The organism is Kordiimonas aquimaris (assembly GCF_025574485.1).
GTDB lineage: Bacteria > Pseudomonadota > Alphaproteobacteria > Sphingomonadales > Kordiimonadaceae > Kordiimonas > Kordiimonas aquimaris.
Map to the genome: position 1 here is coordinate 57,506 of NZ_JAOBPO010000005.1, position 55,468 is coordinate 112,973.

Annotated in this window: 61 protein-coding genes and 1 pseudogene (2 of these 62 cut by a window edge); 14 read left to right on the forward strand and 48 right to left on the reverse strand. The window is 50.2% G+C overall.

All coding sequences use genetic code 11. The features are described 5' to 3' along the window. From OEU88_RS15015 to OEU88_RS15040, 6 genes are all read right to left on the reverse strand, one after another. Window positions 1–26 carry the 5' end (the start) of a helix-turn-helix domain-containing protein gene (locus OEU88_RS15015; RefSeq protein ID WP_262696025.1) on the reverse strand. 241 nt of this gene lie to the left of the window's left edge, so 26 of the gene's 267 nt are visible here — the first part of the coding sequence; the start codon lies at window positions 24–26; the stop codon falls past the left edge of the window. Further along, window positions 10–294 (reverse strand): BrnT family toxin, encoded by a 285-nt coding sequence (locus OEU88_RS15020; protein ID WP_262696026.1) that lies wholly within the window; start codon window positions 292–294, stop codon window positions 10–12. The genes OEU88_RS15015 and OEU88_RS15020 overlap by 17 nt, the downstream gene beginning before the upstream one ends. Window positions 295–490: 196 nt before the next feature. Then, window positions 491–2,218, reverse strand: a complete 1,728-nt coding sequence (locus tag OEU88_RS15025; protein WP_262696027.1) for a ParB/RepB/Spo0J family partition protein — start codon at window positions 2,216–2,218, stop codon at window positions 491–493. A gap of 111 nt (window positions 2,219–2,329) precedes the next feature. Then, window positions 2,330–2,767: a DUF2958 domain-containing protein gene (locus OEU88_RS15030; protein WP_262696028.1), complete on the reverse strand. Its 438-nt coding sequence runs from the start codon at window positions 2,765–2,767 to the stop codon at window positions 2,330–2,332. Between the two features lie 16 nt (window positions 2,768–2,783). Then, window positions 2,784–2,990: a hypothetical protein gene (locus tag OEU88_RS15035; RefSeq protein ID WP_262696029.1), complete on the reverse strand. Its 207-nt coding sequence runs from the start codon at window positions 2,988–2,990 to the stop codon at window positions 2,784–2,786. Next, window positions 2,987–3,982: an ArdC family protein gene (locus OEU88_RS15040; RefSeq protein WP_262696030.1), complete on the reverse strand. Its 996-nt coding sequence runs from the start codon at window positions 3,980–3,982 to the stop codon at window positions 2,987–2,989. Before OEU88_RS15040 ends, OEU88_RS15035 begins: the two co-directional genes overlap by 4 nt. A 452-nt stretch (window positions 3,983–4,434) precedes the next feature. On the opposite strand from OEU88_RS15040, the gene OEU88_RS15045 reads away from it, so the two are divergent. Then, window positions 4,435–4,683, forward strand: coding sequence for an ArsR/SmtB family transcription factor (locus tag OEU88_RS15045; protein WP_262696031.1), 249 nt, complete (start codon window positions 4,435–4,437; stop codon window positions 4,681–4,683). Here OEU88_RS15045 and OEU88_RS15050 read toward each other — a convergent pair. Genes OEU88_RS15050 through OEU88_RS15065 form a run of 4 tightly spaced genes read right to left on the reverse strand, consistent with a single transcriptional unit; the run spans window position 4,680 to window position 7,445 of the window. After that, the gene (locus OEU88_RS15050) at window positions 4,680–5,222 is read right to left on the reverse strand and encodes a hypothetical protein (protein ID WP_262696032.1); all 543 of its coding nucleotides are present in this window, start codon (window positions 5,220–5,222) and stop codon (window positions 4,680–4,682) included. The genes OEU88_RS15045 and OEU88_RS15050 overlap by 4 nt on opposite strands. Window positions 5,223–5,265: 43 nt before the next feature. Further along, complete coding sequence (merA, locus tag OEU88_RS15055; RefSeq protein ID WP_317279142.1) at window positions 5,266–6,714, reverse strand: mercury(II) reductase; 1,449 nt, start codon at window positions 6,712–6,714, stop codon at window positions 5,266–5,268. After that, entirely contained in the window at window positions 6,714–7,049 is a 336-nt protein-coding gene (locus OEU88_RS15060; protein ID WP_262696033.1) for a heavy-metal-associated domain-containing protein, read from the reverse strand. Before OEU88_RS15060 ends, merA begins: the two co-directional genes overlap by 1 nt. A gap of 21 nt (window positions 7,050–7,070) precedes the next feature. Next, a complete protein-coding gene (locus OEU88_RS15065; RefSeq protein ID WP_262696034.1) occupies window positions 7,071–7,445 on the reverse strand; it encodes a mercuric transporter MerT family protein in 375 nt (124 codons plus the stop codon). A gap of 124 nt (window positions 7,446–7,569) precedes the next feature. Here OEU88_RS15065 and OEU88_RS15070 point away from each other — a divergent pair, with 124 nt between their 5' ends. Beyond that, entirely contained in the window at window positions 7,570–7,980 is a 411-nt protein-coding gene (locus OEU88_RS15070) for a MerR family transcriptional regulator (RefSeq protein WP_262696035.1), read from the forward strand. 33 nt (window positions 7,981–8,013) lie between these two features. Here OEU88_RS15070 and OEU88_RS15075 read toward each other — a convergent pair whose 3' ends face one another. The 10 genes from OEU88_RS15075 to OEU88_RS15120 all read right to left on the reverse strand — a co-directional run bounded on the left by OEU88_RS15075 (window position 8,014) and on the right by OEU88_RS15120 (window position 19,038). Then, window positions 8,014–8,694: a tRNA-dependent cyclodipeptide synthase gene (locus OEU88_RS15075; RefSeq protein WP_262696036.1), complete on the reverse strand. Its 681-nt coding sequence runs from the start codon at window positions 8,692–8,694 to the stop codon at window positions 8,014–8,016. Between the two features lie 61 nt (window positions 8,695–8,755). Continuing rightward, window positions 8,756–9,094, reverse strand: coding sequence for a hypothetical protein (locus OEU88_RS15080; RefSeq protein WP_262696037.1), 339 nt, complete (start codon window positions 9,092–9,094; stop codon window positions 8,756–8,758). Window positions 9,095–9,295: 201 nt separating this feature from the next. Further along, on the reverse strand, window positions 9,296–11,209 hold the full coding sequence (locus OEU88_RS15085; protein WP_262696038.1) for an FTR1 family protein: 1,914 nt from the start codon (window positions 11,207–11,209) through the stop codon (window positions 9,296–9,298). Between the two features lie 360 nt (window positions 11,210–11,569). Beyond that, the gene (locus tag OEU88_RS15090) at window positions 11,570–11,914 is read right to left on the reverse strand and encodes an SHOCT domain-containing protein (protein WP_262696039.1); all 345 of its coding nucleotides are present in this window, start codon (window positions 11,912–11,914) and stop codon (window positions 11,570–11,572) included. Window positions 11,915–12,077: 163 nt separating this feature from the next. Further along, window positions 12,078–12,395, reverse strand: coding sequence for a P-II family nitrogen regulator (locus tag OEU88_RS15095; protein WP_262696040.1), 318 nt, complete (start codon window positions 12,393–12,395; stop codon window positions 12,078–12,080). Continuing rightward, a complete protein-coding gene (locus OEU88_RS15100) occupies window positions 12,392–15,520 on the reverse strand; it encodes an efflux RND transporter permease subunit (RefSeq protein ID WP_262696041.1) in 3,129 nt (1,042 codons plus the stop codon). Before OEU88_RS15100 ends, OEU88_RS15095 begins: the two co-directional genes overlap by 4 nt. Window positions 15,521–15,531: 11 nt before the next feature. Then, the gene (locus tag OEU88_RS15105) at window positions 15,532–16,674 is read right to left on the reverse strand and encodes an efflux RND transporter periplasmic adaptor subunit (protein ID WP_262696042.1); all 1,143 of its coding nucleotides are present in this window, start codon (window positions 16,672–16,674) and stop codon (window positions 15,532–15,534) included. Next, entirely contained in the window at window positions 16,671–17,918 is a 1,248-nt protein-coding gene (locus OEU88_RS15110; protein ID WP_262696043.1) for a TolC family protein, read from the reverse strand. Before OEU88_RS15110 ends, OEU88_RS15105 begins: the two co-directional genes overlap by 4 nt. An 83-nt stretch (window positions 17,919–18,001) precedes the next feature. Continuing rightward, a complete protein-coding gene (locus tag OEU88_RS15115; protein ID WP_262696044.1) occupies window positions 18,002–18,316 on the reverse strand; it encodes a hypothetical protein in 315 nt (104 codons plus the stop codon). 71 nt (window positions 18,317–18,387) lie between these two features. Continuing rightward, the gene (locus OEU88_RS15120; protein ID WP_262696045.1) at window positions 18,388–19,038 is read right to left on the reverse strand and encodes a cation transporter; all 651 of its coding nucleotides are present in this window, start codon (window positions 19,036–19,038) and stop codon (window positions 18,388–18,390) included. 79 nt (window positions 19,039–19,117) lie between these two features. Between OEU88_RS15120 and OEU88_RS15125 the strand changes: the two genes are divergently transcribed. From OEU88_RS15125 to OEU88_RS17710, 4 genes are all read left to right on the forward strand, one after another. After that, on the forward strand, window positions 19,118–19,552 hold the full coding sequence (locus tag OEU88_RS15125) for a MerR family transcriptional regulator (protein ID WP_262696046.1): 435 nt from the start codon (window positions 19,118–19,120) through the stop codon (window positions 19,550–19,552). A gap of 158 nt (window positions 19,553–19,710) precedes the next feature. Then, complete coding sequence (locus tag OEU88_RS15130) at window positions 19,711–19,962, forward strand: hypothetical protein (protein ID WP_262696047.1); 252 nt, start codon at window positions 19,711–19,713, stop codon at window positions 19,960–19,962. Window positions 19,963–20,460: 498 nt separating this feature from the next. Further along, window positions 20,461–21,198: a PepSY domain-containing protein gene (locus OEU88_RS15135; RefSeq protein WP_262696048.1), complete on the forward strand. Its 738-nt coding sequence runs from the start codon at window positions 20,461–20,463 to the stop codon at window positions 21,196–21,198. 145 nt (window positions 21,199–21,343) lie between these two features. Continuing rightward, the gene (locus tag OEU88_RS17710) at window positions 21,344–21,475 is read left to right on the forward strand and encodes a MerR family DNA-binding transcriptional regulator (RefSeq protein WP_394805279.1); all 132 of its coding nucleotides are present in this window, start codon (window positions 21,344–21,346) and stop codon (window positions 21,473–21,475) included. A 218-nt stretch (window positions 21,476–21,693) separates the two neighbouring features. On the opposite strand, the gene OEU88_RS15140 is transcribed toward OEU88_RS17710, so the two are convergent. The 7 genes and pseudogenes from OEU88_RS15140 to OEU88_RS15165 all read right to left on the reverse strand — a co-directional run bounded on the left by OEU88_RS15140 (window position 21,694) and on the right by OEU88_RS15165 (window position 26,555). After that, window positions 21,694–22,179 (reverse strand): YybH family protein, encoded by a 486-nt coding sequence (locus tag OEU88_RS15140; RefSeq protein WP_262696049.1) that lies wholly within the window; start codon window positions 22,177–22,179, stop codon window positions 21,694–21,696. 344 nt (window positions 22,180–22,523) lie between these two features. Further along, window positions 22,524–22,637 (reverse strand): annotated as a pseudogene (locus OEU88_RS17715) (CBS domain-containing protein); the annotation flags it as partial. Window positions 22,638–23,216: 579 nt separating this feature from the next. Then, complete coding sequence (locus OEU88_RS15145) at window positions 23,217–23,780, reverse strand: c-type cytochrome (protein WP_262696050.1); 564 nt, start codon at window positions 23,778–23,780, stop codon at window positions 23,217–23,219. Between the two features lie 253 nt (window positions 23,781–24,033). Further along, complete coding sequence (locus tag OEU88_RS15150; RefSeq protein ID WP_262696051.1) at window positions 24,034–24,390, reverse strand: c-type cytochrome; 357 nt, start codon at window positions 24,388–24,390, stop codon at window positions 24,034–24,036. Window positions 24,391–24,400: 10 nt separating this feature from the next. Beyond that, window positions 24,401–24,694 (reverse strand): hypothetical protein, encoded by a 294-nt coding sequence (locus OEU88_RS15155; RefSeq protein WP_262696052.1) that lies wholly within the window; start codon window positions 24,692–24,694, stop codon window positions 24,401–24,403. Between the two features lie 21 nt (window positions 24,695–24,715). Continuing rightward, window positions 24,716–26,053: a porin gene (locus OEU88_RS15160; RefSeq protein ID WP_262696053.1), complete on the reverse strand. Its 1,338-nt coding sequence runs from the start codon at window positions 26,051–26,053 to the stop codon at window positions 24,716–24,718. Window positions 26,054–26,165: 112 nt separating this feature from the next. Continuing rightward, window positions 26,166–26,555 carry a hypothetical protein gene (locus OEU88_RS15165; RefSeq protein ID WP_262696054.1) on the reverse strand — a complete coding sequence of 130 codons (390 nt, stop codon included), beginning with the start codon at window positions 26,553–26,555 and terminating at the stop codon, window positions 26,166–26,168. A 140-nt stretch (window positions 26,556–26,695) separates the two neighbouring features. Here OEU88_RS15165 and OEU88_RS15170 point away from each other — a divergent pair, with 140 nt between their 5' ends. Next, the gene (locus OEU88_RS15170) at window positions 26,696–27,097 is read left to right on the forward strand and encodes a MerR family DNA-binding protein (RefSeq protein ID WP_262696055.1); all 402 of its coding nucleotides are present in this window, start codon (window positions 26,696–26,698) and stop codon (window positions 27,095–27,097) included. Window positions 27,098–27,156: 59 nt separating this feature from the next. Here OEU88_RS15170 and OEU88_RS15175 read toward each other — a convergent pair whose 3' ends face one another. The 17 genes from OEU88_RS15175 to OEU88_RS15255 form a co-directional block, all read right to left on the reverse strand. Further along, window positions 27,157–27,447, reverse strand: a complete 291-nt coding sequence (locus OEU88_RS15175; RefSeq protein ID WP_262696056.1) for a DUF5676 family membrane protein — start codon at window positions 27,445–27,447, stop codon at window positions 27,157–27,159. A gap of 56 nt (window positions 27,448–27,503) precedes the next feature. Further along, complete coding sequence (locus OEU88_RS15180) at window positions 27,504–27,995, reverse strand: c-type cytochrome (protein WP_262696057.1); 492 nt, start codon at window positions 27,993–27,995, stop codon at window positions 27,504–27,506. A 261-nt stretch (window positions 27,996–28,256) separates the two neighbouring features. Further along, complete coding sequence (locus OEU88_RS15185; protein WP_262696058.1) at window positions 28,257–29,474, reverse strand: hypothetical protein; 1,218 nt, start codon at window positions 29,472–29,474, stop codon at window positions 28,257–28,259. A gap of 13 nt (window positions 29,475–29,487) precedes the next feature. Beyond that, the gene (locus tag OEU88_RS15190) at window positions 29,488–30,816 is read right to left on the reverse strand and encodes an APC family permease (protein WP_262696059.1); all 1,329 of its coding nucleotides are present in this window, start codon (window positions 30,814–30,816) and stop codon (window positions 29,488–29,490) included. Between the two features lie 57 nt (window positions 30,817–30,873). Beyond that, the gene (locus OEU88_RS15195) at window positions 30,874–31,812 is read right to left on the reverse strand and encodes a DMT family transporter (protein WP_262696060.1); all 939 of its coding nucleotides are present in this window, start codon (window positions 31,810–31,812) and stop codon (window positions 30,874–30,876) included. A gap of 116 nt (window positions 31,813–31,928) precedes the next feature. Then, window positions 31,929–34,034 (reverse strand): TonB-dependent receptor, encoded by a 2,106-nt coding sequence (locus OEU88_RS15200; RefSeq protein ID WP_262696061.1) that lies wholly within the window; start codon window positions 34,032–34,034, stop codon window positions 31,929–31,931. A 150-nt stretch (window positions 34,035–34,184) separates the two neighbouring features. Next, complete coding sequence (locus tag OEU88_RS15205) at window positions 34,185–34,619, reverse strand: hypothetical protein (RefSeq protein WP_262696062.1); 435 nt, start codon at window positions 34,617–34,619, stop codon at window positions 34,185–34,187. Between the two features lie 70 nt (window positions 34,620–34,689). After that, window positions 34,690–35,031, reverse strand: coding sequence for a copper-binding protein (locus tag OEU88_RS15210; RefSeq protein WP_262696063.1), 342 nt, complete (start codon window positions 35,029–35,031; stop codon window positions 34,690–34,692). A gap of 35 nt (window positions 35,032–35,066) precedes the next feature. Next, entirely contained in the window at window positions 35,067–36,083 is a 1,017-nt protein-coding gene (locus OEU88_RS15215; protein ID WP_262696064.1) for a DUF2231 domain-containing protein, read from the reverse strand. Window positions 36,084–36,095: 12 nt separating this feature from the next. Beyond that, the gene (locus OEU88_RS15220) at window positions 36,096–39,251 is read right to left on the reverse strand and encodes an efflux RND transporter permease subunit (RefSeq protein ID WP_262696065.1); all 3,156 of its coding nucleotides are present in this window, start codon (window positions 39,249–39,251) and stop codon (window positions 36,096–36,098) included. Window positions 39,252–39,267: 16 nt separating this feature from the next. Beyond that, window positions 39,268–40,755: an efflux RND transporter periplasmic adaptor subunit gene (locus OEU88_RS15225; protein ID WP_262696066.1), complete on the reverse strand. Its 1,488-nt coding sequence runs from the start codon at window positions 40,753–40,755 to the stop codon at window positions 39,268–39,270. After that, window positions 40,748–42,043: a TolC family protein gene (locus tag OEU88_RS15230; RefSeq protein WP_262696067.1), complete on the reverse strand. Its 1,296-nt coding sequence runs from the start codon at window positions 42,041–42,043 to the stop codon at window positions 40,748–40,750. The genes OEU88_RS15225 and OEU88_RS15230 overlap by 8 nt, the downstream gene beginning before the upstream one ends. 83 nt (window positions 42,044–42,126) lie before the next feature. Continuing rightward, window positions 42,127–42,537, reverse strand: a complete 411-nt coding sequence (locus OEU88_RS15235; RefSeq protein ID WP_262696068.1) for a hypothetical protein — start codon at window positions 42,535–42,537, stop codon at window positions 42,127–42,129. Between the two features lie 143 nt (window positions 42,538–42,680). Then, window positions 42,681–42,839, reverse strand: coding sequence for a hypothetical protein (locus OEU88_RS15240; RefSeq protein ID WP_262696069.1), 159 nt, complete (start codon window positions 42,837–42,839; stop codon window positions 42,681–42,683). A 71-nt stretch (window positions 42,840–42,910) separates the two neighbouring features. Beyond that, entirely contained in the window at window positions 42,911–43,657 is a 747-nt protein-coding gene (ppk2, locus tag OEU88_RS15245; RefSeq protein WP_262696070.1) for a polyphosphate kinase 2, read from the reverse strand. Between the two features lie 34 nt (window positions 43,658–43,691). Continuing rightward, window positions 43,692–44,360, reverse strand: coding sequence for a methyltransferase family protein (locus OEU88_RS15250; protein ID WP_262696071.1), 669 nt, complete (start codon window positions 44,358–44,360; stop codon window positions 43,692–43,694). Between the two features lies 1 nt (window position 44,361). Continuing rightward, complete coding sequence (locus OEU88_RS15255) at window positions 44,362–44,577, reverse strand: DUF2933 domain-containing protein (protein ID WP_262696072.1); 216 nt, start codon at window positions 44,575–44,577, stop codon at window positions 44,362–44,364. Window positions 44,578–44,751: 174 nt separating this feature from the next. Between OEU88_RS15255 and OEU88_RS15260 the strand changes: the two genes are divergently transcribed. From OEU88_RS15260 to OEU88_RS15270, 3 genes are read left to right on the forward strand one after another with little or no spacing between them, the layout of a single operon-like run. Continuing rightward, entirely contained in the window at window positions 44,752–47,235 is a 2,484-nt protein-coding gene (locus OEU88_RS15260; protein ID WP_262696073.1) for a heavy metal translocating P-type ATPase, read from the forward strand. 29 nt (window positions 47,236–47,264) lie between these two features. After that, entirely contained in the window at window positions 47,265–47,681 is a 417-nt protein-coding gene (locus OEU88_RS15265; RefSeq protein WP_262696074.1) for a heavy metal-responsive transcriptional regulator, read from the forward strand. Between the two features lie 12 nt (window positions 47,682–47,693). After that, window positions 47,694–48,500, forward strand: a complete 807-nt coding sequence (locus OEU88_RS15270) for a substrate-binding periplasmic protein (RefSeq protein ID WP_262696075.1) — start codon at window positions 47,694–47,696, stop codon at window positions 48,498–48,500. A gap of 35 nt (window positions 48,501–48,535) precedes the next feature. Here OEU88_RS15270 and OEU88_RS15275 read toward each other — a convergent pair whose 3' ends face one another. The 3 genes from OEU88_RS15275 to OEU88_RS15285 form a co-directional block, all read right to left on the reverse strand. Continuing rightward, window positions 48,536–48,955, reverse strand: coding sequence for a heavy metal-responsive transcriptional regulator (locus OEU88_RS15275; protein ID WP_262696076.1), 420 nt, complete (start codon window positions 48,953–48,955; stop codon window positions 48,536–48,538). A gap of 107 nt (window positions 48,956–49,062) precedes the next feature. After that, a complete protein-coding gene (locus OEU88_RS15280) occupies window positions 49,063–50,073 on the reverse strand; it encodes a DUF4440 domain-containing protein (RefSeq protein WP_262696077.1) in 1,011 nt (336 codons plus the stop codon). Further along, a complete protein-coding gene (locus OEU88_RS15285) occupies window positions 50,073–50,801 on the reverse strand; it encodes a class I SAM-dependent methyltransferase (protein WP_262696078.1) in 729 nt (242 codons plus the stop codon). The genes OEU88_RS15280 and OEU88_RS15285 overlap by 1 nt, the downstream gene beginning before the upstream one ends. Before the next feature lie 291 nt (window positions 50,802–51,092). On the opposite strand from OEU88_RS15285, the gene OEU88_RS15290 reads away from it, so the two are divergent. The 4 genes from OEU88_RS15290 to OEU88_RS15305 all read left to right on the forward strand — a co-directional run bounded on the left by OEU88_RS15290 (window position 51,093) and on the right by OEU88_RS15305 (window position 54,848). Beyond that, window positions 51,093–51,866 (forward strand): AraC family transcriptional regulator, encoded by a 774-nt coding sequence (locus tag OEU88_RS15290; RefSeq protein WP_262696079.1) that lies wholly within the window; start codon window positions 51,093–51,095, stop codon window positions 51,864–51,866. 97 nt (window positions 51,867–51,963) lie between these two features. Then, window positions 51,964–52,845, forward strand: coding sequence for a sterol desaturase family protein (locus OEU88_RS15295; protein ID WP_262696080.1), 882 nt, complete (start codon window positions 51,964–51,966; stop codon window positions 52,843–52,845). A gap of 78 nt (window positions 52,846–52,923) precedes the next feature. Continuing rightward, window positions 52,924–53,898, forward strand: coding sequence for an alpha/beta fold hydrolase (locus OEU88_RS15300; protein WP_262696081.1), 975 nt, complete (start codon window positions 52,924–52,926; stop codon window positions 53,896–53,898). Window positions 53,899–54,527: 629 nt separating this feature from the next. Continuing rightward, window positions 54,528–54,848, forward strand: coding sequence for a DnaJ family domain-containing protein (locus OEU88_RS15305; RefSeq protein WP_262696082.1), 321 nt, complete (start codon window positions 54,528–54,530; stop codon window positions 54,846–54,848). A 4-nt stretch (window positions 54,849–54,852) separates the two neighbouring features. Here OEU88_RS15305 and OEU88_RS15310 read toward each other — a convergent pair whose 3' ends face one another. Continuing rightward, window positions 54,853–55,468 carry the end of a M20/M25/M40 family metallo-hydrolase gene (locus OEU88_RS15310; protein ID WP_262696083.1) on the reverse strand. It continues 674 nt past the right edge of the window, so 616 of the gene's 1,290 nt are visible here — the last part of the coding sequence; the start codon falls outside the window, past its right edge — the gene reads right to left on this strand; the stop codon is at window positions 54,853–54,855.

Sequence of the window (55,468 nt, forward strand, 5' to 3'; positions counted from 1 at the left end):
TTATCAAGATCACTTGTTTTGTTCATGGTAAAATCGCCGTTCGTTAGCTTCTGCTCTTCGAGCAGATATTATTCGATTTTTGTCGTTCCGTTCTGTATAGACAACAACGAGTAAAGTGACCGCTGCCATCCCAATAAGGATATAACGATCCTCGTTATAATTCTCCCTATCATCCAAGAGTTCAATTGCAAACGGATCACTAAATACCGAAAGGGCTTGTTCAAAAGTAACGCCATGCTTTTCAGCATTTGACGTGGCTTTCTCATCATCCCATTCAAAGTGTTCATCTATCATGATATACGGGATACCCGTAGTTTGTCAAGAAATCCAGATTAATAGCCATATTAACTGTCAGAGTAATAGAAAGCCTACCCACAAATGCTAATGGTACGCTACTTCAAAACCTCATCATTGTTGAGCATTCGCCCGCCGTCTAAGTCGAAAAGATACTATGAGGCGATTTTTTGGACCGCCTCACGCGGTTTTTTGCTCACCTGTCGTTAAAGTGTTTCTTCACTTGTTCCCAGCCCTCCTGGATGCCGATACCACCGTTTTTGGTGTAGCTTTTAAACGGGAACTGCAGGAAGCGCGGCAACCACGGGCTGACCTGTTTGCGACCCTGTCGGCCTTCTAGGAAATCGCCGATGATCGCTTTTTGCGCTTTGGCAGTTGACGAGACATTACCGTCTGCTGCGGCCTTGCCGCCAACCTCGCGCAAGATTGCATTGACAGTTGCTTTCTCGCGGATCAGGTCAAAGAATGGTTGTTCGGGCTTCCAGTATTTGCTCATATCGACGGATAGATGATTGCCGACGGCTTCGACCACCGGCGAGTTGGCAGCGAGAGTTTCTGCCATGGCGAAGGCCATGATCTTCATCACGGCACTGTCAGAGAGCGTCAGTAGATGCGCGAGGATTTGGGTGGTGGCAATGGCATCCGGCGTGCGGCTGATCAGCGTGTGCTGGTGCTCGGGCAGCTTGATCATTTTCAGGACGGTCTTGCGCCGGTCAGCAAAGGCTTTGCGTGCAGTGGCGTTTTTCAGAGAAGCGGCGATAGCATCATTTTTCGGGCGGGGTGCATCGGCCTCGGCGCGCCATTTGTCGGTGCCGATGATCATATGGGCAACTGTGACCCGGAGCGCCAGTTTGGGCGCGGCTGTCAGTTCGACTTGCACCGCAGCGTGCCGGTGCAGGGCAAGATAATTTTGCATCACTTGGCTGATCTCCGGCCGCAGGGGTTTCGCTGCAACGCTGCCGTCGATGGTCGCTTTGGCTCTGAGCCGGGCTTTGGCCTCCTTCTCGGTAATATAGCCTTCGTAGGCTTTGACCGCACCCGACTGCGCCACAGCAATATAGACATGGCCGCCGTCATGCTTGCTGGTCGCCACATGCTCCCAGTCATAGAAGCTTTTGCCCAGATCCAAAACATGCACTTCTTGCCAACCATTTTTCTTGTATTTGGCACCCAGTGCAGCAATAGCTTGATTTTGCAGCGTCCAGAACTGGTCGCTATCGGAGAAATATTCATCGTCGCCGAACAGGTTGCTGACCCGCGTACCTTGGTATTTGTTGAGGTCAAAGAGCGCCACGCCCACGTCAATTTCCTTGCCGCCAAAGAGCCAGCTTCTGAGCCGCATACCTGTTGGGGTAAAGCTTTCTTTGTCGTTAAAAAGCTTGATCCAGTCGCGCTGTTGTTTGGTCGAGGCCATTGTCAAAGACTTGATGCTTTCATTGTCGATTTTCTCAAGCCTGTAGGCCCTCCGTATGGCGGGGATGAGACTGCCGAGCGCAAGGCGGCGTTTGACGGTGAGCGCGGTGACGCCGAAGGTGTCAGCGATGTCTTCTACTGTCCGGCCTTGCTTTTTGAGGGCGGCGAAGGCTTCATACTGGGTCATCGGGTCAGGGTCGAGCCGGGCGCAGTTTTCCAGAATGGAAATCTCCAGCGCGGCGGCGTCATCGCCGCTTTCCATCACCGCGCAGGGCAGGGGTTCGATCTGCCCGGATTCCTCGGCGATAATTTTGGCAGCGGTCATCCGGCGCTGACCAGCGACCACTTCATAGTTTTCGGGGTCGGTGCCTGCGCGAACAATTAAGGGCACAATCACCCCGCGTGCGCGGATGCTGGGCAGGATGTCGCTGACATCGGGGGTTTTGCCGGTGTGGCGCATGTTAACGGCGCAGGGTGTGAGCTGTTCCAGTTTAATATGCTCTAAGTGCATGGTGTCTCTCCTTTTGGTGTTTGGGGGTCGTCTGGGTCTTGTTTGAGGGTGGCCCCGCCTGTTTTGCACGGCGGGGAAGGTGGGGCCGGTTTCGCCGGGGCGGCGAAACCTTCAGCGGTGTCCGCTCTTTGAGCGTTTTTCGCGCTCGAGCGCGGCATGGGCTTGCGCCAACACTGGCGCATCGAAGATCACGGCCCCATGGAGGCGGGCCGCGTGGGCGTAAACCGAGATCGGATAGCTGGCGGTGAAATGGATATCGCGCTCGATACCGAGCCTGCCGCCTGCGACCCGGATACTCTCAAGCTCGCTCACGCTCACGTAACCAAGTTCGGGCATGCCCAGACCGAGATCACACAGGCCAAAGAGAATGTCGCGGTTGTGGGCCACCATTTCGCTGACCAGCCAAGTGGCAGGACCGGTTGGGTCGAAGAATTTTACCACCGGGATCGGGTCATGCGCGGCTCTGTTGGCTTGGTCTTCGTCCAACCTTTCGCCTTTGCGCCAATTGGCGATCAGTCTGGCCTCCAGTTCTTGGGGTATGAGTTTCATCGGGTGTTCCTTATCCTTAAAAAAGTGCCAACTGGTTTCTGGCGTCCTCATTAAAGAGGCCAATGTTGAGCGGTTTTTGCTGGCGGCGCGCCCTGAGAGGACCGCTAGCCAACACTTGCAGGCGCTGACGCTGCGAGATCGGTTTGAGGATCGGCATGAGCGCCTGTTCTCCCTGTTCGGTTTGCTCGTAAGCCATGGTATTTTTTGGGATTTGTTTGCTCATGCTAACCTTCTCTCCGGGCCGCTTTCTGGGTCGTTTTTCGGGCCAGCCTCCCCGTGAAATGCAAGGATATAATCAGCGGCTTTGGAGGCTTTGCTGGCGGCGCGAAAAATGGCTTTATCGTCTGCGCGCAGGACCTCAAGCCACGCGCCGATATAATCGGTATGGCGCACGGTTGGGACAATGCCGAGGGTCGCGCAGACAAAGGCGCTGGTCATTTCGGCAACCAGTTCCTCGCGGGCATAAAGTTTATTGCCTTTGCTGGTCTCCATTGGCCGGTCAAGCCGGTGCTTGGCCCCGGTCCAGTGGCCCAATTCGTGAAAACAGGTGCGGTAATAGTCGATTTGGGCATGGAAAAGCGGCTGCGGCGGCACTTGGATATAGTCCTTTCCCGGCACGTAAAAGGCACGGTTACCGCCAATGCGAAAATCTGCGCCGGTTGCCTTGATCAGCTTTTCAGCAATAGGCTGTTGCTCGCATTGGGGCAGGTCGGGCGCTTGGGTATGGAGGTCGCGGGGCAGGCCGTCGCATTGATCGATATTGAAAACCCGGTAGCGCTTGAGGAACGGGATGCGCTGTGGGTCGCGGTTTTCTTCTCTTGCAGCTTTTCGTTCACCCTTGGGGGTGAAGCTGTCGGCATAGACAATGGATGTTGATGTCTGGCCCTTGCGCACATTGCCGCCGAGCGTTTGGGCTTGCTTGTACGTGAGCCAGCTTTGTGCCGCGAAATCGCGCTCGATCACTTTTCCCCAAAGCAGCAAAATATTGATGCCGCTATAGGTCTTTCCCGTTTGGGCATTGACCGGCAAGCCCACGCATGCCCCGTGCGGGGTGCTTGACCACGGTTGAACCCACGGCACCCGTCCGGCTTCCAGTTCAGCGATAATCCGGCCCGTCACCTCTTGGTAAACAGTTAGCTTGGGGTTGCCCGCTTGACCAGCATCTGGCCCGTTTTGCTCTTTCTGGTATTGCTGTTTCCTGTTTACCTTTGGCATAGCCTAACCCTCCGTCCAAAAAAACCGCCGTTCTTTCCCCCTGCGGAGGGGGCTTCTTGAAACCTCCTCGGAGGGGCAAGCATGAGGAACTGCTGCAATTGTCTGGGTTACGGGTTAGCGTTTTATCGAACCTTGTCGGCCCTTGACGGTTGCTGGAGGGCCGCTTGCCCCTACAAGGGAGGTGAAGCCCGCTCCGCCGTGGGAAAGACCAAAAAAGAGACATCGCAGGCACTGCGATGACCGCCAGGGGTCGTCTTATTGTCATTTGAGGCTAGTCCGGGGCGTTGCGGGGTGTCCCCGCTGGAAAGGGGTAGCGAAGACAGCGTATTTGCGCTGGCTGAGGTCAGGGGAAAGGCTTTTCCCCTATTGGGAAAATTTTATGAAAGAGTTCTGAATGAGGCGTCTTTTGTCGGCTGAGGTGACGAGAAAATTCAACCCTATTTTGGTTCCAGATGACGATGCCCTTACCGCAGTTTATGGCTGCGGGTGCGATTGCGACGGAATTGGGCGTGCCACAAAATACGCTTTCCACCCATCTTAGTATACTTTCCAACGCCGGGCTTATCGCATCAATACGCGAAGGTCGCAGCCTAATATATTCTGTACGCCTTGAGGAAACCAAAGGCTTCATTGGCTATCTGGTGAATGATTGTTGTGACGGCCACCCTGAAATTTGTTCGATCTCAATGACAAAGAATTAACTAAATCGTGCCGCCTCCCAGCGGTCAATAGGTTGGAGTGGTCCAACCGGACAGTGATGTTCTTTGGTGGAAGTACCCGTTACGAGCGAATATAGGTGATGAAACGCCCGCATCTCACAGCCGGGAGTCGCGATTATTGCCGACAGAACGAACGCTAGACCAAGGTGCGTGTATAGATATAGCTCCCACCAGTGAATTGTCTTTGCCAATAACTCTGTCCCGACTGAGCCGGACTGCACATATCCAATCGCCGCGATGCCCGTAAGGAATAAAAAGCTTATTATCGCAGGCCATTTTTTCCATGCGCGGGAAAAGCCGATGTTGATAACATAGCTGATCAAAAACAAGCTTGGTAGAATACCGTTCCACACGAGCGGCCTAATGGAACCAGCTTCGGTTATGAAATCATCCTGCAGCTGCCAAAGCCCGTAAACATACGAGAGGCAAAGCAACCCCAATCCAAGCCTGACAAGACGCCCAATCGGTCCCGGCTTGGCCAGGCTTCCTTGCTTTTCAAGTTTCAAGTCAGTGGTCGCCATCAGTTTCTCCTCGGTTTGAGGTTTTATAATCTGGGTTCAGCTTTTATCCGGCGCAGCAAGACAGTGTGCTGACATCCTTATCAAAGGTTTGTGCGGCCAGTTTGAGACCTTCAACACCCGTGAGGTACGGGAATACGGTTTGCCCCAGCTCTGTTGCGGTCATATTGGCTTTAAGGGCGATCACAGCGGTTTGAATTAACTCGCCGCCTTCCGGAGCTAAAACATGCGCTCCCAGCAGTTTGTCTGTTTCCTTGTCAGCTACCAGCTTGATTAAACCACGCGTATCCCGCGCCGCTAGATAGCGCGGTACATGGTCAAGCGTGATGACGCTTGTTTTCACACTGTAACCTTGCTCGTTCGCTTGAGATTCCGTTAGGCCTACGCTGCCGACTTGAGGATCGGTAAAAACAACCGATGGCATGGTGGTGTTATTATAAGGCTGTGTGTCACCGCCTGTTGCATTCTGGCCGGCGAGCTTTGCTCCGTAGGCTGCCATATAAACAAACATATCCGTGCCCGTGACATCACCAGCGGCATAAATATTGGGATTGGTCGAGCGCATCAACGTGTCAACCTCGATGCCGCTATTCTTGGCAAGTGAAACGCCCGCTTCTTCAAGTCCGAGACCTGCTGTGTTTGGCTTGCGCCCGGCGGCAAGTAAAACCCTGTCTGCTTCCAATACGCGGAGTTGGCCCTGGCGTTCGAAGTAAAGCCTTATCCCGTCGCCGTGTTGTTCAATTGCTCGGTAGCCAATGCCTGAACAAACCTTAATACCCTCAGCTTCCAGATAGGTTTGTAAAGCTTGGCTAATCTCGGGTTCCATATCTGGCACCAAACGACTGCGGCAGCATAAAGTAACTTTAACGCCGGCGCGGGCAAACATTTGACCAAGCTCGCAACCGATAACGCCGCCGCCAATGATGATCATGGAACTCGGGAGGGTTTCAAGGTCGAGGGCGGACGTACTGTCAAGATGATCAACCGTCTCAATGCCGGGGATCGGAGGCACCATGTTTGAGGAGCCCGTGGCAATGATAATTTTGTCAGGCGTGTAGAGCTTTCCTTCGATTATAACGCGGTCTTTGCTAAGCTGCGCACGCCCTTCTATATAATGCACATCCGGATAGGCGGGCAGAACGTCAATATATTTGGCTTGGCGTAACTCTTCCACAAGCTGCTGCTTGTGGGCGACAACGGCCTGCCAATCGAGCACTTTAGCCTTGGACGTGATGCCATTAAACCGTGCGGCATGAGAGGCCTGATACAGTGCTTCCACAGCCCGGATCATGGTTTTAGACGGCACACAGCCAACGTTTACGCAAGTGCCACCGATGGTGCCCGCGCCGACAAGCGTTACCACAGCCCCAGCTTCTGCAGCCGTAATGGCGGCCGAGAATCCAGCCGAGCCAGCACCAATTACCATAACATTTGTTTTGGTGTCGGTATTTTCCGGTGAGCAGCAACTGCTCTCTGGTCCGTCAAACGCGATCATTAAGAACCGTGGCTATCATCAAGAATAGCAGGGTATCCAGCATTTTCAGATGCCTTGGCAATAGCTTCAACATTTGCCTTTGCCGGGTCAAAAGTCACAACCGCTGTTCTGGCGTCATAATCAGTTACAACAGACAGTACACCGTCAACCTTCTCCATCGCTTTGCGCACTGTAATAGGGCACATGGCGCAGGTCATTTTTTCAATGTTGAAAGTTACTTTCTTTTCGGTGACCTGCTGTGTCATCGTGCTGGCATCATCTGCCATCATAGCGGTAACCGGCATAGCCAAGCCGAGTACAGCGGCGACAGCACATGCTTTGATCAATCGTTTCATCTTCATTCTCCTTGTTTACGTTTAAATATATTCACCGAGGATCGGTGCCCAAAAATCAACTGTCAGTGCCAGCAAAACCAGCACTGTGGAAATCCATAAAACCGATTTGATGACACGCTCAGACTTCGGCGTTGCACAGTAGCCTTCATCGCATTGTTTCTTCGGTTTGAAGTAAACCTGCCAAAAACCGACGCCTAAAAATCCAAGCGCAATCAATGCAAAATAGTCCTTATAAGGCTCCATAACTGTGAGGTTGCCAATCCATGAGCCGCTAACACCCAGCATCAGGAAGACAAACGGTAAAATACAGCATGACGAAGCCAATATTGCCCCGATGGCACCAAGGCTGGCGCTCCAGCTTTTGCTCTTGTCCGCTGGCTGTCTAATATCACTCATTACTGTAGTCTTTCTTTGGTTACTGACTTCATTCTTGTCTATGTGTTCGTTCAAGACGCTGTTTGCGTTACGTCTGAATTTAACGTAACCTACACCCTGTATTAAATACAGGGTAAAGAGAAAAATGACCATATCTCAAAAACGTGAATATACGAGAGGCAAGCTGGCGAAAGAGGCTGGCGTAAACTTGGAGACCATACGTTTTTATGAGAAAATTGGTCTTATGCCTGATCCGCCGCGCACAGGAGCTGGCTATCGGTGCTACTCAATTGATCATCTGAAACGATTGAAGTTTATCCGGCGCTCACGTGAGCTTGGTTTTACCAACAATGAGGTTAGCGGCCTCTTGGAAATGGTAGATGGGTCGTACGCATGCGATGAAGTAAGAGATATTGCCCTCGTCAACGCTGGCATCATCGCTGGCAAAATCAATGACCTCGCTAAAATGCAGGCTGCGCTTGAGGGCATGGCCGCTGAATGCAGCGGCGGTGAAACCCCGGACTGCGCTATCATTGATCGCTTGCTCGAAGAATAGAGGCGCCCTGAGACGCCCCTACATATTTTGGGTTTAGGCCACTTTTGTTGCCAGCATCGGCCTGTTGACAACTAAGAAGCCCTGTTGCTCGTCCATGAGACCGTCTGAACGGTCTTCGTAGAGACCTTGCAGGATTGCGGGACATTGATGATAGCAGAACACCGATGTCCGAGTTTGGACGATGCTGGCACTGTCCATAAAGAGCGGCAGCTCTTCGAGGAAATACCGAACAGCGTGCAACAACGCAGCCTCATCGATTGTGTCGATTGCTTCGACCTGGTTTTCAAGGACCCAGCGGGTACATTCCAGACATTGCTGTCTGAACACCTCGTCAGTTGCAAATCTCTGTTCAACCCGTGCCAGAAGCACATTGTAGCGGTTATTCTTTCTGAGCACTCCGTTTGTGAGCACGAACGATTGGTCAAGTCTGGGAGATGTTTTCAATAGCGCCCGCTTGATCTTGTTCAGGAGGTAGTTTGCTTGCCGTCTGGCTTTTTTCCGTGCGCGTGCTCGACTATAACCCGCTGCTTCAAGCGTATAGCGTGTCGCTTCATCGGGCACGAAAACATGGAAACTATTGAAATGCTGGTTTGCCCATGAAAATAGGTCCGCTAGTCGACCCTCGGAAAAATAGCTATTAAAAGGACTCACACCGATCATAGCATGATCTCTGGCCTCATATAACGAGGCGCATATGTTGGAAATAGGCTTCATTCGCCTTTCCTCCATTGATTATTGAAACGTTGCAGCACTTAAGCCGCGTGAACATTTAGAATCAGAGGAGGAGTGTTTTGGGTGGGTCCGGGTCTAGCTCAGCGATGGTATCAGTGAAATATTGAAGGCGGCGGTCGCTTTGAGCCTGAAACTCTTCGGCAGAGTTTTGAAAAGATAGTGTGATGAGAATGGCGCAAAAATGGCAAGGTACAACACTGGTACCTGTGCACGGTTCTTCGTGTTCCCAATCGGTCGGCGGTTCGGCACCGTGACAACCCATGGAGGCCGAGGCTGGCGCATCTTCGTGAGCGACGGCTTCATAAATGCCAATCACATCGACGATCGTTGCTACGAATGCAAGAAGAACTAGCGCTGAGATATGTTGGGGTATGTTTTTCATGCAGGCACACGGTATCAAGCTACCCACTCTCGTATAAGTCACTTTTTTGTGCTCAATCCCGGGAAGCGAGTTTCCGCGGCGATGGGTTTCTTTAATTCTCGAGCGCCGTCAAATCAAATTGAATGCCCAATTTCAACAAATTAACTAGCATTGACCCAAGGTAGATTCATTATAGTAATCGGTGGAAGGGAAGAAAACCTGTCACTCTTTTTGCCTTCTGGCGAAAAATCCTCTGGACAAAAAAACTGCGGATGCGAGAAGAATGGTGGCCTGTATAAGCAGCCCCTCCTGGCTGGGAAAAATGCCCAACCACTCAACGGCTTCAAACTGCAACATAGTTTGTTGTATTTCGCCTGCCGCCTGAAGGGCGGCGATGCCTTTGCCTGCAAAAATAAAAGACAAAATCAGGAGAAGAATGCCCGTACTTGCAAAAAAATGTCGTAGAGGAATCTTTACGCTAAATCTTATGATTAACGCGGCCAGCAGCACCAACAGCAACGCAGCAACCAGAAAACCACCCGTCACCCAATCAGCACTACTGGACGCCGCCTGGGCCCATAGCGCTTGATAAAAGAGGATTGTCTCAAAAACTTCCCTGTAGACGGATATGAAGGACAGTCCAGCGAGCCCCCATAGGGTACGTTTATTAAGAGCGGCTTTAAGACTTTTTTGAATGAATGCTTGCCACCCCGAAGCACTTGTTTTGCTATGGAGCCAATACCCAACGAAGAGCAGCATACCCGATGCTACTAATGCGGCAACTCCTTCAGTAACCTCTCGCGTTGCTCCGCTGATTTGGACAAAACGTTCAGATGCGACCCAAGTAAGCAGACCCAAAATCAATGCTGCAATCCAGCCTGCATGCAAGTAGGGCATGGCGTCCCGCCGATCGGTTTTCAACAGGAAAGCGGAAAGCGCCACAACAACGAGTATAGCCTCCAGGCCTTCCCGGAGTAAAATGATAAAGCTGGTTACGAATGCAGCAGTTGGTGTCAAGCCCCCCTTGTCAGCCATTTTTGATTGCGCTTGTTGCAGCAATAACTGAAGTTTTTGGATGCGCGCGGCGACACTTTTTAAAGGGCTTTTGGTGCCAATGTCATTGCGCAACAACAGCATCTCACTTTCAATATCCCTCATGAGACGGGTATCCAATGCGGCGAGATTTGCCTCCACAAGCTCAAAACCTTCTAGATAAGCGGTGAGCGCGAACTCGTAGGCTTTTTCTGTCTCGCCTTGCTCGTATGCTTTCAAACTAGTTTGAAGTGAATTCATTGCCACGGTGAGCGGCGGCGTTTTGAAATCAAACAGAACCTCAGGTTCTGTTCTCAAATATGCCATCAACGCATAGCCCTTGGTCCATTTATTGGCAGCCTCATCAGGTGAAAGGCCCGCATAGGCTTTTACATCTACTATGGTATCGTTACCGTTGAATTGTTGCCACGTCCTTTTACCGTTAGCCGCAACTTCCTTATCGACACCAATACTGCCTACATAGGCAGCTAAATTCCAACGATCTACCGTTGAAAGCTGCGAATAATCTGACATTCCAGTTCCTTCAACACCGTAAGTGATCGTATTAAACAATGCATACAGTGATCGCTGCCTGAAGCGAGCCACTTCTGTGAAGTCAGTTGGTTGTGGGTCCAAGTCTTTCCCCAGCTCCCCATTGCCGTTGCCATAGGCTCCGTGACATGTCGCACATGTTTCTTGGTATAGTGCTTGGCCTTGCAGCAGATCGGGCGCCTGGTCAGGAGCCACTTTCAAGTCATAAAGGTGGATGATGGTAGTTCGCATGGTATGCGCAAGTGCTCGAACTTCACCAGCCGGTGCTTTATTCTTTATCAAATGACCTAGTTCTCGGGCTTGCTGCAGCAATTCGCTCGCGATTGGAGAACCCGCGATACTTGCCACAGAGGTTTCGATTATGGCAGTGAACTCCACCATTTCTGCATATTCACCCTGATTGACAATAGTTCCTTCTGAAACAGCTTCAGAATAGTCCACACCAACATAGTCGATGAGTTGTACCAACCGGTCGCTGGTATCAGCCCGACCTGCTGTTGAAATGGCCAACAAGAGTGTCAACGGGAAAAAGAAATGAAATATGCGGTTCATATATATTCAGCCGTTCTTTATTTAATTTATGCAAATAATAATCATTATTACTTAAATCCGCAACAGTTTCCATGAGAAACCTGGGGTTAATATTGCGCCAACTTTTCAGCGAAAGGCTGATCGTTTTGGAACTATCAATTGGCATTGTCCCATTGCCGTGTTTCTAGCGCGGCAAGAAATTCCGAAACAATAAGCTTTGCAAGTTTATTGCTCACCTAGAGCCGATCGCCACACTGGTGTTATAAAAACAGGAGGTTTCGTCGCACCGTCACGGTCAAACGGGAGTACCAAAGGTATGCCGCCATGCACGACTTGACTAATCCACCCCAAAATACTTATCACTTTGGAGTGGTTAGACAGTCATTTCTCTATAAGCTGACGTTTTTTCTCGAATTCTTCTTTATCGATCTCGCCGCGTGCGAAACGATCCTTGAGAATATCGATGGCGTGTTGCCGTGGAGGCCCTGAAGGTGCCGCCGAGTGGCCATGAGTGTTCCCTCCGAGCCACCGGACAATAAGAAAGATGACTGCAACTGCGATTGCGAGAAACAGGATCATCATAACCGGCCCAACAAACCAGCCGTGCCAACCATCACTCCACATCATGGACGGTCTGCACAGAGGGTCTACCGGTTGAGCCCAGGCGGGAGAGCCCAGCCCGAAAGCAACCAATAAACAGGCCCCGGTTGCCATGTAGCTATTCATTTTCGTGTCTCCTTGTCTATAGGTCTGGATAATTCCAGTATTCGTCGAATTTTAGGACACATCGGTTCCATGCCGCATTGATTTTGGTCATTAGTATGCGCGTGAAGAACGCGAGAATAGCCTTGGGCCAAAACGCTTGTTTGGCCCAAGGTGTTTCCTGCAGTTAACTACCGTCAATCATGATGGTTCGCTCGATATCTGTCACATAAATCCATCCTGCCGTCTTCTGGCCGGTCCGTGCATTCTCGACAATGATCTCAATCGCCTGGTTTAATTTCTCATTGTCGCAGACAAGTTCCAGCTTGACCTCGGCCACGACCTTGTCCCCAATCTCGACCGAATATTGCTGCTCCTGGCTATCCAGTGCCTTAAGGAGCCCCAACACATCAACGACCGAAATGTATTTGTATCCCGTCTGTTTCAATTCATGGACGACGTCCGATATTCTGTTGCGATGAATGAATGCTTTGATTTCCTTCATGATAGCACCTCGGTTTTTGATGGTTTTTCTTTTGCTGTGCTGCCTCTAGTTTCCATCCACTCGTAAATAACGGGCAGAAGGACAAGCGTTAGCAGGGTGGACGTGAGTAGCCCGCCAACCACTACGGTTGCCAGCGGGCGCTGTGTTTCCGCACCGACACCCGCAGAGAGCAACATGGGTACCAGACCCAGGATTGCGACACTTGCGGTCATCAACACAGGCCTGAGTCTGAGTTCAGTGCCTTTGCGAACAGCATCGTGCACGCTCATGCCTTTTGAGCGCAGTTCGTTGATAAAGTTCACCAATACGATGCCGTTCAACATCGCCACCCCGAACACTGCAATGAACCCAATTGCCGACGGCACCGAGACATATTGCCCAGTAACGAACAAACCAATCAGGCCACCGGCGGTTGCAAAGGGCACATTGGCAATGATCAGGGTTGCAAAACGTACCGAGTTGAAGGCCGTGTAGAGCAACACAAAGATAAAGAAAATCGTTAGCGGTACGATCACAGAAAGCCTTGTAAGTGCTCGCTGCTGGTTTTCAAAAGCACCGCCCCATTCGACCCAGTAACCGGGAGGCATATCCACAGTTGCCTCGATGATTTCGTTTGCTTCCTGAACGAAACCGTCCACGTCACGGCCGCGCACATCCATCTGGATAACCGCGTAGCGCTGGAGTTGTTCCCGTCTGACAAAGCTATAGCCTTCTGCCACAGTGACATCGGCCACATCCGCAAGCGTAATAATTGCCCCAGATGAGGTCGAGAGCGGTATTGCCTTAATGGCTGCAACTGAAGTTTTGGAGGCATCCTGCAACCGCGCAGTGATGTCAAAACGCTTCACGCCTGATATCAAGGTGCTAACAGGCTCATTGCCAATACCAGTACGCACAATCGTGAGCACATCATCAGCATTCATACCGAACCGCGCGAGTGCCATACGGTCCACTTCGATGCGAACCTGGGGTTTACCCAGATTTGCTTCCAGCGAGAGATCCGCTACGCCCGGCACACTTGCAACAGCGTCTTTCAACTCACTACTGATTCGATCAAGCTCACCCAGATCCTCGCCGTAAAGTTTGATCGCAAGCGTTGCGCGCACGCCTGAAATCAACTCTTCAACCCGCATCTGGATAGGCTGGGTAAAAGCAATCACAGCTGTCGGTACAACGACCTCTAGTTTCTCTCGCATGGCATCAGCGAGTTCTTCGATTGAGCGATCACTGGTCCATTCATTATCGGGTTTTAGGGCTGTGTATATCTCCATGTAATTAACATCGGCGGTTTCACCCTTTTCGGCGCGCCCGATCATGGCAAGTGTTGTTTCCACCTCCGGAAACTCACCTAGTGCAGCTTCAATATCCTTGGATATTTTTATCGACTGATCGAGGGACGCAGATGGGATCGATGTAACCCTCCACATAATCGAACCTTCCTGAAGCTGGGGCATGAATTCTTTACCCAACAGTGGAAACAGCGCGAGACTAGCAATCAACAGTGCCGCTGCACTGCTTACAACTACCTTTTTATGGTCAAGCGACCACGCCAAGAACGGCAAATAGACCTTCTTGATTGAGGCTACCAGAAGGGTATCACGCTCAGCCTTTGGCTTCAGGATCAGCGCTGCCAACACCGGGATGATTGTGAGGGTCAGCACAAGCGAACCCGCCATGGCAAAACTGATATTGAAGGCCATAGGTTTGAAGAGCTTGCCTTCCAGCCCCTCCAGCGAGAAGAGCGGTATGAATACAACGATGATAACGAGAATGGCGAATGAGATTGGGTTGGCCACTTCTCTTGCTGCCTCAAGCACCGCCGCTGTGCGGTTCACTTTCTCACCGGCTTCTCGGCGCTCTGCCATCACCCGGAAAGAGTTTTCAACCATGACGACCGCGCCGTCGACCATCATACCGATGCCAATCGCCAGTCCGGCAAGCGACATCAGGTTTGCGGACAGTCCGGCGTATTCCATAAAGATAAAGGCAATTAACATCGCTAACGGCAAGGCTGTGATCACAACTATTGCAGAGCGAATTTCCCCGAGAAACAGGAACAAGACAATCGCCACGAGAATAGAGCCTTCTATAAGCGCATTTTCAGCTGTGGAGATCGCTTTTTCAACGAGGTCGGTGCGATCATAAATCGGTTTGAGCACAACACCGTCGGGCAGAGCCTGTTCGGTGATCGCGATTTTTGCCTTCACGGCATCCACCACATTTTTGGCGTTCTCACCAACCCGGGACAATGCCATGCCGAGTACAACTTCCTTGCCGTCTCGCGTCACGGCGCCAAAACGCAGTCCGCCAGCTTGCTTGACCTCAGCAACATCTTTCAGATAGACGGGCGTACCGTCACTGACTTTCACAACAATATTGCCAATATCAGTTTCACCTTTTACGAGACCAAGGCCGCGCACCAGATATTGCTCTGGTCCCTGATCGATATATTGACCGCCAACCTGCCGGTTATTGGCCTCAATCGTCTCCATAATATCCTTGTAACCAAGGCCGTATTTGATAAGCCTTTGCGGGTCGATCTGAACCTGATATTGCCGTTCCTGGCCGCCCCACGACATCACATCGTCAACTCCAGGGGCCGTGCGCAGTATCAACCGTACTGTCCAGTCCTGCAGCGTGCGCAAATCCATATCGGTAACAGCAGCATTGAGCTCCTCGTCTGCTCGCTCAACGGTGTACCAAAACACCTGACCAAGACCCGAAGTGTTAGGGCCCATCTCAGGCGTGCCGTAGCCTTCCGGAATACGGTCTCCCACCTCAGCTAGCCGCTCCATCACCAGACGGCGGGCAAAATATATATCCATATCGTCTTCAAAATAGACGGCGACATAGGAAAGGCCAAAAAGACTGACGGAGCGTATCTCTTGCACCGCAGGCAAGCCCGCCATGCCGGATTCGACAGGGAAGGTTAGCAGCTGTTCCACGTCTTCCGCTGCCAGACCGGGTGATTCCGTATAAATATTCACCTGAATAGGCGTTACATCGGGGAAGGCATCAATTGGGATATTGTTAACTGCCCGCACGCCAAGGAGTGCGACCACAACAAATCCGATGACCACCAGAAATTTATACTGGAGGGAAAGTTCAACAAGTTTATTTAACATGATAGCCTCCTTTAATGCCCGTGGCCTTCGCCCATCTCGGATTTCAAGATAAGAGATTTAACTAAGAAGGCGTTCTTGATGACAATTTCGTCGTCTAAAGAAACGCCCGATAAAACCGAGGTCCAATCGCCGAGGGTGGCACCAACAACAATCGGTGTGGGGTGCAATTCATTGCCTTCGACTTTGAAGACAACCTGCTTCCCGGCCATCAGTACAATTGCTTGGTTTGGAACTGCGATCGTCGGCACGCTTTCGCCCGTCGAAATAGCGACATCAACAAACTCGCCAGGATGAAAATCGTCTGCTTCATTGTCCACTTGCACTCGCACCGCAAGCGTCCGGGTTACCTCGTCAACCTGATGAAAAACCTGCACCACCTGTCCCGCAGTTCGGTTACCATCCTCGGATATCCAAGCGAGTGATCCAATCTCAATATTTGATGCTTTGTCCGGAGATAGTTTGGCTTCGACCCATATCTTCCTTTCATCGCTTACTTCAAACAGAAGGTCGCCAGGCTCAATGAACTGCCCGACAATAAAGTTATCGTTAATAATCGTGCCGTCCTGCGGTGCAACCAGGTCGAATTGTCCTATTGCTGCTAACGCGCTGCCATTCTTGGAGAATTTGACGAGACCATTTTCTGTCATGCCGTAGGCAAGGACTTTCGCTCGTGCCTGCTGGGCTGCAACCTGCGCTTCAATGAAACGTTGTTCAGAAACAACATCCCTACCTAGCCTGGAAGTACGCTTCCATTCATTCTCCGCAAGGATCAATTCGCCCTGAGCTTCCGCCATCTCGACACTGGTCAACGTTATAATAGGCTGGCCTTTTCGCACCGTATCGCCCATGCGGACATGGCGCGCGACAACTTGCGCTGTTATGCGAGGCGTTACTTGTGATGTGGCATATTGATTGAGCGTAACCTCTCCTGGAGCGTCAATTGTTTCCACTAGTTTCTGGCGTGCAACGAGAGCAGTGACGACGCCGTTCGCTCGCCTCTGGGCTGCTGTCATCTCGACGACGTTTTCCTCACCGTGATCTTCTTGCTCAGCGGCATAAACCGGCGAGTTCATATAGCCCAGCTCTATGGACCCTGCATTTAGCGCAAGCCCTGAGGCAAAGAGCGTGAGGGAAAATTTCAAGGATTTATTCATTGTATTGTCTCCAGCCAGGTGCTGATATTGGCACCAGCATTTTGCCACTCGAACCAGGCGCTCCAGAGCCGACCGTTCAGCTCTATTGATGCAGTTTCTGTGGCGAAAGTTTGATTAAGTTGTACGAGATAGTTAATTGCGCTTATTTCTCGGGCTTCTAATAGTTGACCAAGAAGGGCTCTTTGCTCGCCAAGTGGTTCGGCCCCATTCTCTTCCCAAGCACGCCAGGCGTCGGACGCGGATATGTAGCGTCTCAAGCTCGCATCGAAGCGGGCCCTGACTTGTCGGTTTACCGAATAATAGTCTTGCTGGGCGACCATAAGGTCTGAGCCAGCGGCCTGAACCTCAGCCTTGTAGTTATTGCGGATTGGAATGGGCATGGAAACCGAGAGACCGATGAGATTACTGTTTCCTTCTTCCCCAACTCTCAAGCCAACCGTCGGGTCTGGCATGCGATCAGTTTTAGCCACTTTGATACGGGCCCGGGATATCTCTGTTTTAGCAATTGCCAGCCGCATTTCAGGTAGTTTTTCAACGATAAATTTACTGCCGTCTGCACCTATGCTGGAAATGCTTGGGACACCGTCTAGTCTTGGCCAGAAGCCACGGTCTTCACCAACCGTCGCTATCAGCCTTTCGTTTGCATTGGAGAGTGCCGCGGCTACTTCGTTTTTGGCTGCCCGAGATTCCGCCAGCGCCAGTTGCGCGGTTAGTAATTCTGCGCGCGGCATTTCCCCGGCGCTGCTTAATCGTTTTGCAAGGGCCAAAAATTTTACACTGAGCGCTTCTTTTTCAGCAGCCACGCTGTGTTTCTGAAACTCGGTACGATAATTTGCCAGCGCCGTGAGAATTTCCGTCAAAAGTGTTTTACGGGCTAAAGCATAAGCTGCTTCCGCTGCCTCAATTTCAGCCCTGCCAACGCCCGCCCGAGCCCCGCGTTTACCGGACCAGTCAAAGGCCTGAGAGATACCAATCTCTTTGGTGGTTAGTTCCGCATTTTCATACCCAACTGCCAATGCGGGGTTATAGACGGGTTGAGCCTGACCGCGGGCTCTAGCCCAAGCCGCAGACAATGCGGCCTCTGAAGCTTTCAGGGATGGATGGTCTCCAACTGTTTGTTGGATAAACTCATAGAGGACTGGACGCTTTTGGTCGTCCGCCAATGCTGCAGTGAACCAAGGCACAAATGCTGTGCAATAGCCGACGGCTGCAATACCCACAAGGGTACGGCGCATTCTTTTCATGATTGATTACTCTCAAAAATAGATGTTTTAGGCGCGCGCGACTGTGTATTGATTGCCGCGGTGCGCGTTGAAAATTACTGGTCTTATGAGAGTTGGGTTGAAGGGGGATGCAGGCCTGGCTTTGGATGTAAGCCAAGCAAAATGTCATCGGCGATAGGCCATGTCAATCCTGATAGGGCGACAATATCACGGTTCACGGCTTTGCCAAAGGCCATGCCGTGATGGATCACATGACAAATACAGTGCAAATCGGTATCGCCGGACGGAGTTTGGTTTTCTGTATCATGGAATGATTCAGCAATATGATTTGGCGGCTCCTTAGAGTCCAGAAACGCAATATCCAGAGCAGGCGCTGCGACAAAAATAAAGAGCAGTAATATTTTAAGGTAACTTGCCATTTATGTTTTCAAAATCACTTTCGAGTTTATGCCGAACACGGCACTTGTACCGACTGAAACATGTGCTGTCATTAATTTTTGCTCGTTGTCGTTGACGGGTGTATCTTTTCAGCTTCAAGCTCACTCCACGACTGCCGAACAATTTTGGTTGCAGAATGGATGAACAAGCTCGCCATGACGCCTGCAACTGCAAGGTCTGGCCACGCTGTATCTGTAGCTGCAATCCCGGAAGCTGCGAGTATCACAGCAATATTGCCGACCGCATCATTTCTGCTGCAAAGCCAGACTGAGCGTACATTGCTGTCTCCATCTTTATATTTCAGGAGTAGAATCACGCTGATCACATTGGCGGCAAGGGCTGCAAAACCAATTGCGCCCATAGTCAAAGCCTCGGGCACACCTTCGACAAATACCCGGTAAATTGTACTTCCAAGCACCCATGCCGCTATGATAAAAAGCGACAGGCCTTTAAATAAACCAGCTTTCGCCCGCGTTGCGATTGGCATTCCAATGACAATTAACGAAATTGTATAGGTCGCGCTGTCACCGAGAAAATCGAGCGAGTCTGCCAGAAGAGCCATGGAGCCAGACGACAGTCCGCCTAAAAGTTCAACCACAAACATACCGAAATTGATTGCGATGATAATTATCAGGATGCGCTTATAAGCAGGTGATGAACCATCAAAATTTTGAGTTGAGCTGCAGCCACAGTCGTCAGACATTTGTCATTTCCGAATCATTGTTAGTTTCACAACTCAGAACCTACATGCTACAGTTGCTGTAGGAGCAAGGAAAAAATGCATGTCGCAGGATTTTATGATTGGCGAACTCGCGGCGCGTACCGGCTGCAAGGTGCAGACAATCCGGTATTATGAAGAGATCGGCGTGATGCCGCCCGCCGTCCGTGCTGCCAACAATCGGCGAATGTATGACGACACTCATTTGGAACGTCTGACTTTTATCCGGCATAGCCGTGAGCTGGGGTTTTCGCTCGATGACATCAGGAGTTTGCTGGCACTTGCAGACCAGCCCGACAGGCCGTGCGATGAGGTGGACGAAATCGCGTGCAATCATCTGAATGAAGTGGAACGCAAAATCGCCTCGCTGAAAGTTATGGAAAATGAACTCAGGCGCATGATCAGTCACTGTGCTGGCGGCACAGTTTCCGACTGCCGTATTATCAAGGTGCTGGCGGATCACAATCTATGCGAAGAGCACAGCAAATTAACTGCATAGCAGAAGCTGCTCTAGGCATTCGAGCAAACAGTACTGTGTCAAATTTGGCGTAACCTAGTCGAATACAATTCGGTTTCGCCGTTGCTCTTGTGCTTGCAATCTCAATTGCAAGCTGCGCAAAGCTTGGTTACGGGGGCGGCTTGGTTCATGGAGTCTTTATGCGGTGTCTAGTTGTTTCTGCTACTCAATCGGATACCGTCATATGTATAGGAGCCGCAGACGGCGCCCAGCCCGGGCAGGTTTTGAATGTTTTCCGTATTTCTATTCCTGATGAGTTCGCTGATGAGGACTTGCTACGCGAAGAAATCGGTACGATTGAAGTTGTGGACGTTATCAACGAGCATTTTGCGCGCGTAAAGGTACTTTCAGGTGACATTCAGAAAAATGATATTGCAGAAAGGTGGCGTTAAAGAGTAACTACGAGATCAATCGGGAGAGCTGGCTGGCTGGTCGCCTTTGACAACAAGAAACGGTTAGATAATCGAATGATTTACTGAATTTTTCCCTTTCAACAATCCCATGTGATTGTCACCTTTGCAAATTCTGAATTAGCCAAAGGTGAGCCTGCGGCGTCGATGTTATCAGTTATGGGTTGAGTAAACTGTACGCTTGATATGGTTAAAATGCCGTTAGTCATGCGAAAACCAGCCAAGCGGTGGTGACCTCAATAACACGCGAGTAACTAGTAAACCTTGATTGCATTTAAGAATATTCATATGCATTACATGACAGACCGCTAGCATGCGTGATCGCCATGCCTTGAGAAGCGGCCGGGATCTTTTGACAATATATCAGGATCAATATTTCTTATTGATGATCTTGACCCTGTTCTTACTCCAACCTTTATACTGCCTACTAATTGCGGGGACGAAAATGATCCCCTTGGGAAACGCATAGAAAGGGGAAGTATGGCTTTTAGTCAGAAACAAAAGCTCCATAAATATATGGCCACTACTCACAAATGGATTGGATTGTTCGTTGGCCTCCAGATTGTATTCTGGGTCATGGGCGGTGTTGTCATGTCTTGGATTCCAATCGAAGAAGTCCGGGGCGAACATAAGGTAGCACTCAAGGTACCGCCCGCAATTGATAACCAGCTCGACCTACTTTCCTTCCAAGCGCTATCTGAACTTGCGGGAAGACCTATAATTCAGCTTGGTTATGACACTCTACTTGGAAAAACCATTGCCAAGATCCGTTTCGAAGATGGGCAAGAGATTCGTGATGCCATTACGGGGCAATTGATCACGCCAATTTCCAAGGAGCTTGCGCAAACAATTGCAGAGGCAGATTATGCGCCTGACTATCCTGTTTCTGCCGTTATTGAAATGATGGAAAACAATATTGATTACCGTGGACCGCTTCCGGTGTGGCGCGTGAATTTTGCGGACGATGAGAAGACATCAATATATGTTTCGCCCGTTCAGGCGCGTGTGGTAGCCCGACGTTCATCCGACTGGCGTCTTTTCGACTTTTTCTGGATGCTACACATTATGGATTATGAAGAACGCCAAGATTTTAATAATCCACTTTTGATAACATTCTCCATTTCAGCGCTGGTTTTTGCCTTATCTGGCCTTTTCCTGCTATTTTACCGGTTCTATCGCCGAGATTTCAACTTTATCTTGGGCAGAAAAAAACGTTGAAGGCCAATATCTTAACTTTGTCTCCTACTCTTTATGCTTTTAAAGCCATGACCTTATAGTAAACGCTAGGGCTTAAGTTGAGGCGAATCAAAGAGATTGCAGTCTATTTACAAAAAATGGCTGTAGGAGAAAATACAGGAAATATTTGACGATTGGTAAGCTGGCAGCCCGAACTGGCGTCGGTGTCGAAACCATTCGCTATTATGAGCGCCACGACTTTCTGTCTGCACCAGATAGGCTGCCCCCGGCTGCCGGGGCTATGGCAGCGAGACAATAAACAAGGTGCGTTTTTTTCGTGAAGCGCAGTCACTCGGTTTTTCACTTGCGGAGATATGGTCGCCGGCGCAGATGTGACCAGTGCCTCCCTTAAAGCGGCCACTTCAGAACCTGGTCACTTCTCGCAAACCATGAAAGAGACATTTGGCGTCTCCCCACATGTAGTTTGCTCAATATCAAGATGACCGTAACCACGTAGCGGGTTTGCGCAACATAATATCAGTTTGCTGGCTTCTTTGGTTTATAATCGCGACTGGACGAATGTGTGTGAACTACCTTCCATGCACCATCCACCATACGGAACAAAAATGTTTCTCGGCCTGCTTTATCAAATTCCTCGCCACTTTTGCGGACTTTGCCTTTGACGCGTGTATCGGCAATAGCCCAGGCAAAACCTTCTTCGAAATAGATATCAATATCTGAGAAATCGATACTTAGATATTCGAGCGCATCCTTTTCCGGTTCCACGTGATGGGTCACAAGGTCGTCAAGCCCTTCGTTCTGGCCTCCAGACTCAATATAGCGCGCACCATCAAAATCCAGAAAATGCTTTCTAAAGGGTGTGCCATCGCCATTTTCCCAGCCATATTCAATAGCCGTGATAATTTCTTTGATGGCTTTCTCACCTTCTGTATCCGCGAAGGCTGGACCAGGCGTTAATATGATCATAGCTGCCCAAATAAATTTTTTCAGTTGCTTCGTCATTTTCTCTCCCCTTTGGTATTTTAAAGTATCTATAATAGGAAATAAGTATTTAAGCACAAGCTATTAGACGGTGCCCAAAGCAGGCGGTTCCAGATGGTTGTAAAAAGGCCGAAGTTTACGTCACCTATAGTCGGCTATCCTATTTGACGAATATGCTGCACGGGGGAGAGTGCGAGTACATAGCGAATTAGGCCAAGATTAGAGTAGCGCATCTTTCGGTAATACTAAGCGCGCCATATACCGAACATCGGTATTCACACTGGCAGTTAACACCTTTGGCGTCATTATATGCTCTATCTGCACGTCGTCTCGGTTGGTCGGTGCTTTGGATTGAAAATTCGCGGTTAAGCCCGATGTCGCAGGATGTCGCGCTCAGAAACAATGCCGACTAGCCTGCCCGCGGTTGAAACTATCGGCAGATGACGGAAGGCATTTTCCCAAATTGCCGCAACGTTTCTGACATCATCGCTCCGGGCTCCAGAGTCTCAACTGGTGCCGCCATCACCTGTTCTGTCAACAGTGCCGAAGGACGGAATGGTCGTTTCTCAGCCACCTTGTATGCCTGTGCGGCTATATGTTTGCGCCCAAGATGTTCCGATGTATCCTTGCCCCATGATTGCGGGTGGCACTATGGCACCCAGTTCTATCAGTGTCCTTCTAAATGCGCTTACACTAGGTGGGTGGTTTCCAAAAGCTGATGTATAAACTGGAGTTTAAAGCGAGGAGGTTTCGGCGATATTCTTTTGAATACCGACGAAATACAGGCACTGGGCCGTAGCCCCGACGATGACAATTGGAAAATTGTAGTCGATGAGACGGGTGGTCCGAAAATCAGTCTGAACCAGATGGCGATGGGAACTGGCGAACCTGCGGCACTGAGCGTGCATTTGTCTAATCCGCTTACGGGTAAAGGGGGGACCTCTATATGGTGCTGGCGGCCAACGCGACCTAGGCTCTTTGCCGGCATGTTTCGAGTGTGGATGATCTTTATTGATGAGATTAAAAGAACTGGAATCTATATCCCAGTGTACAAATTCCTAGTTTTCTTTCAAGTAAGCGATCAAATTTTCAATATCCTCAGGCTTTTTTAGACCAACGAAGGCCATTTTTGTGCCTTTAAGGGCTGTTTGTGGTTGGGCAAGGTAGTTGGTCATTGTGGCCTCATCCCAAGTCCAGCCCGATTCGAGCATCACTTTTGAATATCTGAACTTTTCCGTTTTTCCTGCTTCCTTTCCCATAATGCCGGCAAGGCTCGGGCCTACCATATTACGACCAGGCTTCAGCGTGTGACAGGCACGGCACTTGTTAAAAACCTTTTGACCTTTTACGGCGTCACCATCGGCTGATACGCTTATTGATGCAACGAATACAATAAGAATGCTGGTCATACTCCTCGTTATATACTTGATCATTTTTTCATGCATTTGCATGCTGCACATATGGTCTTTGCGGCCTTTTAATTTCATGTACTCGGCCGTTTGTTCCTTCATGGACGAATGTTCTTTTTTGCCGTCATGGACAATGGCGGGGAATGCCTTTGTTGGAGTGATTAGTATCGCCAGCGCCGCTGACAATGGTTTTGAGAGAAGATTAGTTTTCATGCTTTGCTCCTTATGTTTGCACTATAGTTGAGTATCGAGCCACCTCTGATTTGTTAGACACCTAACGATTTCATTTCAGTTTGCTGTTCAAAATCCACCGGTGACAACAGCCAATTTTCACAGAAGTTTGCCTCAGTGTTCCTGCTTTGCTTTATGTCCGCGGGCTAACCGGCACCTGGTCGGCTCTCTTTCAATAATATTTCAGTCGGAATGCTTGCTCGGAGGCCAACACTCCGACTGTTTGTGCGTTATTTTACTTCCATTTAAATGACCTGCGCATATAGGCAAGGATGTCTTTTATGTCGCTTTCCGTTAGGTCGGGATTGCCGCCTTGTGGTGGCATCGCCATCTCGGCCTCCGGCCGGTCAAGGCCGTCTGTCACGGTTTGCAACAACTCGGCATCACTTTTTGAAAAGGGACCATTTTTTCTAGTCAAGTCGGGCATGCCGGCAAAGGCCCCTTTGCCGTTTCCGCCATGACAGGCAATGCAGGTTTCCTCGTATCTTTCCTTGCCGTTGGCGATGTCGATGAACTGCGCACCGGCAACACCAGACAAAAGTATGATGGAAGTCGATGTGGCGAGCACTCTGAATATCGTTCGTTTTTTCATGGCTGTTGTCCTAGTTGTTGCTCGCCTGCAAGAAGGCTCTGATGTCGCGCGCGACATCACCGGGAATGTTGGCGCGCACCCGCATATGGGCGATGTCCACCTGCCATTCCTCATCGGAGTTGTCTTGCGCGCTTCTCATATTGTGGCAGCGGGCGCAGTTCTTGGCCCAGGCCTTGGCCCCGCGGGCAAATTGCATTGGATCTGCTTTAGGTTTGTCAGCTTGGGCAAGTGCGGCGCCCAAACCCAGTAACGCAACCGTTGCTGCTACAAACATAAGCGGAATAAAATCTCTTTTCCGTGTCATCGGAATATCTCCTTTCATTTCTTAGAAACCGTAGGACAACTGAAGCTGAAGGCGGGTATCGTCTTCACGCTCGCTGGCCATATAATTGCGGAATTCAATCGCGCTCTTGACCACTACAGACGGGGAAACCCAATAGTTAAGGCCAATGTTAAACCTTTTCTCGTTGAGTTCGTCCTCCAGGTCATGGTCTCCTTCCACTGTGAACCGTCCGTAGCGAACAACGGGTTCAAGCTTCTGGAAAAACGATGAGTCTGAAACACCCGACATACGATAGGCGACCTGGGCATACCAGGCTTCCCACGAGAGCGGTTCGATCACATCTCCATGATCATCGTCTGGGTCGCCAAGGCCCTTCAGATTGGCGTTAAGATACTCCGCGCGGATGTCCCAATTGCCTTTAGTAAAAGCGGCGTCAAACCCCCACAGGTCGTAATCTCGCAGAGGCAGGTCTTGTAGGTCGCCGGAATCAGCTACCACGCTCGCTAGGACTTCGTCGTCATCGTGATCGTCGTCGGGCTCCTCTTCCCCCTCGGCTGTCACTTTGGCAAACAGGAAGGAGCCACCAATTTCAAGATTATCAATAGGGAAGAAGGCCGCACGCCCACTGATGGCTTTGTTTGAATTGTCGTCACGACCAAAGCCCTCCAGTTCCACACCGTCATGCCCCAGACGCGGACCGTTACCGACCGCCACGGAGTAGGTGAATAATCGCTCACCGACAGGGATACCGCCCCTGAGCATAAGCCCCACATCGCTAAGCGGCTGAATACCGCCGTGACCAAAACCGACGGGTGCATTTGTCAATCGGTTGATCCAGCTCGGGTGTAACCGTTCCTGAAACTGACCGACAGGGCTGAGAAACTTCCCTGCTACCAGAACCGCGTTGTCGTGCAGCAGAAAATCAAGTTGACTATATTCCAGTTCAAGGTCGGTTTCGCCGCCGTCCATTGTGGTGACCTGAAACTCTGATTCGAACAGAACCAGATCTTTATAGAGGAAATGGAATGCGGGGTTGAACTTGCCGCTGGTGAAGGTGTCTGAGTTTTCACCGTCGCTGAACTCAATACCCACATCGGCGTAACCTGCCATGTGCCAGGCATTTGGTCGCACTTGATCAGCGGCCAACACCGCCTTTTGGGCACGGTTATCCGCTTTTTCGGCAAGTTTCTTTGATTGATCTGCTTGCGTTTTTGTTTCTGCAAGCTGTTTTTTCAGTGCATCCAACTCTGCCTGGAGCGTATCTAGCCGTTCCAGAATTTGAGCTTGTTCCGTGCTCTGAGCGTATGTGGGGGTCAGGCCCAGTGCCGACACAGCGCATGCCATGCTGGTAGCCACGCCCCAGTAAGAAATTGCTCTCATGGCAACTCTCCAAAACTGTAAATTGATGTAAGATCCCGATTGCCGGGCAAACCAGACGCCATGACCCTTAAAAGGGTTCATTCAAAAAAAGGTCGAGAGCGTGCGATGGGGTTCAACAGTGTTTGGGCGGGTGTGGAGCAACTTCTGGATTTAGAGAGTGGGGGGCATGCTCAGCATTGATGAACACGATGTGTGAATTCAAATCAGGTACGAAAAAACGAAGGTTTTGCAGGGTAAATACAGGAGGAGCAGGTACAAAATCTGCCGCGGTATTCTCCAAAGGTATATCTTCAACGCTCATAAAATGGCCGCAGAAAACCTCCTCGGAGGCTCCAACGTTTGTGGCAAGTGACGAAAGGTTGGACAACATCCCGTCCCAAGAGGTGATACAGGTATCGTAATTGCTCTCGGTCTCGACAGCATACGCCGACAGGCTCGCAACTGGCCAAACAGCCACTGCAAAAGCAAGGAGCGGTAAGAGTATTTTACGCCAGCCTTTCATATGCCAAGCCTTTCAAGCATCAAATTATAGCCGGATATAAAAGACCTTCCTTGATTTTGGTCAAATACACTCAGGAGCGGGTAAGTTAGTAAAGTTGCAAAAGGGTTCATGTAATTCAATGCTTGGATAGAGGTATTGTTATGGACGCACTTATGCAAATTGGCCAGGCAGCCGAATGGGTTGGCCTGCCCGAAAAAACCATCCGATATTATGAAGGCATAGGACTCGTTTCGCCGTTGAGGGCGGAAAACGGATTCCGACTGTTTCGGAAACAAGACATTCAATCGCTTATTGTCGTTAAAGGTGCTCGTGGCCTGGGTTTTTCTATAGAAGACAGCAGATCGTTGTTGACACTTTATAAAAACCAAGACCGCACAAGCGCGGACGTCAAGCTTCTGGCGACAAAGCAACTGGAAGAAACGCGAGAGAAGATCGCACAGCTTCGATCTCTCGAAGAAAAACTGAAGCATCTGACGGATCAATGTCGAGGCAACGAAGAGCCGGATTGCCCCATACTGGATTTCTTGGTTCGGTACCAATAGCTGTCTCCGAAGGCTTCCGCATTGATACCAAGCTGGCGCTATGCGACGCTCGCTTGGTATCAACTTGGGGGAGCTACCTTTTGCTGGTTAAAGAGATTGTAGAGGGCGCCCCATAATAAGGCGATATACCAGCCATAGGCATAGGTTTCGACGAGGCCGAGCACAAAACTCGTCAAAGTTAACCACTCAAATCCAGGCAAAAATATTTCCCATGCCGTGTGCATTGCCATCTCGGGCATCAAGAGATCAAATGACACGCAGAGGATGAAAGTTATTGCAAGGAAAAGGCTCATGCTATTGCCTAGCGCCGAAATTCTTATCATGGGAGGGTCAGATTGGTTGTCTTGCATAATCTTGGTCCTTTTCTTTTTTTCAAAAGAAGTTTGTATTAAAATTAGTTAGTTGGTTATTGGTTTTGCTTTTCATTTGCAGCGGTTATGGCGTCATGTTTCTTTCTAATGTTGTCCGGCCACCGGCTTTTTATGTATGAAAGTGCAGCAACAATTTCTGTATCACTAAGAATGTCATTATAGGCTGGCATATCACTTTGATATGTAGGATCACCTATGAGAGCTGCCGGGCCATATTTGGTGATGTTGAACAAAACATCTTCTGTATGGTGCCATGTGTGACCAAATTCATCGTGAGGTGGTGCCGGAAATCGTCCATTTTTTTTCCGCTGCCGCCATGACAGCTCTCCCTCAAGGTCAAAACCATGACAGGAAGCGCAATTTTGGTCATAGATTTGGCGGCCGAGCGAAACGACACCAATGTTGTCAGGTTCAAACGAAATGACCAGTTCAGCAGATTCGGAAACAGGATCATCAGCGTAATATTGTGCCGCAATCAGGATGCCCGCCAACGCAAGTACCAAAACAACTGCATTCCTTGCTTTCATCTGAACAACCTATGCTTCACCCTGACTATTGTGTGCTAACAGGAACTTATCTTGTGTTGGGTGAATTCAGATAGTTTCGTTAGCATCGCCTTACTCGACCATATAAGCGGAACTATAAAGGTTCCAGCTGATGGAAGGTCAAAGACTTTTTAATAGTCGCCACCAGCTAATGGGAAACTCACATGCGCAGTCCCAGAAACGGAGATTTCTTTATCCATGATTTACGGTATCTGATTAACGTTTTGGCCGGAGCAAAACACTCTAACCAACCGGCAAAGCAAAAAAGAAAACTGCTAATAGTATGGCGCCAAGCACTGTTAAACTCAGAAGGTGTAACACCTTAAGACCATTTGTAGGCTTGCGAGCCCGCAAAACAAAAGAAATCCCTGTTTGCAGCAAATAATATGCGGCAAAGGCACGTGAGGCAATTGCCACGATTTCGAAGATATCAGCGGTCCAGACCAAAAGTATACCAAGCGCTGCAACAATCAAATATGTCCATGCAGCGCTTATGCGGCCCGACGTCTGCTCCTCCATCAGTCCACCAGAACCGACGGTATCAGCAACGGCAGCACTGAACTGGCTCATCACCGCCGCAACAATCAACATCAATGGAAGAATGCTCGCAGCAAATGAAGAGAGGAAGATTATTGATGTTTCATCTGGCCTGCCTTGTTCCAGGTGATGCAGTAACGGCAGCAGCAAAGCAACGAAAGCGACGTACATAACGCTCGATAATAGCTGAGCGAGCAACATGCTTCTGGCTCTGATAGCGGCAGAATACCCGTTCGAGAGATACCGGGAGGTCTCGAAGCCCTGAACCAATAGAAGCATACCCGCCAGCATCCCTAATTTCTCGCCTATCGTTAAATGATCAGCGACAACACCGTCTATCTGAAACCCTTCGACGACGTTGTGATGGAACAAGCCGATCATGAGCGACACCACAATCGCCAGTTTGATGGAAACCGACACCGTCTCCATGCGCTCAAGCCCGGCAAGACCCGACCACGCACCTATGGCGCTTATGGCGAGCAAAATAACCGTTGTCATGATTTGAGCCCAGAGCGCCACATTGTAACCGAAGCCCTCCAGAACAAACGACGACATCAAGCGGAGATAGAAGGCGATTGAGATCACATAGGCCGCAAACAACACAACGCGAGACATCTGCTCCATAAGCTGAAGATGTGGGTCACCGTCGGCTTGGTTCAGAAGGGGCTCCGCATGTCTGATATTAAACCGGATGACCGAACCGATCCAGATGGCAACGCCCGCAATTGCGGCCATCGCCAACGGCGCCAACTTACCAACAACTTCTGCCAATAGCGGCGCGACAATCAAAAAACCGCTTCCAATGATCGACGCAAGCGGCGTTACTGTCGCAGTCCAAAACAAGTTTTTTCTGACGCGCCGCAACTGCAGCAATAAAAAAATTGCAGAGGCGACCAGTATCAATGTGATGTCTAGTATTGGCATGATAATGTGCCTGTTACCCGTGAGAATGATTAGCTGAATTCGCTGTTTTTGCGCGAATGCGGCTGAGATATAACTTTTCAAACGCAAAAACCGTCACCACACTTATGATCGCAATTGCGACGATTGGGAGGTCACTCGAACCTTTTATGATCAGGAAGGCAGTCAAGACACTCGCATCGAGTATAATGGCGCAAATCAGGATCACGCCGTTGGCACCGATATCACTTCGAATATGCCTGAAAACACCCCAATGGATAATGATGTCCATCACCAAATAAAAAATCGCCCCCAACGAAGCAATCCGGCTGAGATCGAAAAACGCCGCCAAGAAACTAGCCAGGACAACGGTGTAAACAATGGTGTGCTTTTGAACTGTCCCGGGCATGCCAAAATGACTGTGCGGAATAAGGTTCATGTCGGTTAGCATCGCCAGCATGCGCGAAACGGCAAAAACGCTGGCAAGCAATCCTGAAGCAGTTGCAATCATGGCGATCGCAACTGTAAACCATACGCCGTATTGGCCAACGGCCGGACGAGCGGCCTCCGCTAGAGAATAGTCTTTTGCCGCGACAATCTCTTCAATAGATAAAGCGGCTCCGACAGCGTAGCTAACGAGCATGTAAACTATCAGGCAGATGAACAATGAGATCATGATGGCGCGGCCGACATTTTTCTCAGGGTTTTTGACCTCGCCGCCGCTGTTCGTGATCGTTGTGAATCCCTTGTACGCCAATATCGCCAATGCAACACCGGCCAGAAAACCAGTAACACCAGTTTCGGTACTAGGTGTTGTAACAGTCGACTGAAAAGAAAAGCCCGCCCCCCAAAGGGCCACAAGCGCAAAAATCATAATACCGCCAATTTTAATCACCGCAGTCACCGTGGAGATACTGCTGATGACGCTGTTTTTGGCGATATTGACGAGAAACGCGAAAACAATCAGCCCCACAGCCAGCAAAGCCACCAGAAGGTTATCGCCCTGAATATCAAAGAGCCGCAGCGTATAAGTGCCAAAGGTACGCGCAACCAGGCTTTCATTAATAATCATCGAAAATGCCATCATTAGCGCGGCTGCACCCGTGATGGTTGTCGTTCCGTATGCTTTGTGGAGGATCATGGCAATACCCCCGGCGGAGGGATATTTGTTCGAGACCTTGATGTATGTGTAGGCACTGAAACTACTGATGACGGCCGCAAGCAAGAACGCTATAGGGAAAAGAGGCCCAGCAAATTCAGCCACCTGTCCGGTGAGGGCGAAAATTCCCGCCCCGATCATCACACCAGTACCCATTGCCACCGTGCCTGTTAGGCTTAGGCTGGCTTTTTGATACGTGCTTTCCATATTCTTACTCCTTTGGGAAGCTCTCACTAGTGAGCTAAATACCGTTTCACGATTTATCTATTTGTGTCGTTTCGACTCGGTCGCAAAACCCAATTCTTCAACTGGCTTTTTCTTTTGTGAAGCGCGGTCAGTGCCACCGCGAACCACAAATGCAACGCCGACGATGGTGATAAAAACACCTACAAACTGAAATGCTGTCAAACTCTCGCCGTAAAATAACACGCCGATTGTCAGGCCAAATACCGGTATTAAAAAACTGAAGGCGTTGGCCCGGTTTAACGGCACTTTCTCCAGGACAGAACACCAGAGCCAATAGACAAGCGCCGTTCCAGGCAAACTAAGGATGAGCAAGACCGAGATGAATGTATATGACCATTGGATCGCGGTCGGCTCAGTCATAGCGGCGACACCCATAAGCGGCAGACTGCCGAACAACATTTGCAAACCCATAGCCATGAAGATGTCTACCCGGCCCGAAATCTTTTTTATTAGTACATTGCTCAAGGTGATACCAAGAGCGGCCAGAATTATATAGGCCAAGCCAATAGCAAAACTTGTACTCCCGTCTCCCAACAGATGAGGAGACGCGATGACAATAACACCCAGAAAGCTGACCATTAACGCCACTTTACTGCGGCCCGTCAAATATTCGCCTAATACAAAGCTTGCCAAGATTGCCGCCAGAAGTGGTTGAGTATTGGCAATGACGGTTGCGATACCAGGTGAAACCAATTCTGCGGCATGAAACATGCCTAGAAAGCCGAGACTGGTTGCGCCAAGTCCAATAAGAACCAGCAAAAACCAGTCATTCCGCTTTTGGGGCAAAGGACGCTTCAACAGGAAGGCTAAGCTTATCAGTGTCAATCCAGCAATGAATGCGCGCATGGCGGCGAAGGTCAGATGAGGCGCATAGTCAATTCCCACAGTGATCAATGGAAAACAGCTTGCCCACAGTAACATGACCAAAACCGTCTGCACTATCGTTGTCGTAGTCATGTATGGAAGCTCCAAAACAGCGTCGATGTGCTCGGCACATTCTCGACATTTAAACAAATACAATTAGTTTGCGGGGCTCACGCGGCGAAGAGCTCGCCGCGTGAGCTGCAAGGAAACTAGAAGTTCCTTTTCAGTTGAATCCCATATTGACGCGGTTCACCAAAAACGGTCACTGGCAAGTTCGGGTCAGCCGCACCGCCAACGTTTCTGCCAAGGGTAATATAAGTGGCATAACGATTGTCAGTCAGGTTTTGACCGTAAAGCGACACTTCCCAAAGTTCGTCAATGGACGTAAAGGAGATACGCGCGTTCAGCAGCGAGTATGTATCCGCACGAAATTGCGGTCGATTGTCTCGCTTGAAATCCACGTTATCACGCCACGCATAATCGCCCCTGATGGTCAGGTGACCCGAGGAACCAACCTCCGTAGTATACTGAGCGCCGAAGGAATAAGCCCACTTGGGAGAGTTGGCGAGCCGGTTTCCGGAAAAATCCTCGCCCCCCTCGAAGAATACGTCATATGTAGCGTCCAGATAAGCTACCGTTGCGTTTATGTCGAAATCGTCGGCAACCCTGGCAACAAACTCACCTTCGATACCACGCACCGTCGCCTCACCGGCGTTGCTCGTCGTTGCAACACCACCGACGAACTCTACCACCTGCAAATTGGTGTAATCATATTGGAACAGGCCAATATTTGCGCGTAATCTCTTATCCAAAAGTGTCGACTTCAAGCCAGCCTCATAACTCCACAGAAATTCTGGATCAAAAGCGCCGGCATCGCCGAGCTGGAAACCACCCGATTTGAAACCGCGTGTTGCCGATACATAGGCCAAAACATCATCGTTGATGTCATAATCTACCGCGAACCGGGGTGTCCAAGCCTTCCAATCGGCTGACGGCGAACCGCCGTCGACGTTCGCTCCGTTTACATCTGTCGAGAAATTATAGCTCTTTTTCTCGTAGCTGTAACGAACGCCGAAAGTCGCACGAAGCCTGTCAGTCACATTATAGGTGCCTTGACCAAACAACGCATAGGCATTGGTGATATTGGCCTCGGAAATGTTGATTTTCGGGTCCTGAAACAACAAGTCGATGCCGCCGTCCCCATCTTCATTCAGAAAGAAAGCACCGACGATCCACTCAAGTCGGGACGAATCATTGTTAGTAAGCTGTAGTTCCTGAGTGAATGATCGAGAATTTTCCCGAAATCCAATGTCGAAGAGAAACAAGTCGGTGGCGTCCGCGTCGATTACTTGTTCAATATCGCTCTCACGGTATGACGTAATAGATTTGAACGTAACATCCTCTCCGTGCCATATGGCAGTAGAAGAAACTCCCCAGACGTCCAGATCACTGACCGGCGTGGTATCAAAAGCGAGGTCGCGGTCGCGGCTGGGAATCGTGGCACCCGCATCAACAAACTCTTGTGGATAAAAAGTTCGTATTGCAGGAAAACCAGTTTCGCGCTCTCTGCTAAAATCGCCGCGCAGTATCAACTCAAAGTCTTCTGCCAAGTCTATAGCAATTGTTGCGCGCCCGGCAACGTTGTCCTGATCCTGATATTCGTCTCCGGAAACGATGTCGGTATAAATACCGTCTCGATCATTCTTGAGCAAAGTAACACGCCCTCGTACTCCGTCAGCCAACGGACCCGAAACGGTGCCGCTGAACGTGCGCTTGTTAAAGTTCCCGAACGTTACACCGACGGCGCCCTCAAATTCGTCGGTCGGCGCTTTGGATATGATATTAAGCGTTCCCCCGGTTGAATTTCGACCAAACAAAACGCCTTGCGGGCCTCGCAATAATTCCAAGCGCTCAACGTCAAACATATCCTGGTAGCCTGTGGTGGGACGAGGCTGATAAATACCGTCTATGTGAACAGTCGAACTCGGGTCAGTAGCCACGCCGAAGGCGGATGTCCCGATGCCACGAATATTTACGATCGCCATTGAATCGTTGGTGACGGTTATTCCGGGTACAAAGAAAGTGAAGTCTTCTATCGTGCGGATGCCGATGTTCTCCAGCATCTCCCCCGTCAAAGCAGATACGCTAATAGGCGTATCCTGAAGACTGGACTCGCGCTTTTGCGCTGTAATTATTACTTCTTCGAGTAGACTGCCATCTGTATCAGCCTCTTGGGACCATGCATTGCCCGCCAGCAGCGCCGACGCGCAAGTTGCTCCAAAAAGAGACAGTGTTGGTTTGAATATTCTAGTCATAACTTCCTCCACGGGACCGTTTAGCCCCATTGCGCTCTGCCTGAGCCTTCAGGGACTCAGCGAGCTTTAAACCAATATTTTTTCGAGAGTTTTATGCCAATGGACCAGTTTCGTTATTACAAGCGACAGCTGATCGAATGGCCGGAAGTTTTAAGGTTTCGGAGGGTGATATAAAGGAGAAAGGGCGAGGCTCGCAAGATTGTGCACTGCTCTCAGACCATGTATTTGTGTCACTGAAGATTGCGGCACAATTGTCGATCTCAGGATCAGGCCTACATCACAAACCAATCCGCCGGACCCGCAACATCCATCCAATATGCCGTGAAGGTGCGTGTTGTCATCCGGCGATGGTATCTGGACATGTAAGCTAAGAAATGTATTGAACGTCTCAGGGCGCAAATCCGGTAGCTTCTCTAAGTCAACGGATTCAATCGATTGAAGCACCAACAACCCGTCAGCTAAAACCTCGAGACTACTCTGCGGGTGAAACCGCTCTGGGTTGGAAAGCGACATTACAGGCGAACTGGTCCATACAATGATGTTGACCAGAGCTACCAAACGCCCCCATTTTCCAAGTCTATCCATTCTCAACCTACATTACGCTTGGTTCAACTATAATACATTACAACGATAAATTAAAAAGAAATGATAAAGCCTAGTGACCATGAACCATCACTTTGACAATTTCAAATATACCTTTTCCATCCCGGGATAACGAAACCATAATCTCTTCACCCTTGTGAAACACGTCCATGTCTACGTTTTGTGCAACTTTCATATCCATTGTCATCGCGGGCCAACTCAGATCCTTGATAGGCCCATGGCTTATATTTACCATGCGGTCAGTTGAATTGATGCTATTGACCACTGCGTGAATCATCACTTCTTTTTTTTCAGCCTGATGCGAATGTTGGTTTTCGTCTGCAGCCGAGACAACTGGCGCATTTAAACCAACAACTATCGCCAACACCGTGGCAATTTGTGGAAGCTTCTTCATGATATTTCCCTTCTGTTTGGTGTTAAAGCGTGGGGTTAGTTCCTTTTTACGACTGGACGAGAGGACCAGTGCACGTGGATCACCTTCCATTCACCCTTCTGAGTTTGGAGGGTAAGTGTTTCGGCGCTGTAAAAGTCATGTTGCTTTCCCTTACTTTTGATAGAGAGCATCGAGGCGGTCGAAACGATTGCTATACTATTCGTTTCGACAACATCTTGTTTGAGGACTTGCCTGTTAGCCGCTTTTAGCATCGGCATTTCCGGCTTGAGGTGATGCTCGAGGTAGTCTTCCAGCGATACTTCTCTCACGCCGTTCTCAAAAATAACGGCGTCAGCGGCAAAGCTCCCCGCGACCGTATCGAAATCACCACCATTCAATGCAACTTGAAAGCTCTTAGCAAACGCTAAAGCCGACCCTTCACCGTTAGCATGTTTGATATCGCCGCAGTCTTCGCCGTGGTCATGTTGACTGGTCGCGTTGCTGTGCCCGTGACCATCTGCCCCCCTCTGTTCATGTTTTGTAGGGGGTACGGCAGTATGATGGTCACCGGTTGAAACGGCGCCGTCATTATGGCTATGTCCGCTCCCGCCAGCATGACTGTGGCCCTCGCCGGTATTGTCCGGCAGGCGCATAACCCCCAGACCATGGCGGTAAACAAGCTCCGCACCCAGATAGCCGGTGGTCCCGACAAGACCCGCTACTACGACACTACCTACCACCAACACTAATGGAGCGCCCTTCGTCCGATAACTCCATATTGCCACGATGAAAAGCGCGGCTGCTGCAAATAGCGCCCATAGACGGTGCGTTTTCATCACGATATGCGCCGTGTCATCGTGGGCTACTGAGTTAAAGGCTGCAAACCCTGCAAGCAGGGTTAACACCGTAACAAATGCCGCCGACCACAGGGTCCATTTCGCAACAATCGCAAAAGTATCAGCTCGCTTGGGCAACAGTTTCGTCAGGACAAAGAAAACACTCGATGTAACGACAAGAGCGATAGTGAAGTGCACCAAAAACGGGTGCCAATTTGGAATGATGAAGCTGTTCATGACTTTCTCCTGTTAAGTGTCTGTTTCGTGGGCAAGCGCCGGGGAATCCTCTGTTGTTTCGCGACTTTTCCAGAGAAGATAAGCTGCCGGGATTACCAGAAGCGTCAGAATGGTTGCGCTGATCATGCCGCCAACCATCGGGGCGGCGATGCGGCGCATAACTTCGGAGCCTGTGCCGGTACCAAGCATAATCGGCAGCAAACCTGCGATGATCACAGCTACGGTCATCATGATCGGGCGCACGCGCATCAGCGCGCCGTTGATCACCGCCTGCACCAGGTCTGCTTTTGCAAGGTTCCGATTTTCCTTGGCAGCCGTCGCTGTGATTTTGTCCCATGCCTGATTGAGATAGACGATCATAAGAACGCCTATCTCGACCGCAACGCCCGCAAGCGCAATGAACCCAACTCCGACCGCAACAGACAGATTATAATCCAAGGCGTACAGAAGCCAGATGCCGCCAACAAGTGATAGTGGCAGCGTGCCCATGATAATGAAAACGGCGGTCAGGTTTTTGAAGTTGATATAGAGTAACAGCAAGATGATGACGAGTGTCACCGGCACCACCACACTCAGTTTCGCCTTGGCGCGTTCCATATATTCATACTGGCCCGACCAGGCGATTGAGTAGCCCGGGGGCAGGTCGATATTATCAGTCACTGTCTGCTTGGCGCGCGCAACATAACTGCCAATATCAACTCCGGCAATATCGACATAGATCCAGCCGTTGAGGCGGGCATTTTCACTGCGGATCACACCCGGTCCACCAGTGACACTGATATCGGCGATCTGGCCAAGTGGGATATGCTCTCCATTTGGTGTGACGACAGGAAGCGCCCGCAACCGGTCGAGCGAATCCCGAAACTCTCTCGGATACCTGAGGTTAACCGGATAGCGCTCCAGGCCTTCGATGCTTTCTGTCACGGTCATGCCGCCAATTGCGGTTCGTATCACGTCCTGTACGTCCGCAATATTAAGGCCGTACCGCGCTGCTTTCACCCGGTCGATATCGGCATTAATATACCGCCCGCCCGTTACCCGCTCGGCATACACCGACGCTGTGCCCGGCACTTCCCGTATCACGCGTTCAATCTCCTGACCGACTTCACTGATCACCTGCAGGTCAGGCCCGGCGACCTTAATTCCCACCGGGGTTTTAATGCCGGTCGCCAGCATATCGATGCGATTCTTAATTGGCATAATCCAGACGTTGGTCAGGCTTGGGACTTGCACCAGGCGATTGAGTTCCATTTTCAATTGCTCTGTCGTCATACCTTCGCGCCATTCGCTTTGCGGCTTAAGCTTGATCGTTGTCTCGATCATCGTGAGCGGTGCCGGGTCGGTTGCGGTGTCAGCGCGTCCAGCCTTGCCGTATACGGCCTCGACTTCCGGTATGGTCTTGATCAATTTGTTAGTCTGCTGGACAACCTGCGCCATTTTGCCAGCAGAGATCGCCGGATAGGCACTGGGCATATACAGGAGGTCCCCTTCGTCCAGGTCCGGCATGAATTCACCACCGATTTGTGACAAGGGATAGGCGGCGCTGGCCATAATCAGTAATGCGACCAGGAGCATGCTCTTCGGGAACTTCAGAACTATTCCAACGAAGGGTTTGTAAGCGGCCATTAGGCCCCGGTTAATCGGGTTCTTGTGTTCGGGCAAAATTTTGCCGCGAATAAAATACCCCATCAAAACCGGCACGATGGTGATCGAAAGACCTGCCGCTGCTGCCATAGCGAATGTTTTGGTGAAGGCAAGCGGGTGAAACAGTCGCCCCTCTTGTGCTTCAAGCGCAAAAATGGGAACGAAACTAAGGGTAATAATCAGCAAAGAGAAGAAAAGCGGCGGCCCGACCTCAACCGCGGTTTTGGTCACAATCTGCCACCTGTTTTCATCGGTGACATCATCTTCCTCCATATGCTTGTGATAATTTTCTATCATGACAATGGTGGCATCGACCATGGCACCAATGGCAATGGCGATCCCGCCCAATGACATGATGTTGGCGTTAACACCCTGGCTATTCATAACAATGAACGCCGCCAGAATGCCGACCGGTAAACTGAGGACAACCACAAGTGATGATCTTAGATGAAACAGAAAGACCGCACAGACGAGGGCGACGACCAAAAATTCCTCGATCAACTTTTCAGCCAATGTGGTGACCGCCCGCTTAATCAGCGATGAGCGGTCGTAGGTTTCTACGACTTCCACACCTTCAGGCAGGCTGCGTTTGAGGATTTCAAGTTTTTCTTTCACCTTCTCGATCGTGCTCAGGGCGTTTTCGCCCCAGCGCATGATAATCACACCGCCGACAGCTTCTCCTTCGCCGTTCAGTTCGCCGATACCACGTCTGAGTTCCGGACCTGTGCGCAGTTCGGCAATATCTTTCAGAAGAATGGGCGTGCCGGTTTTGGTCAGGCCGACAGGAATGGATTCAAGGTCCGACAGCTCATCGATATAGCCGGACGCGCGAACCATATATTCTGCCTCTGCCATTTCAATGACCCGGCCACCGGTTTCCTGGTTGCCGCGCTGAATGGCCATCTTCACCATCGGCAGGGTTATGTCGTATGCCCGCAGCCGGTTGGGATTAACGACAACCTGATACTGTTTGACCATACCGCCGATGGTGGCCACCTCGGATACGCCCTCTACCGTTTGCAGTTCAAATTTCAGAAACCAGTCCTGAATGCTGCGGAGCTGCGAAAGGTCATGCCCACCAGTACGGTCTACTAGGGCATATTGATACACCCATCCAACCCCGGTAGCGTCCGGCCCTAGGGCTGATCGGGCTTCCTGTGGCAGGGTGGGGGCAACCTGGCTCAGATATTCCAGAACCCGTGAACGTGCCCAATATAGGTCCGTGCCGTCTTCAAAAATGATGTAGACATATGAATCGTTAAAGAAGGAGTAGCCCCTGACCGTTGTGGCGCCCGGGACTGACAGCATCGCCGTTGTTAGCGGATATGTTACCTGGTCCTCAACCACCTGCGGCGCTTGGCCCGGGTATGTTGTCTTGATAATCACCTGCACATCCGAGAGGTCAGGGATGGCATCCAGAGGTGTTTTCGAGAGCGAATAAGCGCCCCAGCCGGTAAATAGCAAGGTCAGGATCACCACCAAAAAGCGGTTCTCTATCGACCATCGTATAATATTTGCAATCATTTGATGTCTCCGCTTCCTACATTTTTGTCGCTTTGGTGATAACAAAGGGGCCATCAGCACTTTTCGTCAGCTCAAAATGCATGCGATCACCGGGTGCGAAAGATGACAAATCAACCTCAGGGTCGGCGGAAAAATCCATCGTCATTTCGGGCCAGCCAAGCGAAGAGATGGGGTCATGGGTAAGGTTGACGGTGCCATCATCCGACACCGAGTTAACTGTGCCCATGCCGTGATGAACCTCTATTTCGTCAGCCATTTCAGCCATGTCGTGCCCGGCATGATCTTGCTTGGCACCCGCTTCCAGCATACGCAGAAAAGCACTATTGATGCTGGCTTCGGAGTCGATGAGAAACTGACCGGATGTTACGATCACCTCGCCGGCTGACAGGCCAGCTTTGATTTCCACCCGGTCACCACTTTCCATGCCAGCAACAACTTCGGCAGGTCGGTACTTGCCGTCGCCTAGTGCCAGTACAACCCGATCAGTTTTGCCGGTGCGAATAAGCGCCTCGCGCGGAATGGAAACGACATCCTTCACCGGAGATGCCGCAATACTGATCTCACCGTACATATTTGGCTTCAACCGGCCGTCGGGGTTGGAAAACGCCAAGCGCGCCTGTACTGTTCGGCTCATTGGGTCAACGATGGGATACACATAATCTACTGTGCCGTTCCAGGTTTCACCGGGGAGAAAAGGCAGTGTCATAGTTGCTTGCTGGCCTTCGCTTACCCAGTCGGACTGGCCTTCGAAGACGTCAACCTTGATCCAGACGGATGACAAATCTGCTAGAGAGAACACCGTTTTGCCCGGTGTAACATGCATGCCCTCACCAATCTCCAAGGCTATAATAACACCATCTTGAGGAGCAAGAACCTCGATACGCTGTTTCACTTCACCGCTTTTTTGAACTGTAGCGATTTGGCGTTCGGTCATTCCGAGAGCCTTAAGCCGTTCTTGTGCTGCGCTTGCAAAACCTTTCTGGTCGAGCCTGACAGACTGGAGAAACTCTATCTGGGCATTTACCAATTCCTGTGAATAGAGTTCGAATATCACTTCGCCCTTTTGAACAACCTCGCCAACCGCTTTCCTGTATAGTTTTTCAACCCAGCCAGCTGTGCGTACATGCACATGTGACGTCTTGTCTTCGTCGAACGTGATGAACCCAATGGTATCGATCTCACGGGACAGATCTGAAGCCAGCGCAACATCAGTTCTCACCCCGATGTTATTGACCACTGCGCCACTTATTTTCAGTGCATTGGGATCATCGCCGCCAGCTTCGTCTCCGGCGTAAATAGGGATTAACTCCATCCCCATGGGTGATTTCCCAGGCTCGTCGCGCCTATAATTAGGGTCCATCGGCGCTATCCAGTAAAGCACCTCTTTTTCGTCGTTTTGCGCCGGGGCACCAGTTTCAGGTGCCTGGCCCAGCATGCTTGCGCCGTAACCAAGACCAGCTCCGATTGTCAGCGTCGCTGCTACTGTTAAAATTGTTTTACGCATCGTCTTCACCTTCAAGGAATAGAAGTTGGGCCTGAGCCTTCAATCGGTCCGACTGGAGCCTTATCAAACTAAGCTCTGCATCAAGCTCTGCCAGCCGCGCTCTAACCAGTTCTGCAAAATCGGTAACACCGCTCTGGTAGGATGTGAGCGATGCTTCTGTGGTTTCCTTTGCCCGCTTGAGGACAACCGACTGATAGAGGGAAATCCGCTCCTGAAGCCGCGTCCAGTCGGCATAGGTTGTCTGCAGCTTCCTTCTCAAATCCAGCAAAACACCGTCCAGCGACAGGCGGGATGCCTGACGAGACCGCTTTGCGGCAGAAACCTCTCTGTCTTGCCGTTTTGCTGTGAAAAGGGGCACATCCATAACTACGCCGACTGAGGCAAAATCAGCGCGCTCGGCACCGCGCGCTCCGTACCCCACATTAACGGTCCATCCGGGTTTATATTGCTCACCGGCGATATCGACATCTTTGCTTGCCACTTCAACGCGCGCCGAGAACATTTTGGCCGCAGGATGTTGGGGTAAAATATCAATAAGAGCCGTCACATCCGAGGGATGAACCAGACCAGGCGGTGTTATCGCAATGGGGCGACGTGCCGCTGCCTCACCGATACGGCGTGCCAGTTTCGCGCGGGAAATCGATGCCTTCCTGCCGATTTCCACCAAGCGATCGTCCAGAAGGCTGAGTTCAAGCTCGGCTCTCAGGATGTCCTGGCTTGTCTCGCGTCCTGTTGCGAAAATAGCCTGAATAACTTCTATAAGCTCTGCGACTGCCTTTCGGCTTTCGCCCACCTTGGCTTCCGCCTTGGTCCAATAGTAAAGGTCGAGCCAGTTAAGGCGCGTATCCAGGATGATTTCCCGCTGACGCAGTTCCTGACGGAACCGTTCGCTGGTCGCCTGCGCTTTTCGCTTTGACCGCCGATGCTGGAGCGTATCCCCTTTCGGGAAAGCCTGACTGACCCCCACCTGAAGCTGGGTCATTGCTTCTTGCGTATAACTGAAGCTATTGGTCGGCCAGTTTGCAAATGTCATTCTCAGTTTGGGGTCTGGCAGTTGCGAATCTGAAACCGCACGATCATCAAAGGCCGCAGCCTGTTCGCCCGGCTCCATCAGGTAAGGATCCTCAGACGAAAGCGCCAGTTTAATGGCTTCCTGAAGAGATAGCTCACCTGAGACGGCTGGCTTTTCCTGCGCTATACCGAGGGGACTGGATTGTAGAGCACCAACGTTTACCGTAAAAGTAAATGCTATAATAACGGCTGTTGAGACCGTAGTCAGATTGTACATATTGTTACCTCAAAGATCATAAAGTCTGCGCGCAATTGGCATTTCCAGCCAATTACGCCTTCAGCTTCGGGTTAAACCGAGCCTTAAACGATCAGAGAGATACGGGGAGGGGGAGTGTTTAGGTTCGCATGCCGGGAGGAAGCCGTTTCGTCGATTGGCCTAAACGCTTGTGGGCGTATAGTCCATCCGGCCATATCAGGCGCGTTTAATGAGATAACGGCGCAAGTGGCGACATTTGCACAGCAGGAAATATCACACAGTTTTTCGGGGGAAGACGGGTCAATACTCGCATGATCAGACGCTGTCTGGTGGCTGATCATCTTCCCTTGGCTATAGTGTGCCATCAGGTCATGAGACTGTGCCCTCATGCCGCCTTGATAGGTCTCTGGACAGCAATCATGTGTGTCCAGAGCGGACGCCATAGGCGCCACCAAAATCACGCCTAAAGCGAGAAGGGCTATTAACCGTGTAACAATGTTCGTAGCGAATCGCATAAGGTGAATAATAACCCTTGACCACGGTACAGGGTCAATAGGTAAAAAAGATACACTCTCGAAATTGATTAGTACCTTGATATGTAAATGTTTCACAGGATGCCGTCAGCTTCATAACGATAAACACATAGCCAGCATCAACTTTATTTGCGGCCTGTTCTAAACCCAATACCCGTCAAAATAGCCAATAACAACAGATCATCAATCCCGAAATGCTCCCAGTGATCTATAGCCAACAAGATGGCGGCCGTGACGAGTAACGGGTTAGCGAGGGCGCCAAGGGTGTTTTTCCAGTGCGTCATGCTAACTCTCTATATTTAAGCCATATGCCAGACCTGAGATGCTCCCATCAAAACGAGACGCCTTGATTACATTAGTAATGGAGGAAGCTTCCGGATTGTTCGGATTCATAGGTCCGTACTATTGAAAGATCTTGTTTTTGCCAATGAATGTCTCGCTCCGGGCAATCCACCCGCCCAAGTAAATCCCGAATGATGTTAAGTCTCGCCGATTTTTTATCATCAGCGTCCACAATGATCCAAGGGGCATGGTTAGAATGTGTGCTTGCCAGCATGTCGTCTCTTGCCTTGCTATAATCGTTCCATTTTTTCAGTGCCTGCGCGTCAATTGGGCTGATTTTCCATTGTTTGAGTGGATTATTCGCTCGATCCTTCAGTCGACGTTCCTGTTCCTTGCGCGAGATGTCCAGATAGTATTTTAGGATTTGCATACCGGAGCTTGTCAGTATTTCCTCGAAGCTAGGTACAGCTTCAATGAAAGCGGTATATTCAGCGTCAGAGCAAAAGCCCATAACTCGCTCGACACCGGCCCGGTTGTACCAACTGCGGTTAAACAGAACCATTTCCTGCGCGGCAGGCAACTGGTCGACGTATCGTTGAAAATACCACGATCGGCGATCTCTATCGCTGGGGACAGGCAGCGCAACGACCCGAGTTTCCCGCGGACTTAAATGTTCAGTAATGCGCTTGATAACACCGTCTTTACCGCTCGCATCCCGACCTTCAAATATCACAACAACCTGATGGTTATGCGCAATCAAATGCCGTTGGAACTGCACCAGATAAGTCTGAAGTATGCGTAGGTCTGTTTTGTACGTCATCGCTCAAACGACTTTCAATGCGGTGATTCAGATTCTATCGGTATTCGTCCGTGTTTCCAAGATCAGGGCGAGCCATCGACTTCAGTGTCGGAATGAACCGCGGGACATTTGCTCTATAGTCCGTGTACATTTGGCCGAAATCCCTTATAGCCTGTAGTTCCTCGCTTAAAGCAAGCCGCCAGTATACGATCACGAGAACCGGAAACATAGCAAGTGTAAGTATGGTCGGCCACTGGAGCAAAAACCCAAACATGATCAAAATGAAGGCTACATATTGAGGATGTCGCACACGAGCATAAGGTCCGGACATGGCTAGTGTTCCCGACTGCTGAGCGGCATAAAGTATGCGCCATGCTGAAGCCAGCAACCAAAAGCCACCACCAATGAAGAACATGCTTAGAATGTGGAATGGCCCAAAATGAGGGTTCGATTTCCAACCAAACATCATTTCCAACAAGTGGCCAGAATCGTGGGCTAACCAGTCAATTTCGGGATAATTGCTCTGGAGCCATCCCGATAGGAAATAGATAGTCAACGGAATCCCATACATTTCTGTAAAGAGTGCGACGATGAAAGCGCTGAAAACACCAAAAGATCGCCAATCCGTCTTGGTTTTTGGCTTTGTAAAACTAAAAGCAAAAAATATAAAGATTGCGGAGTTGAGAACAACCAACGCCCAGAGACCATATGATGAATGTTCCATATCAATGATCCCGGTCTGAATGGTAATGATCGGAATGGCCGTGATGCATGAAGAAATGCATCCCGACACATAAGCCAACCAGCAGGAGCAATGGCAAGATTCCTCCTAGATTGATGTGTGCCTTATGTTCGAACAGCAGCATGAGCGCAGCCACCGCCAGAAATACACTGAAAACAAATCCAATCCTAGACTGGAAAAACCCAGGTTCACTTTTCATAATAATCTCCCTTTATGGATTTAACCCATAGGGCTTCCAGTGGCGGGAAGGTCAACAAGATTTTTTGTAAAACTCTGCAGGCACTTATAGAGTTTTCAAAAAAGGGCCTTGACCTTCCACCAGCTATAACCTTTAGGCTGGCCCAAATTTAACCAACCATTGGGAGGCCCAGCAATGGCGTCAGATCATTTGCATCACCATGAAACGGATCATGATAAGGACCAGTCGATTGTACGCGACCCGGTTTGTGGCATGCTTGTCGACCCCGAGACAGCGGCCAACCACCTGCACCACGACGGAAAAGATTTTTTCTTCTGCAGTATCGGGTGTGAAGCAAAATTCACCATAGCGCCTTCGCAGTTCGTAAAATCGAATGATCCAGTTTGCGGCATGAACGTTGAGCGCGCGAGTGCGGCCCATATTCATTCCTACAACGGGGCCGTCTACTATTTTTGTTCTGACACATGTGAAAAGAAGTTTTCTGTCGCGCCGGAAAAATACCTTGAGCCCTCAGAAATGGCAAAACCGGCACCAGAAGGCACTCTGTTCACCTGCCCGATGCACCCCGAAATCATACAGGAAGGTCCCGGCAGTTGTCCCATATGTGGCATGGCGCTGGAGCCGATGGGTATTCCTGCCGAAGACGCAGGCCCAAACCCCGAACTGGTCGATTTCAGGCGCCGTTTCTGGGTCGGCGCGCTCTTAACTGTCCCGCTGCTGGTTTTATCGATGGGGCCTTTTGTGGGTTTGGGCTTTATCCGCGACATGATCGGCGAAAAACTGACCTTGTGGATTGAACTTATCCTTGGAACGCCGGTTATTCTCTGGGCGGGGTGGCCTTTCTTTGTTCGTGGTGTTCAGTCCGTGATCAATAAGAGCCTGAATATGTTCACCCTCATCGCAATGGGAGTTGGCGCCGCCTATATATTCAGCGTCGTAGCAGTTCTTGTACCCGACATATTCCCAGACGGGTTTCGTGATGCAGACGGGCATGTCGGCGTCTATTTTGAAGCGGGGGCGGTGATTGTCGTTCTGGTGCTTCTTGGACAGGTGATGGAGCTTGGTGCGCGCGAGCGTACGGGTTCTGCGATCAGGGCGCTGCTGGATCTGGCTGCGAAAACCGCGCGGGTGATCCGCGAAGGTGGCCTGGAAGAGGAAATTCCCCTTGAGGATGTTGTTGTCGGCGACCGCCTGCGCGTGCGACCGGGTGATAAAGTTCCGGTGGACGGCGTGGTCGTTGACGGACGGTCTTCTATCGACGAATCCATGATCTCGGGCGAGCCGGTACCGGTTGAAAAAGTGCAAGGCGACGACGTTACCGGCGCAACAATCAATGGTACGGGCAGCCTGATCATCGAGGCGCGGCGGGTTGGTGCCGATACCATGTTGAGTCAGATCGTTGAAATGGTTGCCAGCGCCCAGCGAAGCCGGGCGCCCATCCAGAAACTCGCTGATACCGTTGCTGGCAAATTTGTGCCGGCCGTGATTTTGATCGCGATTCTTTCTTTTGCCGCTTGGGCAACATGGGGACCGGCGCCGGCGCTTTCTTACGGTCTTGTGTCTGCCGTTGCCGTCCTGATCATTGCGTGCCCATGCGCCCTCGGCTTGGCGACCCCAATGTCCATTATGACGGCAACAGGTCGCGGAGCGCAGGCGGGCGTATTGATCAAAAATGCGGAAGCACTCGAGAGGTTCGCCAAAGTTGACACGCTGATTGTCGATAAAACCGGCACCTTGACGCTAGGCAAGCCAAAATTGGTCGCGGTAATACCGGAGCCGGGTCATAGTGAAGCTGAAATTCTTCGCCTTGCGGCAAGTTTGGAGAAAGGATCTGAGCACCCGCTTGCCGAGGCCATTGTCGCCGGCGCAGAAGAACGCACAATCGACATAGTCCAAACCGACGAGTTCGAAGCGGTTACAGGTATGGGTGTCAAAGGCGTGGTCGACGGAAAACCGGTGGCGCTCGGTAATGCCAAACTCCTTGCTGAACTTGGCCTGAACAGCGAGCATCTACTGGAAGCAGCCAATAAGCGGAGAGACGAAGGTGAAACAGTGATGTTCGTAATTATTGGCAGCGAAATCGCTGGTCTCGTCTCTGTTGCAGACCTGGTTAAAGAAACAACCCCCGAGGCTCTGGAGGCCCTGCATGCTCAGGGCCTCCGCATTGTGATGGCGACTGGGGATAATGAGCGAACGGCGCGCTCGGTTGCCGCGCGCCTAGGCATAGATGAAATTCGGGCTGATGTACTACCAGAGGACAAAGCTAGAATTATTCAAGACCTGCAAGAAGCCGGACACAAGGTTGCGATGGCCGGCGACGGCGTCAATGATGCGCCCGCTCTAGCGCAGGCCGATGTGGGAATTGCGATGGGAACAGGCGCTGATGTTGCCATTGAAAGTGCTGGCTTCACCCTTGTGAAAGGCGACCTGAACGGAATTGTCCGCGCTCGCAAGCTGTCAAAAGCGACAATGCGAAACATCAAACAAAACCTTTTCTTCGCACTATTTTATAATGCAGCCGGCGTCCCGGTGGCTGCAGGCATTCTCTATCCGTTTTTGGGTGTGCTGATCTCACCAATTTTCGCGGCTGCCGCCATGAGCCTCAGCTCAATCTCGGTAATCAGTAACTCGTTGAGACTGAGGACTGTGAAGCTCTAACAGGTTGAGGCAATTGTGAGCGGGGGAAAATGACAGTTCAATTGACCATAGGAAAGCTCGCCGACGCCACCGGTGTCAGCGTTGAAACTATCCGCTATTATGAGCGCCGCGGCATCCTTCCCAAGCCGGGTCGACTTTCGTCCGGATACCGAGTTTATGGTCAAGAAAGCCTGTTGCAACTCAAGTTCATCAAAAATGCCCAAACTCTTGGTTTTACTCTGCGAGAAACCAAGGAGCTGCTGTCGATAACAGAAGACCCCGACGCAGATTGTGCCCGCATAAACGAGACGGCGCAGGCCAAACTCAAACAGATCAATGAAAAGCTGAAACTTTTGCGGAAAATTAAACGAAATCTGACGGTGTTGGCAGAGTACTGCCCGGCTGATGACCAACCGCTGAGTGAATGCAGTATTATCAACCACCTATACGGCGAGCGGGAAATGTAGTTAACTCAGACAATGGTTACTTACCTTACAGGTCGAAATTATTCTTTAACGAAGCGGCGGTTGGTATCCGTCTCGCTGGCGACTGCAATAGTGATTTCTTGGCCAACGAAGGCTGAGCATATCTCCTTCATTGGCGGGGAAATCCCCTATGTTTTCCATCAAAAACAAACCGGGCCGCATAATGAGTTTTACCAGCACGTGATACAGCAAAGCATGGTCTCACATGAAATTAAATTTCTACCCTACCGCCGCGCGATGCGGGATTTTTCAGTGCGTCGTGCTGACTGCCTGTATGTGGCGACCGATACAAAAGAAGACTACCCTCAAGAAGCGATTGCAAAAAATGAGATCGTATTTTCCGACCCAATTAACAGTATTAACTTGCATGCCTACACGCGACTTGATGAGTCCGCGATCAAATCGATGTCTGACTTAAAGGGGAAAGTAGTTGCTGGTGCGCGCAGCCACCTGAAGAAGCTGACATCTTTGGCCAATGTTTCTTCCAATAGAATACATATTGACACCACGGATCATATAAAGGCTTTTGATCTGCTCGACAGAGGCAGAGTTGACGTGGTAATTGCCTATGAATTCGATCATGTCAGGTCTGAGGCAACTCACAATTTCACCAGACATAATTTCGATCAGGATTTTGTTATCGAAACCACAAATGAAGTTGTGGCCTGTTGGACCAGCGTGGACACAACAGGCTTTATCAAAACTTTGAATGCCAAGATAAAAGATTTACAACAGAACAAAAAACTGGAGAAAATGTTTAATCCGGTTGCGTCGAGAAACAACGAACATTCCATGCATTAGCGGTACTCAATGAAGCCGTAGAGTCTTCGAAAAGTTTAAATTGCGACCTCTCTAACATCATACAAATGATTAACAATGCTGCATTCGCTCAGTGGTTGCTCGTCGGCGGGACACCGCTGTGACAGTATTTTGAGGGCGCCCTGCATTTTTTTTAGTGCCTTGATCTTCTTATTGATCTCTTGAAGTTTTTGGGTTGCTTTCTCGTTGACCTGGGCACAGTCGGCGTGCTCGTCGGCGGTAAGGCCAATCAGGTCACTCACTTCGGCCAATGTGAACCCCAGTGCCTGCGCTTCCTTAATGAACCGGACCCGTTGAATACTATCACTTCCATATACGCGGTAACCGGATTCCAAGCGGTCAGGTGAGGGCAGGAAACCGAAGCGCTCATAGTATCTGATGGTCTCTGCGCTAACGCCTGTCGCTTTGGCAAGTTTTCCAATCGTCATCGGTTTCATGTGTCTCACCTTATCTGGTTTTTTGATTTCTCAAATCTTACACCTTATAGTATACTTTAAGGTCAAGAAAATACTGGAAATCCCGTTATCCACTTTCGGTTATAGGGTCACTTCTCACCCCAATGGATAAGCGTTACTCGCCAGTTATGGCCATCATGCTTCATCACCAGCATCTCGCGGGATAACTCGTCAATTTCCTTGTCCCGGTAGCTTCCCTGGGTACGAGAGTGGGTGATCACCCAGGCCAAATCACCCGCTTGGGCTACCTTGCGGTCTAAAGTCGCGCTATTCACATTAGGTAGAAATGCCATGTCCGATTTCATATGGCCGCCCATATAGTCAGCTCGGCTGGTTTGCGCGTGACCACCCTCCAGAATCAATACATCCTCGGCGAGGATTTTCTCAACCGCGGCCTCATCGCCTTCACGCAGCGCCGTATAGAGTGCGTCAGCAACTAGCCCGGGGTCACTCCGAACAGCGTCCGGATGGTCATGGCCCTGTTTTTCGGCAGCATCTTTGCCCTCTTTAACGTCGCCGTGGTCATGCTCTTTGGCACCGGCATCATCATGCTCTTGCGCTGCGCCGTCGCCGCAATCATGCTCGGTTGCAGCATTATCATCGTGCTTTTTCGCCGCACCATCACCGTGATCATGATCGTGACCGTCGCCCGTAACCGTCGGCAAGGATTGAACGCCGAGGCCGTAGCGATAGACAAGTTCACCGCCCTTGTAGGCTGTGACAAGCAGAATGCCGCTGGAAACAAGCAAAAGCACAACGTCACGTACCGGCAGATTGGATTTTCGCCGTGTCCAGTTGAGCATGCCGGCAACAAGGAAAGCTGCGAGCGCACCAAAACCCCAGTTTCTGTGATCAGTCATCGCCGCGTGCGAAGGACCGTCATGCCCCACGCTGTAATAGGCCTGAAGCCCTGCAGCTAGCGTCAGAACGGCGGCCACAAGACCAATCCACAGAACAAGCCGCCCCGAAATTACGGTTGCTTGATCAGCAGTTGTGCGCCCGCGAAACAATGACCAAGCCAAGAGTGCCGTCGCCGTCAACAACAACGCAACTGTGAAATGAACCAAGATTGGATGCCAGTTTGGAATAATTTCGATCATTAAATGTCCCCCAGTGTTATATTTTGATTGGTCGAGCCTTCAGGGCTGCGACGAGCTTGATATAACCAGACGGTGCCTAGCGCCGTTTGGTGAAGTGGCTTGACGTTCTCGACTGTAAAACCAGCCCCCGACAATAGTGATGGCAACCTGCCTTCACGGTTGGCTCCTGTAAACTCCAGGCCGTCCAGTAGCCTTACCAGCCAAAAGCCGAGATATTGAACTATGCCGACTGGTGGCCCCCAATCTACAATGGTCAATTTGCCATCTTTATTCAAGAGAGCCCACAGGTTCTTCAGCACAATATGTTTTTGGCCGGTTGTTAAATGATGTAAAACCAGGCTGGAAACAACATGATCAAACCGTTTTTCTGATAATTCTTTAACATCCACCAAATTAAGAAGATTCGCTGCAATCAGCTTGACGATGTCGGCATCATCAAGTTTTTCCTGAGCTATTTTGAGAGCTTGAGGGTCGATGTCAACACCCGTGATATTTGCATTGGGAAGTCCCCTTGCCAAAGCACGGGTTAAGCTCCCTGTACCACATCCTGCCTCAAGAACCTCAGATGGATTTGCTTGCTTGACGCACGCAACCGTCCTTTTGCGCAGCAGACCCTCACGCATGGATATACGAATTGCGCTGTCGTATAACCTGGTTGCCCAGGCGAATCCAAGGGCCGGAACATAGTCCTGTTTCGGGCCCTCATTTGTATTAGCTGTTTGTTTCATTTGGCGAGCCTACACCTTGGACCTTGCTACAGAGTCAAATGAAAAATGACCAAATGCAATAAAAATGGCAGTCACATTCCAATTAGGAGATTGAAAGCTGGTCAATCCTTTGATTTGGTCGGGGTTTGAATAAGGGGCTACTTTTTCGTGATTTTTGCCTTGGGCATTTTTCTTTGGTACTGCAAACGCTGATGTGCCGCTTGTCATTCAACAGAAAGTTCGCGGCGCATCCTGGTTCGTCAGTAAAACGAGTACACTAAAATTATATTGAGCAGTTATAGGGGCCGAATTATGAAGAAGTGGGGAGGGGATTTAACCGTCGGGTTAGGATGGGTCTATTATAATGGCCCCGTCGGCGATACCGAATTTCATCAACATTATGCTGTGCAAATTTGCTTTCCGTTCAGCGGTCCGCTTCATATTGAAACCCACGCGGAAAACCAAGTCGTCGATGATATATTAATTGTCGGCTCCAATGTCAGTCACCGTCTGTCAAGCCCAAGTCCAACTGCTCAATTGCTCTATATAGAGCCCAACCTGATCCGAAAAAACACTGCCCGACTAAGTGTCGACCAGATGGTAATAGTGAAATTGCCGAAAGCTCAAATGGAAAGCATTCAATCGGCCCTTAATATTGATATAAAAAAGAGAGACAGCAACTTTGGGCTACAATTGGCCAATCTTATTTGGCCAAAAGGAACAGGCGGCGAAGCGTTTTCCCCGATTGATCCGCGTATCAGTCAAACTCTAGCGGAAATTGAGGCCGCCGAAGACCTCAACATACGCCTTGGTCAAGTAACTAAGAGCACTGGGCTGTCTGCAAGTCGGTTCCGCCACCTGTTCAGCGCCCAGGTTGGCATGTCGCTTAAAAGTTATTTGCTCTGGTCTAAACTGCAACGGGCTATCCAAAGCCTTGCGACGAATAGTTCTCTCACCAGCGCAGCTCATGCTGCCGGGTTTGCCGATTCTGCCCATCTTTCACGTACCTTCAGGCGCACCTTTGGTCTTTCTCCAGCTGATCTTAATAGAAATGCGCACTTTACAACGAGAAAAAACGGGCTGTAGCCGCTACGTTCAAGCATCAGTTTCCAGTCCACCGTATCTATACTGCAGGACATTGCTGCTTTTGGACTGTCCAATAGCGCTATATGGAGATTTTGATATGTTTAGATTCCTTGTACGGCTTTTCTATTTACCATTGTTTCTGATTGGTGGAAACGGACTAGCCCTTTTTATCGTTGAAGCTGGTTACTCAAAATTGTGGCTTGCCGCCCTTGTTTTGACCTTCATCGCTCTGGCGTTCCTGTTGGAGCGCGCTGTTCCCTTCGACACAGCCTTCAACAAGCCGCACGGAGACCGGGCCAGAGATTTCTATCACGCGCTTTTCAATGAAGCATCAAGCGTGATCGGGGTTGCTCTGGTTCCAGTTTTGGCCGGGTTGGTAACTATTCCATCGATCTGGCCAACCGAGCTCCCGTTGGTGCTACAGCTGTTGATGGCGATCTTCATTGCAGACATTGGCATCACACTCGTTCATTATGCCAGTCACCGCATTGATGCGCTGTGGCGCCTGCACGCGGTCCACCACAGTATCAAGCGCATGTATGGCTTTAACGGCCTGATGAAACATCCGTTACACCAGCTTCTTGAAACACTTGGCGGCACTGCACCGCTACTGTTAATGGGTATCCCTCAGGAAGTGTTATTGCTGTTTGTGGTTGCGGTTTTGCTACAGCTTCTCTTGCAGCATTCCAACGTTGCCTATTTTGTCGGTCCGTTAAAACGGGTCCTTGTCGTCAATGTACTGCACCGTTTTCATCATCTTAAAACCGGGGAGGAAGGCGACGTCAATTTTGGTTTATTCACTACTTTTACCGATTATCTTCTCGGTACGGCCTATTATGATGAAAACCGTGTTATCAGCTCCGGGGATCTGGGTATTGCGGCGCAGCCAAACTATCCAACCAGTTACTTGCGCCAGCTTGTTCAGCCTTTCAAACCACAAGAAAAAGTTGAATACGCCGCCCGCAAGCCAGCCGAATAGGCCCGTTGTAATTACCCGGCGCGCAATTACCGAGCGCGCGATTGCCATAGAAAAATGGTAGTTTAACAGGACAGTAGCATGAAGAAAAAAACAGGCTTTATCGTTGTTACATTGATCGTTTTAGCTGCTATTGGTGGGCAAATTTCAGGCAATCAGCCCCAGCGGGACGCCGTGGCTGCAGCCGAAAAGCAATATGGTGTCACACTTGAAAGCCGCATGGTCTCGGTTGGCGATGTTTCTCTTCATGTTGTCATGGCGGGCCCTGCAGACGGAAATCCGGTGATCCTGCTACACGGCTATCCTGAATTCTGGTACGCGTGGCGCGGGCCAATGACGGTACTGGCTAGGGCTGGTTTTCGGGTCATTGTGCCCGACCAACGGGGCTACAATAAGTCAGACAAACCTTCAGACGTTGACGCCTATAATCTTGATAAACTGGCAGGCGACGTGGTGGGCCTTGCTGATGCGCTTGGCTACCAAAAGGTCAGCCTTGCAGGCCATGATTTTGGCGGGCAAGTTTCCTGGTGGACTGTCCTTTTACATCCCGACAGGATCGCGAAATTTGCCATCATCAACAAGCCGCACCCCTATGCCAGTAAGGGGTATATTGCTGAAGAGGAGTCCATCAGCTGGTACCGTACATTCCTCAAAATTCCGGGCTTGCCAGGTTATGTTGGTCGTTTGGGAAATTGGGGCTTGCTGGTAAAAAATCTGCGTGGAACCTCCATGCCTAACACGTTCTCTGATGCTGACATGGACCAGTATAGGGCGGCATGGGACAATGATGGTGCCATCCACAGCATGGGGGCCTGGTACCGTGCCAACTCTGACTTTGATATGAATGTGGGGGAAGCGCGCGTAAGGGTGCCGACACTGTCAATAATAGCGCCTGATGATGCTTTCAGCCCCATAAGTTTGGCAAGACACAGTGCAAAATTTCTCGAGAACGGTCAAGTGAAAGAACTAAGTGAGGGAACACATTGGATCATTCAAGAGCAGCCTGAACTGATCGGGAATATTCTGGTACAGTTTTTTGGGCCACAATCACCTTAAAAATAATTGAAAGTGGTTTGAAGCGCCAGATTGAAGGCATCAATCAAGTGTTGGCCTAAATAGCTTCGAAGTTCGTCCGTTTATGGCGAAGAGCAGGTAGTAATCAAGTTATCGTTAGAGGACCGCGTTTGGACCGGAAGCGGAAATGGTGCCGCTACCAATGAACGGCCGCTTTAGGGAAGGTCTCGCAAGCTGGTTCTGATTATATCTGAATTATCAAACCCCAACCAGTTTACTGAATGGCCATTGCAATACGAGTTTGCATGGTCAGTACTATTTGAATTTATTACAATTTGTGGTACAGTTTTTATTACATAGTTTATTACAAAATGATAATCAGGGGAAAAGGTGAGCTAAATTAAGTGATATAATACAAGTAGTTAAAAGAAATTTAATTTTTGGTTCGAATCCTGCCGCCCCAGCCATTTCCCAAAAATTTATCTCTTATTATCGAGCTATAGTTCGTGATGCGTAATTTCTTGCGCCACCCTAGGGCAACGATGTGTAGTTTCGATCGTAAATTGGTAATGACATCATAGCCTTCCAAGCTGGCATCTCTTTTCTCAGTAAACTGTTCTCATAAATGATGTATAGTGGTTTGATTGGCACATCAGAGGTATGGTCTTGTTATGAAACTCGACAAAATGGCAGAACACCAGATTAGACAAACCCAAGCTCGCGGTGAGATGGATAATTTGAAAGGTGAAGGTAAACCTTTGTCTTCAGGTCAAACATCAAACGCGAGCGTTGAAGGCTTTGGTTACAAAACCATGGCGAATGCAGGTGTCTTGCCCGAGGAAATTGTGCTGAAGAAAGAAATAGCCGCTTTAATACCAACCATTGAGGGTATTGCTGATCCAGTAGAGCGCAGAGCGACAATGAAACAGCTTGCAGACCTACAAATGAGGCTTGGAATTCATGAAGAAGCCCGCAAGAAATATTTTGGTTAAATCGTCACTTACCGGATAACAAATCCGTAATGAGTAGTGCTGACCTTTTGGTTGCCATACGCATGGATTCTATATTCATGCGCTCACGCGGACTGTGCGCGCCGCGCCCTGATACGCCGAGCCCATCCATTGATGTAACAAATGGTGCAATAAAGCTGATATCAGCAGCGCCCCGGCGCTCAGGCGGAAAGCTTTTTGCGGGCTCTAGTCCCAAGCGGGTATGAACTGTATTTAATTTCGCTAACAGATTTTTGTTGGCCTCTGTTTCTTCCATCGCTGGATATCTATCTTCAAATGTGATTTTAGCAGAAGTTTCAGGCAGGCTGTCTTCAACGATACCACGCATTGCTGCACGGGCGGCATCCAGTTGTGCTTGGTTCATGAAACGCAAGCCGCCTTGTACAACCGCTTTCTGTGCAACAACATTGCCCTTTCCATAAGTGTTAAAATCATTTGGTGTTTCACCTTGGTTAACAAGTGTTCCGCCTGCCAAAACACCAGGATTGAAGGTGAGCCCAAAAGGCCCGCGAACCTCGCCGTAAAACCGGTTCAGGATACGGGACATCTCAAATACAGCGCCGGCACCTACGCCGTCTCTGAAAATACCGGATGAATGGGAT

Bases quoted from the DNA above. Each gene is read 5' to 3' on its own strand.
- OEU88_RS15020 (WP_262696026.1), bottom strand. From the start codon at position 294: ATGATAGATGAACACTTTGAATGGGATGATGAGAAAGCCACGTCAAAT.
- OEU88_RS15025 (WP_262696027.1), bottom strand. From the start codon at position 2,218: ATGCACTTAGAGCATATTAAACTGGAACAGCTCACACCCTGCGCCGTT.
- OEU88_RS15030 (WP_262696028.1), bottom strand. From the start codon at position 2,767: ATGAAACTCATACCCCAAGAACTGGAGGCCAGACTGATCGCCAATTGG.
- OEU88_RS15035 (WP_262696029.1), bottom strand. From the start codon at position 2,990: ATGAGCAAACAAATCCCAAAAAATACCATGGCTTACGAGCAAACCGAA.
- OEU88_RS15040 (WP_262696030.1), bottom strand. From the start codon at position 3,982: ATGCCAAAGGTAAACAGGAAACAGCAATACCAGAAAGAGCAAAACGGG.
- OEU88_RS15045 (WP_262696031.1), top strand. From the start codon at position 4,435: ATGACGATGCCCTTACCGCAGTTTATGGCTGCGGGTGCGATTGCGACG.
- OEU88_RS15050 (WP_262696032.1), bottom strand. From the start codon at position 5,222: ATGGCGACCACTGACTTGAAACTTGAAAAGCAAGGAAGCCTGGCCAAG.
- merA (WP_317279142.1), bottom strand. From the start codon at position 6,714: ATGATCGCGTTTGACGGACCAGAGAGCAGTTGCTGCTCACCGGAAAAT.
- OEU88_RS15060 (WP_262696033.1), bottom strand. From the start codon at position 7,049: ATGAAACGATTGATCAAAGCATGTGCTGTCGCCGCTGTACTCGGCTTG.
- OEU88_RS15065 (WP_262696034.1), bottom strand. From the start codon at position 7,445: ATGAGTGATATTAGACAGCCAGCGGACAAGAGCAAAAGCTGGAGCGCC.
- OEU88_RS15070 (WP_262696035.1), top strand. From the start codon at position 7,570: ATGACCATATCTCAAAAACGTGAATATACGAGAGGCAAGCTGGCGAAA.
- OEU88_RS15075 (WP_262696036.1), bottom strand. From the start codon at position 8,694: ATGAAGCCTATTTCCAACATATGCGCCTCGTTATATGAGGCCAGAGAT.
- OEU88_RS15080 (WP_262696037.1), bottom strand. From the start codon at position 9,094: ATGAAAAACATACCCCAACATATCTCAGCGCTAGTTCTTCTTGCATTC.
- OEU88_RS15085 (WP_262696038.1), bottom strand. From the start codon at position 11,209: ATGAACCGCATATTTCATTTCTTTTTCCCGTTGACACTCTTGTTGGCC.
- OEU88_RS15090 (WP_262696039.1), bottom strand. From the start codon at position 11,914: ATGAATAGCTACATGGCAACCGGGGCCTGTTTATTGGTTGCTTTCGGG.
- OEU88_RS15095 (WP_262696040.1), bottom strand. From the start codon at position 12,395: ATGAAGGAAATCAAAGCATTCATTCATCGCAACAGAATATCGGACGTC.
- OEU88_RS15100 (WP_262696041.1), bottom strand. From the start codon at position 15,520: ATGTTAAATAAACTTGTTGAACTTTCCCTCCAGTATAAATTTCTGGTG.
- OEU88_RS15105 (WP_262696042.1), bottom strand. From the start codon at position 16,674: ATGAATAAATCCTTGAAATTTTCCCTCACGCTCTTTGCCTCAGGGCTT.
- OEU88_RS15110 (WP_262696043.1), bottom strand. From the start codon at position 17,918: ATGAAAAGAATGCGCCGTACCCTTGTGGGTATTGCAGCCGTCGGCTAT.
- OEU88_RS15115 (WP_262696044.1), bottom strand. From the start codon at position 18,316: ATGGCAAGTTACCTTAAAATATTACTGCTCTTTATTTTTGTCGCAGCG.
- OEU88_RS15120 (WP_262696045.1), bottom strand. From the start codon at position 19,038: ATGTCTGACGACTGTGGCTGCAGCTCAACTCAAAATTTTGATGGTTCA.
- OEU88_RS15125 (WP_262696046.1), top strand. From the start codon at position 19,118: ATGTCGCAGGATTTTATGATTGGCGAACTCGCGGCGCGTACCGGCTGC.
- OEU88_RS15130 (WP_262696047.1), top strand. From the start codon at position 19,711: ATGCGGTGTCTAGTTGTTTCTGCTACTCAATCGGATACCGTCATATGT.
- OEU88_RS15135 (WP_262696048.1), top strand. From the start codon at position 20,461: ATGGCTTTTAGTCAGAAACAAAAGCTCCATAAATATATGGCCACTACT.
- OEU88_RS15140 (WP_262696049.1), bottom strand. From the start codon at position 22,179: ATGACGAAGCAACTGAAAAAATTTATTTGGGCAGCTATGATCATATTA.
- OEU88_RS15145 (WP_262696050.1), bottom strand. From the start codon at position 23,780: ATGAAAACTAATCTTCTCTCAAAACCATTGTCAGCGGCGCTGGCGATA.
- OEU88_RS15150 (WP_262696051.1), bottom strand. From the start codon at position 24,390: ATGAAAAAACGAACGATATTCAGAGTGCTCGCCACATCGACTTCCATC.
- OEU88_RS15155 (WP_262696052.1), bottom strand. From the start codon at position 24,694: ATGACACGGAAAAGAGATTTTATTCCGCTTATGTTTGTAGCAGCAACG.
- OEU88_RS15160 (WP_262696053.1), bottom strand. From the start codon at position 26,053: ATGAGAGCAATTTCTTACTGGGGCGTGGCTACCAGCATGGCATGCGCT.
- OEU88_RS15165 (WP_262696054.1), bottom strand. From the start codon at position 26,555: ATGAAAGGCTGGCGTAAAATACTCTTACCGCTCCTTGCTTTTGCAGTG.
- OEU88_RS15170 (WP_262696055.1), top strand. From the start codon at position 26,696: ATGGACGCACTTATGCAAATTGGCCAGGCAGCCGAATGGGTTGGCCTG.
- OEU88_RS15175 (WP_262696056.1), bottom strand. From the start codon at position 27,447: ATGCAAGACAACCAATCTGACCCTCCCATGATAAGAATTTCGGCGCTA.
- OEU88_RS15180 (WP_262696057.1), bottom strand. From the start codon at position 27,995: ATGAAAGCAAGGAATGCAGTTGTTTTGGTACTTGCGTTGGCGGGCATC.
- OEU88_RS15185 (WP_262696058.1), bottom strand. From the start codon at position 29,474: ATGCCAATACTAGACATCACATTGATACTGGTCGCCTCTGCAATTTTT.
- OEU88_RS15190 (WP_262696059.1), bottom strand. From the start codon at position 30,816: ATGGAAAGCACGTATCAAAAAGCCAGCCTAAGCCTAACAGGCACGGTG.
- OEU88_RS15195 (WP_262696060.1), bottom strand. From the start codon at position 31,812: ATGACTACGACAACGATAGTGCAGACGGTTTTGGTCATGTTACTGTGG.
- OEU88_RS15200 (WP_262696061.1), bottom strand. From the start codon at position 34,034: ATGACTAGAATATTCAAACCAACACTGTCTCTTTTTGGAGCAACTTGC.
- OEU88_RS15205 (WP_262696062.1), bottom strand. From the start codon at position 34,619: ATGGATAGACTTGGAAAATGGGGGCGTTTGGTAGCTCTGGTCAACATC.
- OEU88_RS15210 (WP_262696063.1), bottom strand. From the start codon at position 35,031: ATGAAGAAGCTTCCACAAATTGCCACGGTGTTGGCGATAGTTGTTGGT.
- OEU88_RS15215 (WP_262696064.1), bottom strand. From the start codon at position 36,083: ATGAACAGCTTCATCATTCCAAATTGGCACCCGTTTTTGGTGCACTTC.
- OEU88_RS15220 (WP_262696065.1), bottom strand. From the start codon at position 39,251: ATGATTGCAAATATTATACGATGGTCGATAGAGAACCGCTTTTTGGTG.
- OEU88_RS15225 (WP_262696066.1), bottom strand. From the start codon at position 40,755: ATGCGTAAAACAATTTTAACAGTAGCAGCGACGCTGACAATCGGAGCT.
- OEU88_RS15230 (WP_262696067.1), bottom strand. From the start codon at position 42,043: ATGTACAATCTGACTACGGTCTCAACAGCCGTTATTATAGCATTTACT.
- OEU88_RS15235 (WP_262696068.1), bottom strand. From the start codon at position 42,537: ATGCGATTCGCTACGAACATTGTTACACGGTTAATAGCCCTTCTCGCT.
- OEU88_RS15240 (WP_262696069.1), bottom strand. From the start codon at position 42,839: ATGACGCACTGGAAAAACACCCTTGGCGCCCTCGCTAACCCGTTACTC.
- ppk2 (WP_262696070.1), bottom strand. From the start codon at position 43,657: ATGACGTACAAAACAGACCTACGCATACTTCAGACTTATCTGGTGCAG.
- OEU88_RS15250 (WP_262696071.1), bottom strand. From the start codon at position 44,360: ATGGAACATTCATCATATGGTCTCTGGGCGTTGGTTGTTCTCAACTCC.
- OEU88_RS15255 (WP_262696072.1), bottom strand. From the start codon at position 44,577: ATGAAAAGTGAACCTGGGTTTTTCCAGTCTAGGATTGGATTTGTTTTC.
- OEU88_RS15260 (WP_262696073.1), top strand. From the start codon at position 44,752: ATGGCGTCAGATCATTTGCATCACCATGAAACGGATCATGATAAGGAC.
- OEU88_RS15265 (WP_262696074.1), top strand. From the start codon at position 47,265: ATGACAGTTCAATTGACCATAGGAAAGCTCGCCGACGCCACCGGTGTC.
- OEU88_RS15270 (WP_262696075.1), top strand. From the start codon at position 47,694: ATGGTTACTTACCTTACAGGTCGAAATTATTCTTTAACGAAGCGGCGG.
- OEU88_RS15275 (WP_262696076.1), bottom strand. From the start codon at position 48,955: ATGAAACCGATGACGATTGGAAAACTTGCCAAAGCGACAGGCGTTAGC.
- OEU88_RS15280 (WP_262696077.1), bottom strand. From the start codon at position 50,073: ATGATCGAAATTATTCCAAACTGGCATCCAATCTTGGTTCATTTCACA.
- OEU88_RS15285 (WP_262696078.1), bottom strand. From the start codon at position 50,801: ATGAAACAAACAGCTAATACAAATGAGGGCCCGAAACAGGACTATGTT.
- OEU88_RS15290 (WP_262696079.1), top strand. From the start codon at position 51,093: ATGAAGAAGTGGGGAGGGGATTTAACCGTCGGGTTAGGATGGGTCTAT.
- OEU88_RS15295 (WP_262696080.1), top strand. From the start codon at position 51,964: ATGTTTAGATTCCTTGTACGGCTTTTCTATTTACCATTGTTTCTGATT.
- OEU88_RS15300 (WP_262696081.1), top strand. From the start codon at position 52,924: ATGAAGAAAAAAACAGGCTTTATCGTTGTTACATTGATCGTTTTAGCT.
- OEU88_RS15305 (WP_262696082.1), top strand. From the start codon at position 54,528: ATGAAACTCGACAAAATGGCAGAACACCAGATTAGACAAACCCAAGCT.